The organism is Streptococcus pantholopis, from assembly GCF_001642085.1.
Taxonomy (GTDB): domain Bacteria; phylum Bacillota; class Bacilli; order Lactobacillales; family Streptococcaceae; genus Streptococcus; species Streptococcus pantholopis.
Genome location: NZ_CP014699.1, coordinates 864,828 through 922,498 on the forward strand (window position 1 = coordinate 864,828; position 57,671 = coordinate 922,498).

General features: G+C 42.2%; 56 protein-coding genes (2 of these 56 cut by a window edge). 46 read left to right on the plus strand and 10 right to left on the minus strand.

Annotated elements, in window-relative coordinates; translation table 11 throughout:
* From A0O21_RS04025 to A0O21_RS04035, 3 genes are all read left to right on the plus strand, one after another.
* A protein-coding gene (locus A0O21_RS04025) for a beta-glucoside-specific PTS transporter subunit IIABC (RefSeq protein WP_067061681.1) crosses the window boundary here: on the plus strand, positions 1–363 show its 3' portion. Its footprint begins 1,578 nt before the window's first position; the window shows 363 of its 1,941 coding nt (coding positions 1,579–1,941); its start codon lies beyond the left edge, outside the window; the stop codon is at positions 361–363.
* A 975-nt stretch (positions 364–1,338) separates the two neighbouring features.
* Positions 1,339–2,844 (plus strand): alpha/beta hydrolase-fold protein, encoded by a 1,506-nt coding sequence (locus A0O21_RS04030; protein ID WP_067061686.1) that lies wholly within the window; start codon positions 1,339–1,341, stop codon positions 2,842–2,844.
* A gap of 16 nt (positions 2,845–2,860) precedes the next feature.
* A complete protein-coding gene (locus A0O21_RS04035) occupies positions 2,861–4,552 on the plus strand; it encodes a carboxylesterase family protein (protein ID WP_067065112.1) in 1,692 nt (563 codons plus the stop codon).
* Between the two features lie 53 nt (positions 4,553–4,605).
* On the opposite strand, the gene A0O21_RS04040 is transcribed toward A0O21_RS04035, so the two are convergent.
* Positions 4,606–5,538, minus strand: coding sequence for an AraC family transcriptional regulator (locus tag A0O21_RS04040; protein WP_067061690.1), 933 nt, complete (start codon positions 5,536–5,538; stop codon positions 4,606–4,608).
* A gap of 230 nt (positions 5,539–5,768) precedes the next feature.
* Between A0O21_RS04040 and A0O21_RS04045 the strand changes: the two genes are divergently transcribed.
* The 14 genes from A0O21_RS04045 to A0O21_RS04105 all read left to right on the plus strand — a co-directional run bounded on the left by A0O21_RS04045 (position 5,769) and on the right by A0O21_RS04105 (position 19,974).
* Complete coding sequence (locus tag A0O21_RS04045; protein WP_067061693.1) at positions 5,769–7,208, plus strand: glycoside hydrolase family 1 protein; 1,440 nt, start codon at positions 5,769–5,771, stop codon at positions 7,206–7,208.
* Positions 7,209–7,402: 194 nt separating this feature from the next.
* Positions 7,403–7,576, plus strand: a complete 174-nt coding sequence (locus tag A0O21_RS10855) for a hypothetical protein (RefSeq protein WP_158511688.1) — start codon at positions 7,403–7,405, stop codon at positions 7,574–7,576.
* 327 nt (positions 7,577–7,903) lie between these two features.
* Entirely contained in the window at positions 7,904–8,542 is a 639-nt protein-coding gene (locus tag A0O21_RS04050) for an SDR family oxidoreductase (RefSeq protein ID WP_067061696.1), read from the plus strand.
* Positions 8,543–8,566: 24 nt separating this feature from the next.
* A complete protein-coding gene (locus tag A0O21_RS04055; protein ID WP_067061699.1) occupies positions 8,567–8,854 on the plus strand; it encodes a phasin family protein in 288 nt (95 codons plus the stop codon).
* Positions 8,855–9,439: 585 nt separating this feature from the next.
* Entirely contained in the window at positions 9,440–11,020 is a 1,581-nt protein-coding gene (locus A0O21_RS04060; RefSeq protein WP_067061703.1) for an ABC1 kinase family protein, read from the plus strand.
* Between the two features lie 317 nt (positions 11,021–11,337).
* Positions 11,338–11,955 carry a hypothetical protein gene (locus tag A0O21_RS04065; RefSeq protein ID WP_067061707.1) on the plus strand — a complete coding sequence of 206 codons (618 nt, stop codon included), beginning with the start codon at positions 11,338–11,340 and terminating at the stop codon, positions 11,953–11,955.
* Positions 11,956–11,958: 3 nt separating this feature from the next.
* Complete coding sequence (locus A0O21_RS04070) at positions 11,959–13,305, plus strand: hypothetical protein (protein WP_067061710.1); 1,347 nt, start codon at positions 11,959–11,961, stop codon at positions 13,303–13,305.
* Positions 13,306–13,360: 55 nt separating this feature from the next.
* The gene (locus A0O21_RS04075; RefSeq protein ID WP_067060491.1) at positions 13,361–13,660 is read left to right on the plus strand and encodes a hypothetical protein; all 300 of its coding nucleotides are present in this window, start codon (positions 13,361–13,363) and stop codon (positions 13,658–13,660) included.
* Positions 13,661–13,674: 14 nt separating this feature from the next.
* The gene (locus A0O21_RS04080) at positions 13,675–14,193 is read left to right on the plus strand and encodes a hypothetical protein (protein WP_067061715.1); all 519 of its coding nucleotides are present in this window, start codon (positions 13,675–13,677) and stop codon (positions 14,191–14,193) included.
* Positions 14,194–14,328: 135 nt separating this feature from the next.
* Entirely contained in the window at positions 14,329–15,711 is a 1,383-nt protein-coding gene (gene glmU, locus A0O21_RS04085; protein WP_067061718.1) for a bifunctional UDP-N-acetylglucosamine diphosphorylase/glucosamine-1-phosphate N-acetyltransferase GlmU, read from the plus strand.
* An 838-nt stretch (positions 15,712–16,549) separates the two neighbouring features.
* Complete coding sequence (locus A0O21_RS04090; protein ID WP_067061722.1) at positions 16,550–18,256, plus strand: ABC-ATPase domain-containing protein; 1,707 nt, start codon at positions 16,550–16,552, stop codon at positions 18,254–18,256.
* A gap of 167 nt (positions 18,257–18,423) precedes the next feature.
* The gene (locus A0O21_RS04095; protein WP_067061725.1) at positions 18,424–18,978 is read left to right on the plus strand and encodes an NUDIX hydrolase; all 555 of its coding nucleotides are present in this window, start codon (positions 18,424–18,426) and stop codon (positions 18,976–18,978) included.
* A complete protein-coding gene (macP, locus tag A0O21_RS04100) occupies positions 18,979–19,251 on the plus strand; it encodes a cell wall synthase accessory phosphoprotein MacP (protein ID WP_067061730.1) in 273 nt (90 codons plus the stop codon).
* Positions 19,252–19,281: 30 nt separating this feature from the next.
* Positions 19,282–19,974 (plus strand): 5'-methylthioadenosine/adenosylhomocysteine nucleosidase, encoded by a 693-nt coding sequence (locus tag A0O21_RS04105; RefSeq protein WP_067061733.1) that lies wholly within the window; start codon positions 19,282–19,284, stop codon positions 19,972–19,974.
* 134 nt (positions 19,975–20,108) lie between these two features.
* On the opposite strand, the gene A0O21_RS04110 is transcribed toward A0O21_RS04105, so the two are convergent.
* Entirely contained in the window at positions 20,109–20,771 is a 663-nt protein-coding gene (locus A0O21_RS04110) for a metal-dependent transcriptional regulator (protein WP_067061736.1), read from the minus strand.
* A 129-nt stretch (positions 20,772–20,900) separates the two neighbouring features.
* On the opposite strand from A0O21_RS04110, the gene A0O21_RS04115 reads away from it, so the two are divergent.
* The 3 genes from A0O21_RS04115 (at position 20,901) to A0O21_RS04125 (ending at position 23,672) form a co-directional block, all read left to right on the plus strand.
* Positions 20,901–21,830, plus strand: coding sequence for a metal ABC transporter substrate-binding protein (locus tag A0O21_RS04115; protein WP_067061741.1), 930 nt, complete (start codon positions 20,901–20,903; stop codon positions 21,828–21,830).
* A 282-nt stretch (positions 21,831–22,112) separates the two neighbouring features.
* Positions 22,113–22,835 carry a metal ABC transporter ATP-binding protein gene (locus A0O21_RS04120; protein ID WP_067061744.1) on the plus strand — a complete coding sequence of 241 codons (723 nt, stop codon included), beginning with the start codon at positions 22,113–22,115 and terminating at the stop codon, positions 22,833–22,835.
* 3 nt (positions 22,836–22,838) lie between these two features.
* On the plus strand, positions 22,839–23,672 hold the full coding sequence (locus A0O21_RS04125) for a metal ABC transporter permease (protein WP_067061748.1): 834 nt from the start codon (positions 22,839–22,841) through the stop codon (positions 23,670–23,672).
* A 73-nt stretch (positions 23,673–23,745) separates the two neighbouring features.
* Here the strand turns inward: A0O21_RS04125 and A0O21_RS04130 are convergent, their stop codons facing one another.
* Positions 23,746–24,639 (minus strand): LysR family transcriptional regulator, encoded by an 894-nt coding sequence (locus tag A0O21_RS04130; protein ID WP_082854404.1) that lies wholly within the window; start codon positions 24,637–24,639, stop codon positions 23,746–23,748.
* A 212-nt stretch (positions 24,640–24,851) separates the two neighbouring features.
* Between A0O21_RS04130 and A0O21_RS04135 the strand changes: the two genes are divergently transcribed.
* On the plus strand, positions 24,852–25,814 hold the full coding sequence (locus A0O21_RS04135) for an NmrA family NAD(P)-binding protein (protein WP_067061756.1): 963 nt from the start codon (positions 24,852–24,854) through the stop codon (positions 25,812–25,814).
* A gap of 177 nt (positions 25,815–25,991) precedes the next feature.
* Here the strand turns inward: A0O21_RS04135 and A0O21_RS04140 are convergent, their stop codons facing one another.
* On the minus strand, positions 25,992–26,798 hold the full coding sequence (locus A0O21_RS04140) for a peptidylprolyl isomerase (RefSeq protein WP_067061759.1): 807 nt from the start codon (positions 26,796–26,798) through the stop codon (positions 25,992–25,994).
* 207 nt (positions 26,799–27,005) lie between these two features.
* Between A0O21_RS04140 and A0O21_RS04145 the strand changes: the two genes are divergently transcribed.
* The 23 genes from A0O21_RS04145 to radC all read left to right on the plus strand — a co-directional run bounded on the left by A0O21_RS04145 (position 27,006) and on the right by radC (position 51,419).
* On the plus strand, positions 27,006–28,127 hold the full coding sequence (locus A0O21_RS04145; protein ID WP_067061763.1) for a hypothetical protein: 1,122 nt from the start codon (positions 27,006–27,008) through the stop codon (positions 28,125–28,127).
* 203 nt (positions 28,128–28,330) lie between these two features.
* On the plus strand, positions 28,331–29,497 hold the full coding sequence (locus tag A0O21_RS04150; RefSeq protein ID WP_067061766.1) for a hypothetical protein: 1,167 nt from the start codon (positions 28,331–28,333) through the stop codon (positions 29,495–29,497).
* Between the two features lie 333 nt (positions 29,498–29,830).
* Positions 29,831–30,457 carry a hypothetical protein gene (locus A0O21_RS04155; protein WP_067061770.1) on the plus strand — a complete coding sequence of 209 codons (627 nt, stop codon included), beginning with the start codon at positions 29,831–29,833 and terminating at the stop codon, positions 30,455–30,457.
* Positions 30,448–30,666 carry a hypothetical protein gene (locus tag A0O21_RS04160; protein WP_067061773.1) on the plus strand — a complete coding sequence of 73 codons (219 nt, stop codon included), beginning with the start codon at positions 30,448–30,450 and terminating at the stop codon, positions 30,664–30,666. Before A0O21_RS04155 ends, A0O21_RS04160 begins: the two co-directional genes overlap by 10 nt.
* A gap of 102 nt (positions 30,667–30,768) precedes the next feature.
* Entirely contained in the window at positions 30,769–31,386 is a 618-nt protein-coding gene (locus A0O21_RS04165; RefSeq protein WP_067061776.1) for a hypothetical protein, read from the plus strand.
* Entirely contained in the window at positions 31,377–32,738 is a 1,362-nt protein-coding gene (locus tag A0O21_RS04170; protein WP_067061779.1) for a hypothetical protein, read from the plus strand. Before A0O21_RS04165 ends, A0O21_RS04170 begins: the two co-directional genes overlap by 10 nt.
* Before the next feature lie 236 nt (positions 32,739–32,974).
* On the plus strand, positions 32,975–33,298 hold the full coding sequence (locus A0O21_RS04175; protein ID WP_082854405.1) for a hypothetical protein: 324 nt from the start codon (positions 32,975–32,977) through the stop codon (positions 33,296–33,298).
* A gap of 225 nt (positions 33,299–33,523) precedes the next feature.
* On the plus strand, positions 33,524–33,841 hold the full coding sequence (locus A0O21_RS04180) for a PTS cellobiose transporter subunit IIB (protein WP_067061782.1): 318 nt from the start codon (positions 33,524–33,526) through the stop codon (positions 33,839–33,841).
* Between the two features lie 51 nt (positions 33,842–33,892).
* Positions 33,893–35,878, plus strand: a complete 1,986-nt coding sequence (locus A0O21_RS04185; RefSeq protein WP_067065118.1) for a BglG family transcription antiterminator — start codon at positions 33,893–33,895, stop codon at positions 35,876–35,878.
* A 5-nt stretch (positions 35,879–35,883) separates the two neighbouring features.
* Positions 35,884–36,216, plus strand: a complete 333-nt coding sequence (locus tag A0O21_RS04190; RefSeq protein ID WP_067061785.1) for a PTS cellobiose transporter subunit IIA — start codon at positions 35,884–35,886, stop codon at positions 36,214–36,216.
* 60 nt (positions 36,217–36,276) lie between these two features.
* Positions 36,277–36,789: a hypothetical protein gene (locus tag A0O21_RS04195; protein ID WP_067061788.1), complete on the plus strand. Its 513-nt coding sequence runs from the start codon at positions 36,277–36,279 to the stop codon at positions 36,787–36,789.
* A 42-nt stretch (positions 36,790–36,831) separates the two neighbouring features.
* A complete protein-coding gene (gene celB / locus A0O21_RS04200) occupies positions 36,832–38,184 on the plus strand; it encodes a PTS cellobiose transporter subunit IIC (protein ID WP_082854406.1) in 1,353 nt (450 codons plus the stop codon).
* A gap of 368 nt (positions 38,185–38,552) precedes the next feature.
* The gene (locus A0O21_RS04205) at positions 38,553–39,647 is read left to right on the plus strand and encodes a DUF871 domain-containing protein (protein WP_067061791.1); all 1,095 of its coding nucleotides are present in this window, start codon (positions 38,553–38,555) and stop codon (positions 39,645–39,647) included.
* A gap of 898 nt (positions 39,648–40,545) precedes the next feature.
* A complete protein-coding gene (locus A0O21_RS04215; protein WP_067061799.1) occupies positions 40,546–41,988 on the plus strand; it encodes a 6-phospho-beta-glucosidase in 1,443 nt (480 codons plus the stop codon).
* Between the two features lie 332 nt (positions 41,989–42,320).
* Positions 42,321–43,157, plus strand: coding sequence for a Cof-type HAD-IIB family hydrolase (locus A0O21_RS04220; RefSeq protein WP_067061802.1), 837 nt, complete (start codon positions 42,321–42,323; stop codon positions 43,155–43,157).
* Positions 43,158–43,191: 34 nt separating this feature from the next.
* Complete coding sequence (locus tag A0O21_RS04225) at positions 43,192–43,806, plus strand: SGNH/GDSL hydrolase family protein (RefSeq protein WP_067061805.1); 615 nt, start codon at positions 43,192–43,194, stop codon at positions 43,804–43,806.
* Positions 43,807–43,880: 74 nt separating this feature from the next.
* Positions 43,881–44,717, plus strand: coding sequence for a Cof-type HAD-IIB family hydrolase (locus A0O21_RS04230; protein ID WP_067061808.1), 837 nt, complete (start codon positions 43,881–43,883; stop codon positions 44,715–44,717).
* Positions 44,718–45,336: 619 nt separating this feature from the next.
* Positions 45,337–45,474: a hypothetical protein gene (locus A0O21_RS10860; protein WP_158511689.1), complete on the plus strand. Its 138-nt coding sequence runs from the start codon at positions 45,337–45,339 to the stop codon at positions 45,472–45,474.
* A 6-nt stretch (positions 45,475–45,480) separates the two neighbouring features.
* Positions 45,481–46,080 (plus strand): histidine phosphatase family protein, encoded by a 600-nt coding sequence (locus tag A0O21_RS04240; RefSeq protein WP_067061814.1) that lies wholly within the window; start codon positions 45,481–45,483, stop codon positions 46,078–46,080.
* Positions 46,081–46,934: 854 nt separating this feature from the next.
* Complete coding sequence (locus A0O21_RS04245; RefSeq protein ID WP_067061817.1) at positions 46,935–48,374, plus strand: 6-phospho-beta-glucosidase; 1,440 nt, start codon at positions 46,935–46,937, stop codon at positions 48,372–48,374.
* 131 nt (positions 48,375–48,505) lie between these two features.
* On the plus strand, positions 48,506–49,627 hold the full coding sequence (locus tag A0O21_RS04250) for an AI-2E family transporter (RefSeq protein ID WP_067061821.1): 1,122 nt from the start codon (positions 48,506–48,508) through the stop codon (positions 49,625–49,627).
* A 50-nt stretch (positions 49,628–49,677) separates the two neighbouring features.
* Positions 49,678–50,505 carry a glycosyltransferase family 8 protein gene (locus A0O21_RS04255; RefSeq protein WP_067061824.1) on the plus strand — a complete coding sequence of 276 codons (828 nt, stop codon included), beginning with the start codon at positions 49,678–49,680 and terminating at the stop codon, positions 50,503–50,505.
* A gap of 233 nt (positions 50,506–50,738) precedes the next feature.
* Positions 50,739–51,419: a RadC family protein gene (radC, locus tag A0O21_RS04260; protein WP_067061827.1), complete on the plus strand. Its 681-nt coding sequence runs from the start codon at positions 50,739–50,741 to the stop codon at positions 51,417–51,419.
* Here radC and A0O21_RS04265 read toward each other — a convergent pair.
* The 6 genes from A0O21_RS04265 to A0O21_RS04290 form a co-directional block, all read right to left on the minus strand.
* Entirely contained in the window at positions 51,416–52,114 is a 699-nt protein-coding gene (locus A0O21_RS04265) for a gamma-glutamyl-gamma-aminobutyrate hydrolase family protein (protein WP_067061830.1), read from the minus strand. The genes radC and A0O21_RS04265 overlap by 4 nt on opposite strands.
* 9 nt (positions 52,115–52,123) lie before the next feature.
* Positions 52,124–52,762, minus strand: a complete 639-nt coding sequence (locus tag A0O21_RS04270; protein ID WP_067061833.1) for a redox-sensing transcriptional repressor Rex — start codon at positions 52,760–52,762, stop codon at positions 52,124–52,126.
* 147 nt (positions 52,763–52,909) lie between these two features.
* Positions 52,910–53,257 (minus strand): DUF1831 domain-containing protein, encoded by a 348-nt coding sequence (locus A0O21_RS04275; RefSeq protein WP_067061836.1) that lies wholly within the window; start codon positions 53,255–53,257, stop codon positions 52,910–52,912.
* A gap of 1 nt (position 53,258) precedes the next feature.
* Positions 53,259–54,374: a cysteine desulfurase family protein gene (locus A0O21_RS04280; RefSeq protein ID WP_067061838.1), complete on the minus strand. Its 1,116-nt coding sequence runs from the start codon at positions 54,372–54,374 to the stop codon at positions 53,259–53,261.
* Positions 54,375–54,379: 5 nt separating this feature from the next.
* The gene (locus tag A0O21_RS04285; RefSeq protein ID WP_067061841.1) at positions 54,380–55,348 is read right to left on the minus strand and encodes a ribose-phosphate diphosphokinase; all 969 of its coding nucleotides are present in this window, start codon (positions 55,346–55,348) and stop codon (positions 54,380–54,382) included.
* Positions 55,349–55,506: 158 nt separating this feature from the next.
* Positions 55,507–56,088, minus strand: a complete 582-nt coding sequence (locus tag A0O21_RS04290) for a CYTH domain-containing protein (protein WP_067061844.1) — start codon at positions 56,086–56,088, stop codon at positions 55,507–55,509.
* A 252-nt stretch (positions 56,089–56,340) separates the two neighbouring features.
* On the opposite strand from A0O21_RS04290, the gene yjbM reads away from it, so the two are divergent.
* Both yjbM and A0O21_RS04300 read left to right on the plus strand, forming a co-directional pair.
* Positions 56,341–57,036, plus strand: coding sequence for a GTP diphosphokinase (gene yjbM, locus A0O21_RS04295; RefSeq protein WP_067061847.1), 696 nt, complete (start codon positions 56,341–56,343; stop codon positions 57,034–57,036).
* A protein-coding gene (locus tag A0O21_RS04300; protein ID WP_067061851.1) for an NAD kinase crosses the window boundary here: on the plus strand, positions 57,011–57,671 show its 5' portion. 182 nt of this gene lie beyond the right edge of the window; 661 of the gene's 843 nt are visible here — the first part of the coding sequence; the start codon lies at positions 57,011–57,013; its stop codon lies off the right edge, out of view. The genes yjbM and A0O21_RS04300 overlap by 26 nt, the downstream gene beginning before the upstream one ends.

Sequence of the window (57,671 nt, forward strand, 5' to 3'; positions counted from 1 at the left end):
GGGATTGCCGTTGAGCCGACTATCGGTGAAGTGCTGGCACCAGTTAAAGCTGAAATAACACTAGTCTTTCCTAGTAAGCATGCCATAGGCATGCGGACTGAAAATGGTGCTGAACTCTTGATTCATGTTGGTATGGACACTGTTTCTCTTGATGGTAAAGGATTTGAATCCTTTGTTGCTGTCGGTGACCAAGTTAAAGCAGGACAAAAACTGCTGTCCTTTGACATTGAAACGATTAAAGCTGCCGGTTTGCCAGTAACTGCACCAGTTATTGTTACAAACAGCGATGCCTTTACAGATATCTTAACAACTCAAGAAAGAGATGTTGTTGCAGGAGATTATCTGCTGACAGCTGTAAAATAAACAGAGATAAAATCACTTGATCAGCCGGTCAAGTGATTTTTAAATCCCTTAGAACAAAGAGTATGGGACAAATTTTTCCTCACTCTCTAAAATTTATACAAAAGTAGGGAAAAATGATATTATCCCACGGAAAAACGGTAAGCGTTTGCAAAAACAGTCTTAAAAAGCTATGATAAGCTTAACAGGGACAAGAAAAGAGTCAGATTTTATTATACAGATAAAACGGTTTTAATGGCTGTCTTTGCAAACATATTGCTTTGCTTTAAACAGTCACCGGCTGTCTATGCAGAAGTAGAGGGAAGGAGGGTATAGCAGACAAACAGAAGTAAAAAATGAAAGATAAGAAACAAGGGCTTGTTTAAAGGGCAGAACAAGGACTGCTGTCAACTATTGGCTGATCGTTTTTTTACAATGCACTCGGCGGCCTCTGTATCCTGTGGATTGAACACGCTCTAAAATCCTAGTGAAAAAGATGGCATACATTATGTTTCTTGGTAATAGTGATTGATTAGACGCCGTAGCCGTCTTGGCAGAGGTGCGTCTGCGAAATCAAAGATTTCTGGCTTACCGTCATTTTTGCTTTGCTCTTTACACGGCCTTTGTATCTGTATCTTGTTGAACTGAACACGGTCTAAAATCCTAGTGAAAAAGATGGCTGTCAACGTGATGCCAGCATCACTTGCCCTCCCCTATTTTCATACGGATTTTTACACGGCCTTTGTATCTTGTTGGAATTGAACACGGCCTAAACGCTGCGGGAAAAAGATGTTCTGACTTAGAATCTGGTGATTCGTCAGTCAGTCCCCTATTTTCCTTTTGCGTTTTACACGGCCTTTGTATCTTGTTGGAATTGAACACGGCCTAAACGCTGCGGGAAAAAGATGTCCTGACTTAGAATCTGGCGATTCGTCAGTCAGTCCCCTATTTTCCTTTTGCGTTTTACACGGCCTTTGTATCTTGTTGGAGGAGAGGATGATGAAGAAAGTATCGGTTATAGTTGCTTTAAGTCTATTTGCTGTTAGTCTTTTGATGGCAGGCAGCCGAGTTTTTGCAAAGGATTTGGATGTGGAAATTACCAAGGTTTCTATTGGAGTTAAGGGCTATGAATTCGGTCCGGCTGTTCCAAGAGTTATTGTTGAATTGGATAGTGAGGTAAGCTCAGTCTCTAAAGACAACGTTAAAGTGACAACGGCGGGTGTTGACAGAAAAATCAAGAGTGTTTATTTGTCCAATAAAAACGGGAAAAAAATTAAAAGCGGAAGCAGTCAGTATGTAACGATTCAGATGCCGGTCAGTTTTGATGCGGAAAGAAACGCAGGAGAGGCATCGCCTTTTACCTATAATATGGACATTTTTCAAAATCAATGGTCGAGTGATTATAAGGTGACAATTAAAGGTTTGGAGGTAGAGTCCGACGACCAAACAGCCAGTCTCAGTACAGAAGCTGATGCTATTAACAATCGCATTTCTCCGGAAGCTGCCGTCTTTAAAAACAGGGGAAGTTTCAGCGGAACTTATACCAATCCGATGACTGACAGTCAAGATGAATTAACCTTAAATTATGCAGCCTATGAGCCAAAAGATTTAGCTAAAGGAAAGAAGAATCCGCTGATTATTTGGCTCCATGGCCAAGGTGAAGGCGGTGAAGATCCGGATATTTCGCTTCTAGGCAATGAAGTGGTGGCCTTAGCCAGAGAAGACATCCAAAAACATTTTACCGCCGGTAAACAAACCGGAGCTTATGTTTTAGTAGTTCAGGCCCCAACTTATTGGATGGATGAAGGTGATGGCACTAACGGAGCTGGGGCCGGTGTCTCTCGCTACACAGAAATTCTGATGGATACGATAAAGGATTATGTGGCAAATAATGCTGATGTGGATACGAGCCGGATTTACTTGGCTGGCTGCTCAAACGGCGGTTATATGGCACTTAACCTTGCAATCCATAATCCGGATTATTTTGCTGGTTTGGCTCCTTTGGCGACGGCCTATTCCTACTATGAATATGAACGTGAAGCTGATAACAGCTACACAAGAGTACCAAGCGAAGAAAGTCTGTCAGGTACGGAAATGGTGCCTACCGAGGATGTTTATTTTGATGATGAAAAAGTAGCAGCATTAAAAGATATCCCTATCTGGTTTGTCCACTCAGCTAATGATACAACAGTAGATCCTACTGCCTACTCTCTGCCAATCTATAAAGCTTTGGTTGACAGCGGCGCTGAAAATAAATGGTTCTCTTACTATGAAACTGTTGAAGGGTCAGATATGAAAGATACGGAGTATCTCGGTCACTGGTCTTGGGTTTATTTCTTTAATGATCAAGTAGCCGGCGTTCAAGATGCAGAAGCGGTTAAGAAAGCTGATGAGCTGACAGGCTTTAAAGCTAATAATAAGAATAAAGGCGGTTCTGCTACAGCAGAAAGCGGCGGAAAAGAATACAGCAATATCTTTGACTGGCTGAATGCACAAAGCAAATAATTTTTTAGGAGATGCTATGAAAAAACTCTATTTAGTCCTGCTGGCTGTTTTGCTTGGGTTTTCCTTGACTGCTTGTAACAATAATAACAGCAAAAAGTCTGGTGCAGATTTCAACCAATCGTTAACACAAACTGTTGCTGCAGGTAAGGTTAAAGGCTCTAGAGATAAAGAAAATAAGGCCATGCAGTGGTTAGGTATCCCTTATGCTCAGGCACCGGTCGGCCAGCTCCGCTGGAAAGAGCCGCAAAAAGCAGAGAGCTGGGATGGAACATTTAAAGCCGATGAATACGGCAATACAGCTGTTCAACTGTCAGACGGTGAAGTTGTTGGGTCAGAAGACGCGCTGAATTTAGATGTTGTCCGACCGGACAGCAAGGAAGCAGACCTGCCTGTTGTGGTCTACATTCATGGTGGCAACAATCAGACAGGAAGTTCTCAGGAAATCAAGGGCAACAGTTTTGTTAATGATTTAAACGCTGTCTATGTTTCTGTCAACTACCGGCTGGGAGCACTGGGTTTTAATCCTCTGCAAGCCTTGAAAAATGGCAATGATAATGAAAATTCGGGCAATTACAGTCTCTTGGATATCGCTGCTGCCCTAGATTGGGTAGAAGAGAATATTGCTGCCTTTGGCGGCGATAAAAACAATGTCACTCTAGCCGGTTTTTCTGCCGGCGGCCGCGATGTCATGGCCAGTCTGATTTCCCCTTTATTTGCTGGAAAATATCAGAAAGCCATTTCTTTCAGCGGCGGTATGACACTGGCTGATGAGACAGAAAGCCAAGACATATTTGCCGAAGCGCTTGCTCCCCTTGTTGTTGAGGATCAGGTGAAAGAAACCGAAACTGAAGCTAAATCTTGGCTGCTGACAGCTGACAGCCAAGTAACTGACTATCTTTACGGCTTGTCTGCTGAGCGGCTGGCCGGGCTGATGGGCAACGCAGCGATTCGTATGCGCGTTTTCCCGCATCTCTATAAGGACGGTAAGGTGCTTCCGACGGAAGGATTTGAAACGGACCAATACAATGATGTTCCCTTATTGTTGATTTCAGGAACCAGTGAGTTTTCACTTTTTGCAGCCTATGATGAGCGCTTTGCAGCTGACTTTAGCGATAAGTCTCTTTTTGATGATAAGCAAAAGACAGCTGAGTTTAATTATGTTAAAAAGTACGGTGGCCAGCTTTACCGCTTATCTAATACAGTAGAGAGCGCCCGCATACTGGGAGACAGCTATGATTCACCTATTTATATCGGGGAGATTTCATATGGTGATGACCAAGAAATAACACCTGATTTGGCTGAAACGTTTGGTGCCTTTCATGGTATCTTTGAGCCGCTTTTGCAGACTCCGTCTAATTATGAGAGCATCATTGGCAAAGCTTTTGATGGACAAGGAGCCAAAGACTTATCTGCGGATTTCAAGGCTTATCTCAAGAACTTTTTGCACTCTGATAATCCAAATGGTGATGACCTGACTAAGTGGTTACAGTGGAGTCCGAAAAGTGAGTCAGTTTTATCTCTGTCAGCAGATAAAAAAGGTGCCCTCATCGAAGCCACTGCAGATACAGAAGATGCTCAGCTGATTCTGGATAAAATGGCCAAAGACAGCAGCCTTTCGGACGATGTGAAAGAAGAACTCAACAGCACTGTCCTTAATGGCCGCTGGTTCAGCAGCCTGCTTGATGAGCAGACAGGAGCCGGCAACTAGCTAAGAATAACTTTGGCAACATAAAGAAAAGACTGAAAAAAGAATCATTTTTTTCAGTCTTTTCGCTGATTTCTTGCTGACTTAATTGGGGTCGGATGGCCTTTGGCTTTACTGAATTGTTTACGGTATTGGCTGGGAGTGACATGGAAATAATTCTTGAATTGGCGGTTAAAATTGGACAGATTGTTAAAGCCAACGCTGCTGGCTATCTCTAAAATCGGATCTGCTGTGTTAAGCAGCAGATCGCTGGCTTTATTCAGTCTAATCTGAATGATAAATTCCGTACAGGAGGTACCAGTTTGCTGTTTAAAGACTGTCATGAAATGTGTTTTGCTGTAGCCCATAAAATCAGCTAGATAGCTGATTGAAAGATTATGCTGATAATTATGGTTAATGAAGTCAATCAGTTCCCGGATACGTTCATTTTTACGGTAAGTATCATCTGTGTTTTTTTTCAGGACATAATGGTGGTAATAGAGCAGATAAATCAATTCGTTGAGTCTGGCCTTGAGAAGAATTTCAAAATGCCGCCCCTCATTGCGGGAAAGACTGAAAATTTGAAAAAGAGCCTCTTTAATTTCTTCATAACCGGCCATATCGGGCTGAATTCTGGGAACAAATTTGCAGCTGCTGGTCTGCAGGGGTTGCAGATAACGCAGGCTGACTTGGTCGACAACAGAATTGCCAATCATATCTAAATGGAACTGAAACGTTTCGGTGTGATGTGTCTGCCTCTCAATGGGATGAATGGAATGCATACCATTGGGTCTGATGAGGATAATATCACCAGGCTGACTATTGAAAAAATCATAATCGATATGATATCTGGCTGAGCCTTCATAGACATAATTAATTTCGATTTCCGGGTGCCAATGGAAGAGGACATCAGGACGGCCGTCTTCGACATAGGTATCAAAAAAATTGTAGGGCAGCAAATGGGCTCTGTCTGTCATTTCTTGTTTAAAAGTATCATTTTTCACAATCATTTTGGCCAACCCTTTCTATGTTAGCATATTATAGTATAATTATAGCAAAAAAAACGCTATTCGTCCCTGATTCATAGGCACAATCTCCAGTCCTTACGAAAATTTTTCGCCGTACTTAAGGTGAAGCGGCTTCCTTTCGTAGTATAGTATTATTTTCTAAAATGATAATGTAAGCATTTTCCTTAAAAACATTTTATACTTAAATGTATCAAACGAAAAAGGAGTATAAAATGACTCAAAGTGTTTTTCCAGAAAATTTCCTTTGGGGCGGAGCCACTGCTGCAAACCAGTTTGAGGGAGCTTATAACCTTGACGGCAAAGGTTTGTCTGTTCAGGATGTCACTCCGCAGGGAGGAATGCCGGCAACTATCGGTGATTTGGATCCTCTGATTACTGATGAGCCGACTCCTGATAATTTAAAACTTGAAGGAATCGATTTTTATCATCGTTATAAAGAGGATATTGCTCTTTTTGCTGAAATGGGTTTCAAAGTTTTTCGGTTGTCCATTGCTTGGAGCCGAATTTTCCCTAAAGGTGATGAAAAAGAGCCTAATGAAGCGGGGCTGCAGTTCTATGATAAAGTCTTTGATGAATTAGCTAAATATAATATTGAGCCGCTTGTGACTCTATCCCATTATGAAACACCTCTTCATCTCGCCCGTACATATAACGGCTGGGCCAGCCGTCAGTTAATCGGCTTTTACGAACGCTATGTTCGTACAGTATTTAATCGCTATAAGGATAAAGTGAAATACTGGCTGACCTTTAATGAGGTTAACTCAGTTCTCCATGGGCCTTTTATGTCGGGAGGCATTGCAACGCCTTTTGCAGAACTGTCTAAGCAGGATTTGTATCAGGCAGTGCATCATGAGTTGGTGGCTTCTGCTTTGGCGACTAAGATCGGCCATGAGATCAACCCTGATTTTAAAATCGGCTGTATGGTTCTGGCCATGCCTGCTTATGGGTATACAGCAAATCCTCTGGATCAGTTGGCTGCGCGTGAGTTTGAAAATCAAAACTATCTTTTCTCTGATATCCACGCCCGCGGCAAATATCCTAATTACATCAAACGCTATTTTGAGGAAAACAACATCTCCATTGTATTTGCTCCTGAAGATGAAGCTATCCTGAAGAATACAGTTGATTTTATTTCCTTCTCCTATTATATGAGCGTCGCTCAGGCCCACAATCCGGAAGATTATGAAACTGGCCGCGGCAACATTATGGGAGGTATTAAAAACCCTTACTTGGAGTCCTCTGAATGGGGCTGGCAGATTGACCCTGTCGGGCTGCGCTTGGTTCTTAATGATTTCTATGATCGCTATCAGCTGCCGCTCTTTATCGTTGAAAACGGTCTTGGAGCCAAAGATGTTTTGGTTGATGGTCCAGACGGTCCGACTGTCGAAGATGACTACCGCATTGATTATTTGAAAAAACATTTACAGCAAGTAGGTGAAGCGCTTAAAGATGGCGTTGAACTTTGGGGCTATACGACTTGGGGGCCTATTGATTTGGTTTCAGCTTCAACAGCCCAGCTCAGCAAGCGCTATGGCTTTATCTATGTTGACCGCAATGATGACGGCACAGGGAGCTTAGCACGCTATAAGAAAAAATCTTTTGATTGGTATAAAAAAGTCATCGCAACAAACGGGGAATCCTTATATCATTAATTTTGTTAATAAACTCTGCAGAGAATATATAATCTCCTTAGTTTCTGCAGAGTTTTTTTATTATGTTATTCTTGAGCAGATATATCGAAAAACATTGCTAAAGAATCATTGGTATTTTCTAATATTAACCATTCTATTTAGATAAAAATTTAATTTATCCAATAAACTCGCCAAATACTTTTTTACTAGCTATAATGAAATGGTCTATAAAAGGCAGCATCAACTTGGAAATAAGAGCAAGGAGCCCTTACCATCTGAAATCTATTGCTTATATGCGTGGCAGTTGTAGTCGTCTGAAGGCTTTGCTGTCTTGGCAGGAGTACGCAGACGAAATCAAAGATTTCTGGCTTGAAGAAATTAAAGAATAGACAGATGGTGTAAACAACTGGCAGTCGTGTTTTCTGCTAAGGACTTTACAGTAGCAGAGAACTAAGCCTACTACTTTAATAGACAGGAAGTGAGTAAGACTTTCTGTTTTTTATTATAATAGTAAGCAGCATAGATGAGAGCAGTTTTACTTATTGCTGCAAAGTGTTTCATCGAAATCTCTTGTTTTTTATGCTATAATAATCCAAAAAGCTGAATACAGCGGCCTAAACGCTACTGGGAAAATTAGTCAGGCCGAGTGCTGATTTCATCATTATCCGGCCGTAGCCGTCTGAAGGCTTTGTTTTTTTTAAGAGGAGGATGGAAAGATGAAAGTATTTGTTGTCGGAGCAAATGGACGGGTTGCTGAACGTTTGCTGAAAGATTTGACTGAAAAAGGGCATGAGGTTTTTGCCGGAGCCCGTTCACCTGAAAAAGTACTTCAAGGTGAAAACATCCACCCTGTTTCATTTGATTTACATGATGAAGCAGAGGCTTTAAGTCAAAAATTAAAGGGAATGGATGCTGTCTATTTTACAGCTGGGTCCAGAGGAAAGGACTTGTTGCAGACAGATGCTTTCGGAGCTGTTAAGGTTATGCAGGCTTCGGAAAAAGCAGGTATTAAACGCTTTATCATGCTAAGCTCTATTCTGTCTACAGAACCTGAAAAATGGCAGGCAGCAGGTATTGACCGTTTGAAAAACTATATTATTGCTAAGTTTTTTGCTGATGAGTGGCTGATTCATAACACCCAACTGGATTATACGATTTTACAGCCGGGCAATCTTGTTGAAACTGAGGACGGCAGCGGTTTAGTTGATTTCACAGCAGTTGCTATGGGACAAAATTCTATCCCTAATGTTGCCAAGGTTTTAGCAGAGCTGTTAGACCAGCCTAATACTTTTAAAAAAGTTATTCCTATGGCAGATGGTCAAACGCCGATTGCACAGGCTATAGCCGAACTATGACACCATGAAAGGGGGAATGAAAAAATGGATGAACTGAAGAAAGTTTTACTTGCCGGTATCGGTTTGACATCAATGACGCTGGAAAAGGCAGATGGTTTTGTCAAAGAATTAGTAGCTAAAGGGCGTTTGACAGTTGAAGAAGGCAAGGAACTGCAGAGCGAACTGAAGCGCAAAAGCCAAGCAGAAGCAAAGGAAGTTCTTGAGAAATTTGATCAGCAAAAGCAACAGGTCCAGTATGCCAGCAAGGAAGATCTTGCACGTCTTGAAGAAAAACTGGATGTACTGCTGAAGCGGTTTGAAAAAGAAGATTAAACTCTAGCAGTTGGTATCTTGTTGAATTGAACACGCCCTAAAATCCTAGTGAAAAAGATGGCTGTCAGCGTGATGCTTAGGCATCCCTTGCCATCCCCTATTTTCATACGGATTTTTTAACGGGTTTTGTATCTTGTTAAATTGAACACGCCCTAAGCTCTTTGCAAAAAAGATATGGCTAAGTTTAGAGTTGATTTCAAGTTAGCTAGCCGTAGCTGACTGAAGGCTTTGTCGTCCTAGCGGCCGACCGCACCCTTCTAGTCATCCTGGCAGAGGTGCGCCTACGAAATCAAAGATTTCTGGCTTACCGTCAGCCGTAGCTGACTGAAGGCTTTGTCGTCCTAGCGGCCGACCGCACCCTTCTAGTCATCCTGGCAGAGGTGCGCCTACGAAATCAAAGATTTCTGGCTTACCGTCATTTTTGCTATGAGCTTTAAACGGGCTTTGTATCTTGTTAAATTGAACACGCCCTAAGCTCTTTGCAAAAAAGATAAAACTTCCTAGAAACCGGAGTTTCTTCGTCAGTTTTCCTATTTTTGCTGTGAGCTTTTAACGGGCTTTGTATCTTGTATAAAGGGAAATGGGATGGCGAATAAGCGTTTGCGGGAAATTGTCAGGGCGTTTTCTGCTGTTGGCCTGACAGGTTTAAAAGAAAGGCGCAAAAGTTTTGATGAACAGACAGTGCCGCAAAAATTACGGCTGGCTTTTGAAGAATTAGGACCAAGTTTTGTTAAAATCGGGCAAATTTTGTCGACGCGCAGCGATTTACTGCCTGAGTCCTACATTAAAGAGCTCAGCAAGCTGCAAGATTCTGTTTTGCCGCTGCCTGCCAATCAGGCACTGCAGGCTATTGAAGCAGAATTAGGGCAGCCTGTCAGCCATGTCTTTCGTACAGTCGCTCAGGAACCGCTGGCCAGTGCTTCAGTCGCTCAGACACATCGGGCTGTTTTTCTGTCAGGGCAGGAGGCTGTTATTAAGATTCAGCGTCCCCATCTGGCAGAGATTATTAGTGAAGATATTGCTATTTTGCTGCGTCTGTCCAAAAGAATCCCCAAGCACTTTTTGCCTTCAGTTGATTTGAGGGAGGTTTTGCTGCAGCTGAAAGAAAGCTTGGCTGATGAAATTGATTTTCGCCAAGAAGCACAGGCCATGCTGGATTTTGCTGAGAAAAATCAGGCTGTTAAATGTCTGGCTGTTCCGCAGGTCTTTACTGATTTCACTACTCGGCATATGATTGTCGAGGAGTATATTCCTGGGATTCCGATTAATCACTATGCTGAATTGATTAAGGAAGGCTATGACTTAGAGGATATCGGCAGAAAGCTGATGCTGAGCTTTATTAAACAGGTTTTTAAAGATGGCTATTTTCACGGCGATCCGCATCCAGGGAATCTTCTTATCCATAATAATAAAATTTATTTTATTGACTTTGGTATCATGGGGCGTCTTCAGGATGATATGCGGGCATCTCTTAATGACGTTCTTTACGGTTTTACAACACAGGACGTTGATGGCATGGCTAAGGCTGTTTTAACTGTCACACAAGCTGACAGCAGCTTGATTGATAAAGCAGCTTTTGCACAGGACATCGAGCAAATGCTGGCCAAATACGCTAATTTGGATTTGGGAAATCTATTTATTGCAGATTTGCTGTCGGACTTGCTCAATGTTTCACAGCGCAATCACCTTAAAGCTCCGCCTCAGATTACGGTTTTGGGCAAGGCTGTCCTCCAGATTGAAGGGATTTTTCGAGAATTAGCTCCTGATGTGAATCTGATGACTTTGGCCAAACATTATTTTATTGAGAATATGGGTGATGAGCTACTGACTCAGTTTCTTAACCGGGAAAGTCTGCTTATAGAGCTGTTTTATCTTTTGAAAAAAGGGAAATCTGTCCCCAGAAAAATCAATGAACTTTCCGAAAAGCTTCTTAACGGTCAGCTGCTTATAAATCATGATATCCATGATTATAACAAGAGGATAAGAACTCTGCAGGGGCTTGCTAATCGCTTTATTGTAGCCTTTATCTTTGGGATGCTGCTATTGTCCGCCAGTGTCTTGTCTTTTAATCCCCTGTTTCCTTTTTTGACAAAACTGCTTTTCATTTTAGCTGGTCTCACTTTCATTTATCTCATTTTTTTAGTGGTAAACAGCCGGTACAGGTAGACCATAAAAGGAATATTTAAGAAGTAAAAAATAACCAAAGCGCACAGAACTCCTCCCTGCTGTTCTGTGCGCTTTTTTAAAATCCCTAAACAAACGAATATTACCAAGTGGTTAACAGTATAGATGAGACAACTCAGGCCTTAGCAGTAGCTCCGGTTTATTCAGATGGCCAAGTAGACTACAGCCAAACGGCTATCGTTGTGGCAGGGATATAAAAATGATGGCAAACGTCACTTGTTTTTTCAGTATTACTATGCTATACTAATGAAAATTAAAACGAATTATTGAAATTGTCTACAGAGAACAAGGAGTAAGCTATGGCTAAAAGGAAAAAGTTAAGCAGACCGGCTAAAGTGTTTTGGGGACTGCTGGCTGTGGTTCTCATCTCTATCACAGGAATTTGGGGGTATAATCGCTATATGGAAAAGAAAAAAGTTGACCAGCTTTATCAACATGGCTTTCAGTTGCTGGAGGAACAGATTGCCACTTATATTAAAGAGAATTATTCCGGTATCAGTAAAATCGAGTTTTCACCGATTTATATAGACGGTGATGGAAAATTTACGATGAGAACGGCCTATGTTATTCCTATTATTTATGACAATTATGGAAATAAAGCAAAACTTGGTGGACGTGTTGAAAATACTAATAGGGTATATGCTAAACATGGTTTACTTAATGGGATTTCGTCACTTGACTTTGATATTAATGGTAATTGGATTATCTATCTAGATAATTCAGCTAATGGGAATCAGATTGATGTGTCTAAGTATGACCATTTACCTGCTAAAGCAAAACTTTCCACGAATGATTTCATAGATGATAATATAACTAGCTTAGTACAAGCTAACCATTTGAAAGGAGTATTTGCAAGTAAAGACGGTAGTTCTAATACACTTATCAGATATAATACAGAAATAAGATGGGGGAAATAATCAATGGCATTGACAGATCAAAATCTTCAGGAGTTACAAAATGGACTAAAAGATAATTTAGAAAAAGAGAGATTATCCAGTGGTGATACTTTTATAACTAAGGATAAAAAAACTTATCAAGTCGTTAACAGTGTCAACGATACTACTCAAGCTTTAGCTGTAGCTCCGGTTTATTCAGATGGTCAAGTTGACTACAGCCAAACGGCTATCGTTGTGGCAGGGACCCAGCCCGGTCTTAATGAATCGACCAAGAATGCTGTCGAGGCCAGCGGAGTTTTCGGCCTGACTGACGGGCAGCTGACCGCTCAGACCGAAGCAATCGACCAGTTTTATCAGGAGACGGTGAAAAAGCTGGAAGTGCATAAGGGCACAGTCTCCAACATGTCCGGTTTCAGCCAGTCCGGTCCTGGTGTGGCTAAAGTCGGCGCCAAATACCAAGTGCCAAAGATTACCAACTTCACAGACTGGGCGGCAGCCCAAGCGGTAAAGAGCGGTGCCTTTTCTAACAGTGAGCTGGCTTATCTGAAAGACCATGCGACAGTTTATTCGGATTCCGGAAAAGATTTGACCTACCTTGATGGCGGCAAAGGTGAAATTCCTTACGGGAAGGTAGTGGTTGTTGAAGGGACGCAGGGCCTCAACGATCCCATCGGCGACCACGATCCAAAGTTCTTCCACATAAAAGGAGATAAGCTGGATATTGACTACTATGTGAAGAAGGGCCAGTTTGTCTCCGGCATGACCAAGGAGCAGGTGATTAAGGTGGCCAGAAAGAAGGCTAAAGAAGCCGCGAAAAACTGGGATATTAAAGACCCCAGCACTTGGTTTAACAGCACCGATTACCGGCTTTATCTGCTGAGATATGTTATGACCTACGGCGACTTTGCGGTTGAACCGACCAAAGCCGAGCTTCTGACCTCTTATAAGAAGACAGTCAAAGACCTGAGAAGTCAGCTGAAAACAGCGACAGGGTCTAAGCGAATCAGCTTGCGGGAGGAGCTGTTGCGGGCAGTTGCTGAGAAAGCTAGGCTGCAGGCCGAGCTTAAAGTTCAAGAGATTAAAGATGAGATTGCTCAGGCAAAAGAAGCTCTGCAGGCAGACATCACGGCGACGCGTCAGGCTATGTACCAAATAGCAGAAGAACTGACGGATAGTGAAGTGGCCGAACTGCTGAGCCCTTACACTATGGAGAATTTATGGGACAGTCAGGCAGAGGCCCAAAATTTAGCAGAAGCTGATGCCTACCAAAACAGGATGATGGCTTTTGCGGATAAGCTGGAAGCAGCGGCAGACAATCTAATAGCGACCGATCAGGAAGGGGCAGCTTTGTTTTCAACTAACAAGAAGTAGGCAGACAGAGGTGCATAAAGGGCATTGTAACTGAAGCATAGAAGGTGGGGTTCTTATGGGGATGGGAGTAACGGCTGATTTAGACATGCTTGTCCAAGCGGCCAAGGAGACTAAGAAAGTGCAGGAGCGTTTGGCCATTCAGGGGGCTTTGTCGGCAAAGCAAGGCGAATGGGAGAGCCAATCGTTTGATTTACAGAGCTGCTTAGAGACGAAAGCTTCTGAACTGCAGACTTTAGCGCAGGGGACAATAGCTTCTGAGCTGGCGGATTGTTTTACGGGTCAGGCAGCCGACAGTGCAGCGGTCTATCTGGCCGAATGGCCTCAGGTAGACTTTAGCAGCTTGATACGAGCTTAAAAGGGGAGGAAGAGATGACAGATAAAGAAGAGCAATTGACACAGGAACATTTGGAGCGGGTCAAAGCCATAGACGAAGCTGTTTGGCGCTGCGAGGATATGCAGCAGGAGGCCTCTAAGCGGACAGAGAATCTGGCTAACTGGCTGCTAGGGCAATGCCGTGATCTGCCTGAGGCTATGCCAAGCCATACGATAGGGGCATTAGAAGATGAGCGTGACCAGCTGCTGCGTAAGATTCGTCAGAAAGAAGATGAGTTAGAGGAGGCTAGAACAGAAGAAACCACTGCTTACAATCAGGCTGTAGAGGAGCTGCAGGAGCAGCAGAAGAAGGAGCGTCAGCAGGCTGAAGCGTTAAGTATGCTCAAGCGGCGCTTGGAACTCAGTATCGCCCATGTGGCCTTTCTTGGGTTACAGTCTGATAAGAGCAAGGGGCGTTTTCGCTGTGAGAGCTGCCGTTACGAGTGGGAAGCTGAGCTGTCATCTGTGACAGGCCGGAAGAGCTGCCAGAAGTGCGGGATTTCCTTTGAAAAATAAGAGGAGAAGAAGCGGCTGAAGCTGCTTTTTTGCTTCTTTTCTGTGAGGAAATTTTTTAACAGCTGTTTTTACCGCAAAACAGCAGAAATATGCTATAATGAGTTGATTATTCTATTAGACATAAGGAACATGAAAATGAACAATTATGCAATTATTTTAGCAGCGGGAAAAGGAACCCGCATGAAGTCCGACCTTCCTAAAGTTCTGCACAAAGTAGCAGGACTGACGATGCTGGAGCATGTTTTTGCCAGTGTCGGAGCAATTAACCCTGCCAAAACAGTCACTGTCATTGGTCACAAGGCAGAATTGGTTGAGGAAGTTGCTGCTGAAAAATCAGCCTTTGCTCTGCAAAAGGAACAATTAGGGACTGGTCATGCTGTTATGATGGCAGCGGAAGCTCTGGAAGGTCTTAAAGGACAAACCTTGATTATTGCCGGTGATACACCATTAATTACAGGTGAAAGTCTGAAAAATCTGCTGGATTACCATCGGCGGCATAAAAATGTAGCCACTATTTTAACGGCTATGGCTGATGATCCTTTTGGTTATGGCCGTATTATCCGCAATGACCGCAGCGAAGTGACAAAAATTGTTGAACAAAAAGATGCTTCAGACTTTGAACAGCAGGTCAGGGAGATTAACACAGGGACCTATGTTTTTGATAATCAGCGCTTATTTGCGGCTTTAAAGGAACTTAACACTGATAATGCGCAGGGGGAATACTATCTGACAGATCTTATTTCTATTTTCCGCAACAATGAAGAAAAAGTAGGAGCCTATACTTTGGCAGATTTTGCTGAGAGCCTCGGTGTCAATGACCGTTTTGCTTTAGCAACGGCCGAAAAAGTTATGCGCCAGCGTATTAATAAAAAGCATATGCTCAATGGGGTAACATTTTCTGACCCAGATACTGCTTATATTGACAGCGAAGTTGAGATTGCAGGAGATGTCCTTATTGAAGGCAATGTTTCTCTCAAAGGTAAGACTAAGGTTGGCCAAGGTTCTCTGATAACTAACGGCAGCTATATTGTTAACAGTACTATCGGGCAGCAGACCGTCATCACACAATCAATGATAGAAGAATCAAGTCTTGCTGATCAGGTGACAGTTGGGCCTTATGCCCATATACGGCCGGGTTCACACATCGCTCAGGGGGCACATATTGGTAATTTTGTCGAAGTTAAAGCAGCACAAATCGGTGAAGAGACCAAAGCTGGACACCTGACTTATATCGGCAATGCCTCTGTTGGAAAGAATGTTAATTTTGGGGCCGGTACGATTATAGCTAATTATGATGGCAGGGATAAATACCAAACAACTATTGGCAATAACGTTTTTATCGGCAGTAACTCTACTTTGATTGCTCCGGTCAGTTTGGGTGACAATGCCTTGACTGCAGCCGGGTCCGCAATTAATGAAGACGTGCCGGCTGACAGTATTGCAATCGCCAGAAACCGTCAAGTCAATAAAGACGGCTATGCGGCAGCGAAGCCCCATCATCCCAATAATCAAAAATAGCAGCAGTGATTTTTTAAAGAGTAAAGCTTTTATACCTCAGGTTAAAGAAGAGCTGCTGCCCTTGTGGCAAGTAATAGATTTAGGGTCTTATGGCGGCAGGAATGCAGCGCATTAAGACCCTATTTTTGTTTTTGGCTGCCTCAATCGGCTTTATTGCGATATCTTTCGTTTAGCAGCTATCAGTAGAGGAAAAAATTTGAAATAGCCGCAGAGGTGCTCTTTGCCTGAACATCGTAAAAAGGCCCTTTGCTGCTTGTTATCTAACAGGCTTTGTATCTTGTTGAATTGAACACGCCCTAAAATCCTAGTGAAAAAGATGGCTGTCAGCGTGATGCCAGCATCACTTGCCATCCGCTATTTTCATACGGATTTTTAAACGGGCTTTGTATCTTGTTAATTGAACACGGGCTAAGCTCTTTGCAAAAAAGATAGGGCTAAGTTTAGCATTGATTTCAAGTTAGCCAGCTGTAAACGTCTGAAGGCAGACAAAAATCCTAGCTTCCCAAATCATTACTTGTAGGATAAACAAGACGCAGTAGCCTAGCGGCATTTTAGTCGCTTTTTCAAAGCTTTAAAATGTCTGCTAGGCTTTGCGGTCTGGGATTCTGTCTCGCTCCCTAGTCGTCCTGGCAGAGGTGCGTCTGCGAAATCAGAGATTTCGGACTTACCGCTAGCCGTAGCCGTCTGAAGGTTTTGTCGTCCTAGCGGCCGACCGCACCCTTCTAGTCGTCCTGGCAGGGGTGCGTCTGCGAAATCAGAGATTTCGGACTTACCGCCATTTTTGCTATGAGCTTGAACGCCTTTTGTATCTTTGTATTTTCTTGGAGGGTTTGTTATTATGAGTGATACAGCGTTACGGAAACGGTTGCTGGCTTTGGACGGCAAAGGTTATGGCGCATATAAAAGTTTGGTTGGCAGTTATGACTGTCCAGTTTACCGTCTCTTCATTGATCATGTTCAGGCGGATCCTTATGCGCCGCCATCAAAACTGCGTCTTTTGCTTAGGCGGTCAGTTACTGGTCTGCCGGATGATTTACTGTCTACCCGCGATAAGCGCCTGGCAGTCAGCGATTTTTTGAATCGTTCATTTGCACAGGTAGTTAGGGCGCACAGCAAGGATATTAAGGCAGTCGGCGGTAAGGGCCATATTGCAATTGACGCTTGCGGTCAAGAAATATTGGATAAAACTGCTGTCTTGATTCACCCCCATAGTCTGGAAGTTCGGTTCACAGTTAATTTACCGGCTGCAGGGCGGAGAATTATGGGGTTTGCTGCTGATAAACTGCTGAATGCTGTTCTTCCGCAGATTGTTGAACGGTCTCTCTTTTATCAAAATATTGACCAAAAAGGCCTTGAGGAACAGGTCCGTTTATTTTTAGATCAGCTTTATATTCGTGAGGAACTGCGAAAAAGGGATTTAATCGCTTTTATCGGTAATGGTTCACTTCTGGCCAGAGTCAGCGGTGTCTCTGATTTGCCGCTGAAATCAGCAGTTCCCTTTAAAAGTCCTGAAAGCAGTGAAGTCACCCTTCGTCTGCCCAGCGGTAAGGTTATCAGCGGCATGGGTATTGGTTCCGGAGTCAGCCTGATTGTTGGAGGCGGCTACCATGGGAAATCCACTCTTTTAAATGCTCTGGAGCGCGGAATTTACTCCCATATTGCAGGTGATGGCAGGGAATACGTGATTACCAGAAGCGATGCTGTTAAGATTAGATCAGAAGACGGCCGCAGCATTGTCAAGGTCAATATCAGTCCATTTATTAATAATCTTCCTGCTAAGCAAGATACCACTGCATTTTCGACAGAAAATGCCAGCGGTTCAACTTCGCAGGCAGCTAATGTCATCGAAGCTTTAGAAAGCGGAAGTACTCTTTTGCTCATCGATGAAGATACATCGGCTACTAATTTTATGATTCGTGACCGGCGTATGCAGGAATTGGTCGCCAAAGAGAAAGAGCCAATCACACCTTTTGTAGAGCAGGCTGAAGCCCTTCACAGAGAACTTGGGGTTTCTGTTATTCTTGTGGTTGGCGGTTCCGGAGCCTACTTCGATGTGGCTGACAGGGTTCTTTTGATGGATAATTATCTGGCCTATGATGTAACCAGTCAGGCGAAAACCATTGCCCAAAAAGACCGCTATCATAGAGTAATGCCCGCTAAACAGTCCTTAGCGACAAGAAACAGGCGTGTTTTGTTGAAATCAAGTTTTGCCAATAAAGGCAAAGAAGACCGTTTTAAAGCTAAGGGGCTGCATACGCTGGTTTACGGTTGGGAAACTATTGATCTTTCTGGCTTAGAACAGCTTGTTACTCCCTCTCAGGTAAACTGTCTGGCTTTGATGCTGAAATTTGCTAAGGACAATCTTTTAGATGATAGTCGTTCACTGCAGGAAATAGCCGATAAGCTCTATGCCTTTATAGAAGAAGAAGGACTGGCAGCTCTCGCCTCTGCACCTTCTTATCCAGGAGACTTAGCTCTGCCTAGGAAACAGGAATTCTGTGCTGCCCTTAACCGCTACCGCAGCTTAAAAGCAGAAATAAAGTAACTGTTTGTCAGGATCAACCTCATAATAAAATCGGTCAAGAATTTTAAAGTCAGCTAAGATTCGGCCGGTTTTTTGTTTTACTACAGAAAATGGCATTTCTGTCTGAATTGTAGTACAATTGGAGTAACAGAATTTTAAATTTATTTCTTTGGGATAAGGATAAACATATGGATTTTGAAGAAAAAACACTGAAGCGCCGAGAGATTTTTAAAGGCCGGATTTTTGAGGTGGCTGTTGATGATGTTGAACTGCCTAATAATCTGGGACAGGCTAAACGTGAATTGATTTTTCACAGAGGAGCTGTTGCCGTTTTGGCTGTCACTCCTGATAATAAGATCATCATCATTAAGCAGTACCGTAAAGCCATTGAGAAGGTCTCTTATGAAATTCCGGCTGGCAAACTGGAAGTTGGTGAAAAGGGTTCTGAATATCAGGCAGCTCTTCGTGAACTGGAAGAAGAGACAGGCTACAGCGGTGATTTGCAGCAGATTTATGAGTTTTATACCGCTATCGGTTTTTGCAATGAGAAAATTAAACTTTATTTAGCGACCAATCTCACAAAAGTACCTCAGCCGCGGCCGCAGGATGCTGATGAGGTGCTTGAACGGTTCGAGCTCACCTATGAAGAATGTCTGGATTTGATTCGGTCCGGCGAGATTGAGGATGCTAAGACAATTATAGCGCTTCAGTACTTTGCTTTGCATGTTAAAGGAGGGCAGTAAATGGGCAAACCACTTTTGACTGATGAAATTATTGAAGCAGCTAACCGCGATCGCAGGCTGTCTGAGGACAGCGCAGATGATTTCGAAACAAAAGTTTTGGATAAACAGCTTATTAAAGATGATCTGCTGCAGAAACACCGGGAAGAGCGGATTGTTAAAAGCCGCCGGATTGAAAATGCCAAGCGCGGTGAATTTCAGTCGAAATTAAATAAAATTTTTATTGTTCTTGTGATTCTGCTGGCTATTCTGATTTATGCTGTCTTTTATTTATAAGTTAAACACGCTTGTTTTGGGTAGGAAGATATGAAAATTGGAATTATAGCTGCCATGGAGCAGGAACTGAGACTTTTGCTGGAGGAGCTGCAGGAAGGCACTGAACAGCTTGTTTTTGATAACACCTATTATACAGGAAAAATCGGCGGGCATGATCTTGTCTTAGTTCAATCAGGTGTCGGTAAGGTAATGTCAGCCATGAGTGTAGCTGTTTTAGCTGACCGTTTCGCGGTTGATGCCGTGATTAATACAGGGTCAGCTGGAGCAGCTTCTCCTGATTTAGCAATCGGCGATACTGTCATAGCAGATAAGCTGGCCTATCATGATGTTGATTTGACGGCTTTTGGCTACAATTATGGTGAGATGTCCGGTCAGCCGCTTTATTTTAAGTCTGATCCGCACTTTATTGAAGTTTTTAAAGGTCTGCTGGAAGAAAGAGCTTTGCCAGCTGAGATCGGCCTCATTGTTACCGGAGACAGTTTCATTGCGGGGCGGGATAAAATTAGGGCTATTATGGAGCGTTTCCCTCAAGCTTTAGCTGTTGAAATGGAAGGGGCGGCAGTGGCGCAGGCTGCTCATGCTGCGGGCAAGCCTTTTATTGTTATCCGCGCCATGAGTGACACAGCCAGCCATGATGCTGACATAACTTTTAATGAATTTGTCCTTGAAGCCGGACGCCAATCAGCTCAGCTCTTGCTGGACTTTTTAGAGCGTCTTGAATAGGTGCTTTGTATTTGGTGAATATTTTATCTGTCAGTAAAAATTCTTAAACAAAAAAGGGGAACATCCTATGATTGTCTACAATCAAAGGATGTTCCCCTTTTTTTGACTATAAGAAAGATTAAAAGCTGAATCTTCTATTTCTGCGGCCTTGCTGCTTCTTCAACGTAGAGTTGTGCAGCGATGTTTTCAGGAAGTGTCAGCTCATGGTCTGCGTAGGTAATAGTATAGGTCTTAGCATAGTCATCAATCTGCGTGATTTCGACCTTCTGCCCCAGCACCAATTGATGTTTAGCCAGATAGTCAAGCAAAAGGAAATCATCATGAATACGTCTGACACAGTAGAACCCTGGCTGCTTGACCTGCTTGAGCGGCAAGTGGTAAATTTCTTTGAGTTGCTCACCCTTTTTAGGAATAGTTCCGCCATGAGGGCAAAAACGAGGATAATGGAGCATTTTGTCCAGGCGATCAACAAAAGCAGCTGAAACGGTATGTTCCAAGACTTCGGCTTCTTGATGAATTTCATCAATGGCATAATGAAGATAATCCACCAAAAAGACCTCAATCAGACGATGTTTGCGGTAGAGTTCTGAAACTAAAGGCAGCCCTTTTTCGGTCAGACGGTAGCCATGCCTTTTATTTTTATCTATCAAGCCTTCGGCAAGCATCTTTTTAATCATCTCTGAAACAGCAGGAGCTGAAACCTGCATTTTGGCAGCAATTTGCTTGTTGTTAATTTTTTGGCTGTCCTGACTGATTTCGTAAATACATTTCAGATAGTCTTCTTTATTCGGTGTCATTTTTTTCCTCTCTTTTACTGTAAAACTATTATAACAAATTTTCATTAAAACTATTGACAAAGATTATTTTTTAAGTTATCCTAAATATTAAGTTAAGCAAACCTAATTTTATAAGTAAAGGAGTTCCATATGAAAAAAATAATCCCTATTATATTTAGTATGGCTATTTTCATCTTTGCCTGTTCGGCCTGCTCAGCTGCAAAACAAGAATCTGATAACGGTAAGCTTAATGTCGTTACGACCAATTCGATAATTGCAGATATGACGCAGAATATCGCAGGTGATAAGATTAATTTACACAGTATTGTCCCTATCGGAAAGGATCCGCACGAATACGAGCCTCTGCCTGAAGATGTCCGAAAGGCAGCAGAAGCTGACCTTATCTTTTATAATGGCATCAATCTTGAAACTGGCGGCAATGCCTGGTTTAAAAAATTAATTAAAAATACGGGGAAAAAGAAGAATCAAGATTACTTTGCTGTCAGTGATGGCGTTGAGCCTATCTACCTTGAAGGGAAAGGAAAGGAAGGAAAAGAAGACCCTCATGCCTGGCTCAGTCTGGCCAATGGCATGGTTTACGCTGAAAACATCAGCAAGCAATTAATGGCCAAAGATCCAGACAATGCTGCCTATTATAAAAAACGCTGCAGCCAATACTTATCCAAGCTAGAAAAGCTGGATCAAGAAGCTAAAAAAACTTTTGCTTCAATAGATCCTGAAAAGCGTTTAGTTGTTACAAGTGAAGGCTGCCTTAAATATTTTTCACAAGCCTATGCAGTTCCATCAGCTTACATATGGGAAATTAATACAGAAGAAGAGGGAACGCCGGATCAAATTCGCTCCTTAGTAGAAAGGCTAAAGCAGCAGCCTCCTTCAGCTCTTTTTGTTGAATCCAGTGTGGATTCACGTCCTATGGAATCCGTATCGAAAGACAGCGGTATTCCGATATATGCACAGCTTTTTACGGATTCTGTTGCTGAAAAAGGAAAAGACGGCGACAGTTATTATGCCATGATGAAATGGAATATTGATAAAATTGCCGCCGGCCTGTCGCAGTAACAGCAAATAAAAGGTAGAGAGTGGGACAAAATCGGTAAATCGTCATTTTATAACGATTTCGGTTTTCTTGTCCTGCCGCAGTTAATTAGGGAGGTCGCTATCCCTTGCTTAACAAGGGAGCTGTGAGCTTTTAACGTGCTTTGTATTTTGTTGGAACTGAACACGCCCTAAGAGCTGTGCAAAAAAGATAGACTGTCCTAGAGCTTAGCGGCTCTTCGTCCAGTCTCCTATTTTTGCTTTGCTCTCTTGACGGGCTTTGTATCTTGTTGGGAGGAGCGGGATGTGATTAGAGTTAGTCATTTGACTTGTCATTATATCAGAGAACAGTCTATTTTAGATGATCTCTCTCTTACTTTGGATAAGGGGAAGATTATTGGAATTATCGGTCCTAATGGTGCAGGGAAATCTACTTTTATTAAAGCCCTTATGGGCTTAATAACCTATAGCGGGACTATTGAAGTACTTGGAGAAGATTATGGGCAGTTAAGCGGTAAAGCTGCTTATGTTGAGCAAAGAAGTCAGATTGATTTCCATTTTCCCATTACTGTTAAGGAATGTGTTCGCTTGGGAATTTATCAAGGAGGCAGACCCTTTCCGTTTTTGCGCAAAAAGAAGGGCAAATCAGTGGATGCTGTTTTGGAGGAACTGGATTTGGCTGCTTATGCCAACCGTCCGCTCCATGCTCTTTCAGGCGGCCAGTTTCAGCGGGTTATGGTAGCCAGATGTTTAATCCAAGACAGAGACTATATATTTTTGGATGAACCATTTGCCGGCATTGATCTTGTCAGCGAACAGATGATTATCAGTTTATTAAAAGAATTGCGGACAGCCGGTAAAACCATTGTTATTGTCCATCATGATTTAAGCAAGGTCAGGGCCTATTTTGATCAACTGGTGATTTTAAAGCAGAAGCTGCTGGCCTATGGTCCGGTGTCGCAGGTTTTTACAGCTGATAATTTGAAAGTTGCCTTTGGAGGAGAAGTGTTTTTTAACGAAGAGGTATAAATTATGCTGCTGAATTTTTTTGATGGACTGCTCCATTATCATTTTTTGCAGAATGCTTTATTGACGGCGGTCGTCATCGGTATCGTCGCAGGAGCAGTAGGTTGTTTTATCATTTTGCGATCGCTGTCTTTAATGGGTGATGCTATTTCCCATGCTGTTCTTCCAGGTGTCGCCCTTTCTTTTATATTGGGCATTCATTTTTTTGCAGGTGCCATTGTTTTTGGACTTTTAGCATCGATTATCATTACCTTTATCAAAGAAAACAGTACAATTAAGGGAGACACGGCTATCGGGATTACTTTCAGTTCGTTTTTGGCTTTGGGTGTCATTTTGATTGGTCTGGCTAATAGCTCAACAGATCTTTTTCATATTTTGTTTGGCAATGTCTTAGCAGTACAAGATAGCGATAAGTGGCTGACTTTCTTTGTTTCGGGGCTGGTTTTAATCAGTCTGATTGTCTGTTATAAAGAGCTGCTCATCAGTTCATTTGACCCTGTTTTTGCTAAGTCAATCGGGCTGAATGTGACTTTCTACCACTATCTGTTAATGGTTCTGTTAACATTAGTTGCCGTTACAGCCATGCAAAGTGTCGGAACCATTTTAATTGTTGCCATGCTGATTACACCGGCAGCAACGGCTTATTTATATGCCAACAGTCTGAAGGTCATGCTAGTTTTGGCGGGAATAATTGGTGCCTTGTCATCTGCTGTCGGACTTTTCCTAGGCTACACTTTTAATATTGCGGCAGGCTCGTCTATCGTTTTAACAGCTGCCAGTATTTTCTTTCTTTCCTTTCTTTTATCGCCTAAACAGCGTTTCTTAAAAACAGAAAAATAACAGTTGATTTACTCAAAATCATCTCAGTTGATAATTTCGTATGATTTTGATTCAACTCTTAGATACTATCTCATCAGTTTTCTGAAAAGATTTCTTTTGCCAAACGGATAAAGTCACCAAAAATCTGGGATTTTTGCTCAGACTTACTTGCGACTCCATACCATAAAGGGCAATCAACGGCTAAATTAACAGCAAATAACTGACTGCTATCTTTTGTAGTTACAAAGGACGGCATAATAGCAATTCCGACATCTCCTTGAACTAAAGTATGGCTAAGGATAATTGAGTCAGTAAAATAAATAGAGGCATTGGGACACTGTTCACTGATAAGACGCTGGATAGCACTCTGTTTAGGAGGTGCCTGTAAGGCATTGATAAAAATTAGATTTTCATTAGCGAGTTCTTCTATTCGAATAGCAGTACAATGCCGTAAGCGATGTTTAGGAGGAAGGAGGCAGATAAAATTTCCCTCTAATAAATTTGTAAAATGAATATTGTTAAGTTGTTCAATATCGTCTAGTGTCGTAAAGATAAAGTCACATTCCCCGTTGAGAAGCTGCTGCTGCAGAATCGTATGGCTGGAATTGCTAAGGTAAAACTGAGTAACTGAGTATTCTTTTTTTAACTTTTTAACTAAATGGGGTAAGCACTGCATTTCTAAGACTGTACCAGTATAGCCTATAGCCAATGACGAGGAAAGGCGCTGTGAGATATTTCGGGCTCGGTTAATGGCTAAATTCATATTAGCAGTGATATGCTTGCAGTCTTCATAAAAACTTTTACCTGATTCCGTTAGTCTGACATAGCGCCTCCCTCTCTGAAACAGCTGAAAACCTAATTCATCTTCTAAATTTTGGATAGCCTTACTTACAGCAGGCTGGCTGATATGTAAAGCATCTGCAGTTGTTGAAAAATTTAGAGTTTCAGCTAAATGAAGAAAGAGGTCTAATTTTTGGAAATCCATCATTTCCTCCTTATGTTAAATTGTGAGAGAATTAAGATATTCTTATGCTGCTGAAGGAGCAGTAAGGAAGGGCGGTTGTTTATAGTATTTTTTTAAGCTCCGGCTAGTTTGCCCTCTTTTAATAACTTTTTGTTATTAAGTATAACAAACTTCTATTGTAAAAGAAAACGTTTTTATGTTATCCTTTTCACATAAAATAAAAGGAGGACAAAACAATGCGTTATATTGTAACTGGAGTTGACGGACAGCTAGGCCGCCGTATCGCAGAAAATATGCTGAAGGCTGTCGCAGGGTCAGAATTAACATTCACTGCTTCAGCTCTTAATCGTTTGAAAAAAGAGCAAATAGCTGAATGGGAAAAAATAGGAGTGAGAGTTGCTGAAGCCAACTATGATAATTATGCTCAGATGACTGATGCTTTTAAAGGTGGAGACCGTATTTATATTATGTCGGGATTAGAGGTTGGTAAACGAACTAAGCAGCATCGTGATGCCATCGATGCTGCGATTGAAGCGGGTGTCAAGCATATTATTTATAATTCCTGTATCGGTGCAACAGAACCCGAGTATGAAAAGGTTTACATCACACCGGATCACACCGCAACAGAAAAGTATTTGCGAAGCCTTAGTACGATTACATGGAATACAATGCGCAATAATCTTTATCTTGAAAACTATTTGACGATGTACCCTATGCTTGCTTTTATGGCAAATAATGAATGGTACAGTACGGCTAAGGATGGAAAAGCGACTTTTGTCCATAAAGATGATGTTGCGCGTGCCGGAGCTGCTCTCTTGCTTGGTAAAGGTCAAGTGAATCGATCTTATAATATTTGCGGTTCAGAACATATTTCGGTGCATGAAATTTGTGATCTAGTCGCTGAAGCATCAGGACGTCCGTTAAAATATTTCGGTGTTGAACCGGAAGAATACTATCAGTACCTTGAAAAACTGCACATTCCTCGCTTAATTACCGGGGATTTTTCACAGTCACCTGTGCCCTTTTGCGGTGCAGACATTGTTACCAATGATGAAGCTGTTTTAAACGGTATGGAAGATGTTGAATCAACAGCTATCAAAGATTTGACTGGCCAAGAACCAAAGACAGCTGCCGATATAGTCAATAACTACAGCTATATCTGGGAAGAAAATATTACCAATTGGGACCAAATGCGCTGAGCGCAGCAGCAAGAGGTCGCTTCAGCTGTAAAATTTGGAATGAATGACCTTGGGCTAATTTTGACTTACGCTGTAAAAATTACTGTGACAAAAAGTATATTTTCCCTCCGCTCTCAAAAAAACAGGTCAGTCTGTCCCAGTGAAATTAATCACTGGCAGACTGGCCTGTTTTGAGGCTTATTTTTTAAATGAATAATCTTTGATAATTTTAATGGCAGTGATTGTCACATCTGTTTGAGGTTTATCATTGTCATCGGTAGGTGTTTGTGCGATTTTATCAACAACCGCCATTCCGTCAGTCACTTGGCCAAATACGGTATAATTCCCATCTAAACTAGGATAGCCGCCTTCTTTATAGGCATCAATGATGGCCTGCGGATACTGGTTCTCCGACAGGGACGCCGATTGGTCTTCTGAATTGTCAACAATAAAAAATTGGCTGGTATTGGTGTCTGCTCCGCTGTTAGCCATAGCCAGAGCACCGCGGAGGTGGTAGAGATAAGGTGAGATTTCATTAGCAAATCCCTTACCACTGTCAATGCTGCTGTCCTTTCCTTTCCAGATAGATTCGCCGCCGCTGCCATTACCGCTTGGATCACCTCCCTGGATGACAAAATCATCAATCACACGATGAAAAGTCAGGCCGTCATAATAACCGGACTTAGCATGTGTCAGGAAATTCTCAACAGCTAATGGTGCATAGGCAGGAAAGAGTTTAATACTAATATCGCCCATAGATGTTTGCAGTACAACCTGTGCTTCATCAGAAGCGATTTTCTTGGAAAGCTGCGGGAAAGCAGTGCTATCGGATTTTAATGCCTTATCTAAATCTTTCTGATACCGGCTCTCGGCTGATCGGCTGGCACTGGCCGACTGACTGGAAGCGACATAGTCTTCTCCTTTAATTAAGCGGTTTAAGTCATCACAGCCGCTTAAAATAAGAAGGCAGGCAGCTATAAAAATCAAAGGTAAGTAATTCTTCATAGGGACTCCTTTGCAGATCGGTGTTTACTTTATTTTAACATAATTGCATAACTTGCTCCACAATAGTACAGCAGTTCTTGTTTTGACAGTGCTAACTAAAGACGGCTGAAGGAATGGACTCAAAATTTCCGAAAAATTTTCATAAATAAAGCTTTTAGCCTTAAAATTATGATAGAATAGGAGTAATTAAAAATTGGAGGAGATCTTATGGCAACAAAAGAAGAGTGGACCAGTTTGTTTGAGACAGTAGTCGGCCGCAAGCCCAGTCCGCAGGAATTTATGAAGGCAAAAGAGACCGGTTTTGATCCGACTAAGATTATCGAAATATCTGGAACGAAGCAGGACAGTAATGTACAGCAACCCCCAAAACCTTCTGTGGGAAGTGTGGGAGTTCCGTCTGATAAGAAGGACAAAGAAAAGATTGTTTTGCCGATTATTTCATTGGTGCTTTCCGGTCTGTTCTTACTGCTGACTCTGCTGACACCTTGGAAGCTTATCTTTACGTCCTTAGCTTTGCTGTCTGTTATTATTGCCATGGTGCTGCTGATTGCCAACTGGAAAAAACCAAAGAAACGTCTGACCCTTATTGCTTTTGCGGTATCTATCCTTGCTTTTGCGGTCAGTCTGGGCGTGACAGCTTACACGACTTTCAATAGCGACTGGTTTAAGACTGTTAGCAAGGAGCCTGATCGTGATAAAGATACCGACCAGGAAGACCTTGATGATGACGAGGAAGACAGCACAGACATTAATGATTATATTGATAAAGATTATAAGTTTGACTGGAGCGAGTCTGACTTTCTATCTCTGAATGTTTACTCTGTTTCATCAGACAAAAGCGGTGACAAGGTCAAAGATATTCTTAAAACCTATGGCAAGGCGAGTGAGGCTCGAATCAGTGATAATAATCTGTATTTAACTTATAAAGACAACAATAATTCTAAAATAGTTGATCTAGCGTTCAGCCGAAGAGACGGAATCTACACACTGGCCTACGCTCATGCCTATGGTTTTACTGATAATATTAAGACTGATTCAAACTATAAATCAACCTGGAAACAGTCTGATTTTGATGATTTAAAAGAGGCTTCAAGTTCGGACCTGACAGCAGGCAGTAAGTGGACAGATATTCAAAAGAAATTTGGCAATCCTGAGTCAGCTGTAGAAAGTATTTCTAATTACGGTAATGGTGATGGCTTTGAGAAAACCTTGGATGTTACCTACAGCGATTACTCAGCTTCCGGAGACTATTTATCCTATGTCAGCCTTGATTTTAAAGAAGAAGACGGCGTTTATTATTTGACACACAAATACGCTAATGGAGATTAAACTATTTTTTGACCTAAACGATGAGACAGCTTAACGGTTTAAGTGAAAAAGCTGGGATTTGAACAGCACCTCTAAAGTTAGATTTCGTGGCTAACTTTAGGGGTGCTGTTTTGATGAAATTTAGCTGCTGGAAAGAACTGATCGGTTTATTGCTCCGAAATTATGGTAAAATAAAGAGGATTAAATGAGGGAAGGGAGATCTTATGGCAACCAAAAAAGAGTGGACCAGTTTGTTTGAGACAGTAGTCGGCCGCAAGCCCAGTCCACAGGAATTGATAAAGGCAAAAGAGACCGGTTTTGATCCGGGCAAGATTATTGACATTGCCGGAGCTACTCAGGGAAATTTTGCAGAGCTGCCTCAGCAGTCAGCGTCTGTCAGCTCTGATAAGAAAACGAGTGAAAAGAAAGCTTGGTCGATGCTTGCTCTGGCAGTTTCTGGACTTTCTTTGCTCTTGGCTCTGCTGACACCTTGGAAGCTTCCCTTTGCGGCAGCAGCTTTGATAGGAGCAGTTTTTGCTGCAGTCTTGCTGTTTTTCAACTGGAAAAAGACGAAAAAACCTTGGCCGCTTATTGCTTTTACGCTATCTGTCCTTGTCTTTGCAGCCGGATTGGGTGTGACAGCTTATACCTATTTTAACAGCAGTTCTCAAACGACTGTCGGACGGCTCAATAAAGATCAAAACAAGATGACTGCTTCCAAAAAGGACAGCGGCAAAAAAGTTAAAGAGAAAAAAAAGGAAGACAGCGATGATGACAAGGAAGACAGTGCAGACATTAATGACTATATTGATGGAGATTATCAATTTGACTGGACCGAGTCTGACTTTCTGTCCTTGAAAGTTTATTCCATTCATGACAGCAACAGAGGGACTAGAATTAAGACTATTCTCAAAACTTATGGCAAAGCAACGGAAGGCCGTATGAACGGTGACAGTTTATCCTTGACTTATTTCAATGGAGATTATAGTTCTTTAAAGGAAGTTGAGCTGCGTTTTGTTAGAAAAGACGGGATTTATAGTCTGATCAAAGCAACAGCAGAAGGCCTTTCAGATAATACTGTCACGATAAAGAAAGATTATCGGGCGAACTGGACGCAGTCTGATTTTGATGCCCTGCAAGAGGCCCCTGAAGCTCCAAATTCAGACTTAACAGTAGGCAGTAAATGGACAGATATTCAAAAACAGTTTGGAGACCCGCGCTTATCGGATCAAAGAATTGTCAACTTTGGGGATGGTGAAGGATTCGAAAAGCAGCTGGATGTGACTTATCTTGATTACTCAGCCCCTGAAGGCCTCCTGCCTTATGTCCATCTTGACTTTAAAGAAAAGGACGGAGTTTACTACTTAACCCATAAATATGCTAAGGAGTAGACACTCTTTGAACTTAAAATACAAAGCCAAAATTCACCGGTAGTGTAAGGAGAAGGCTCTTTTAAACTGCTGAAAGAAGATTTCTATGGCATAGCCTTCTGTTTATGGTTAGCCGAGACAACTTTTAACCTGCAAACTGCAGAGCCGGGGAGAAACCCTGGCTCTTTTGTCTTTTCTTTAAGCTGCCTTCTTTCTCATCGTGCTTAGTGAGCCATTTTTTCTTTGAACTGTCTAAAATATTATCACTTACTGGTTTTTTCAGTATCACTATGCTATACTAATGAAAATTAAAACGAATTACTGAGGTTGTCTACAGGGAACAAGGAGCAGGCTATGGCTAAAAGGAAAGGGTTAAGCAGACCGACAAAGATTTTCTGGGGACTGCTGGCTGTGGTTCTCATCGCTATCACAGGAATTTGGGGGTATAATCGCTATATGCAAAAGAAAAAGGTTGAACAGCTTTACCAGCACGGCTTTCGGCTGCTGGAAGAACAGATTGCCACTTATATTAAAGAGAACTATTCCGGTGTCAGTAAAATCGAGTTTTCACCGATTTTTATATCTGGTGGTGGCCAGCATTCATTTCTAAACCTAGATGTGGTGCCAGTGGTATATGATGAGTACGGGAATAAAGCACTGCTTGCGGGAAGTACAAGTGAAGGCGGCTATCCAGCCTATGGTGTTGGAGGAGATTTATACGCCCTTGAGTTAGATCAATTTGGAAATGAAATTATTACATTAAGGTATTCAGCGAATGGAGACTGGATTGATGTAGCTAATTATGAGCATTTACCTGAAGAAGCTAAATTGAATTCCCATAATACTACGGACTCAATTTTGGCTATTCATATCAAAGATAAAAAAATAAAAGGAGTTTCTAAAAATGAAAATGGAAGTCCCAAGGCTAATATTTTTTATAATTTAGAAATTAGGAAAGGAGATTGGCAAGAATGGCATTAAAAGACCAAGATATACAAGGTTTACAAGGTATGGTTGATAAGTGGTCTCAAATCCCTGAATCGGATTATGGACGATATAAGGCAAAAGATGGAAATTGGTATGAAATTGTCAACACTCAAGACGGCACGACAGAAGCCATTGCTGTAGCCCCGGTTGTTGATGGCAAGACAGACTACAGCCAAACGGCTATCGTTGTGGCGGGGACATAAAAATGCTGACAAAGGTCACTTGCTTTTTTGAAACTGCTATGCTATACTAATGAAAATTAAAACGAATGATTGAGGTTGTCTACAGGGAACAAGGAGCAGGATATGGCTAAAAGGAAAAAGTTAAGCAGACCGACAAAGATTTTCTGGGGACTGCTGGCTGCTGTTCTCATCACTATCACAGGAATTTGGGGGTATAATCGCTATATGGCAATAGAAAAAGTGAATCAGCTTTATAAACATGGTTTCAGACTTTATGAAGAACAGATTGCCACTTATATTAAAGAGAACTATTCCGGTATCAGTAAAATCGAGTTTTCACCGATTTTTGTAGATGGAGACGGACGCTTTACGATGCGAACAGTCAATGTCGTGCCAGTGATTTATGATGAAGAAGGAAATAAAGCATATTTAGGGAGAAAAGTTGAAAGCGTACACCATGTAACTTATGGTATTGGAGCAGACTTAACTTTGCAGTTTGACAGTTTCGGAAATGAAATTATAGAATTAGTCGGTCAAGAAGGTGTTATTGATGTTTCTAATTACGATGAGTTACCAGATAAAGCCATAAGAAAGGAAGATAAAGGGTTAGATGACAATATGAATACATTAATTAAGTATAACAAACTAAAAAATGTTAAAAAATCTTCCCAAGGCAGTCCTAAGATTGATATAACCTATAATTTAGAAATCAAGAAAGGAGAACATTGGAAATGGCATTGACTCATCAAGATATACAAGCACTTCAAAATGTAACAAAGGATTTATGCAGTGACGAAACGGTGTTAAAAGGTGATAACATTCCTGTAGAAACACTTAATTCAAACGGGAAAGTAGTTGAAAGTAACGAATATGAAGTTATAGATAAAATAAATGGAACAACTCAGGCCATTGCTGTAGCCCCGGTTGTTGATGGCAAGACAGACTACAGCCAAACGGCTATCGTTGTGGCGGGGACCCAACCTGGTTTCACTGAATCCACTAAAAATGCGATTGAAGCTAGAGATGGGATGACCCCGCAGGTGGACGATATCTCCGATTTTTATGACAGCACAGCTGCCAAACTGGAAAAAGAGCATGGCGGTGGGACCATTTCCAACATGTCCGGCTTCAGCCAGTCCGGTCCGGCAGTTGCTAAAGTGGCCGCAGAGCATCAGGTTCCCAAAATCACCAACTTCATGGACTGGGCAGCCAGTAGCGCTCTCTATTCTAAGACTAATCCTAAAGGCATAACCGCTGAGGAGAAGGCTTGGCTGGATCTGCACGCCACCATTTATATGGATTCGACCAGAGATGTGACCTATCTGGATGGGAAAAATCATGGGGACATTCCTTACGGCAAGAAATATATTGTTGAAGGCACAGGGGACCCCATTTCCGACCATGACACGGCTTTTCCCCGTATTAAGGGGAATGGTCTAGATATAGACTGGTATGTCAAGCACGGCCAGTTTGCTTCCGGCATGACCAAGGAGCAGGTGATTAAGGTGGCCAGAAAGAAGGCTAAAGAAGCCGCGAAAAACTGGGATATTAAAGACCCCAGCACTTGGTTTAACAGCACCGATTACCGGTTTTATCTGCTGAGATATGTTATGACCTACGGCGACTTTGCGGTTGGACCAAGCCAGACTGAGTTGCTGAGCTCTTACAAGAAGACGGTTAAGGAGCTGAGAAGTCAGCTGAAAACAGCGACAGGGTCTAAGCGAATCAGCTTGCGGGAGGAGCTGTTGCGGGCAGTTGCTGAGAAAGCTAGGCTGCAGGCCGAGCTTAAAGTTCAAGAGATTAAAGATGAGATTGCTCAGGCAAAAGAAGCTCTGCAGGCTGACATTAGGGCGACGCGTCAGGCTATGTACCAAATAGCAGAAGAACTGACGGATAGTGAAGTGGCCGAACTGCTGAGTCCTTACACTATGGAGAATTTATGGGACAGTCAGGCAGAGGCCCAAAATCTGGCAGAAGCTGATGCCTACCAGAACAGGATGATGGCTTTTGCGGATAAGCTGGATGCAGCGGCAGACAATCTAATAGCGACCGATCAGGAAGGGGCAGCTTTGTTTTCGACTAACAACAAGTAGGCAGACAGAGGTGCATAAAGGGCATTGTCACTTATTGGAACTGAACACGGCCTAAACGCTGCGGGAAAAAGATGTCCTGACTTAGAATCTGGCGATTCGTCAGTCAGTCCTCTATTTTCCTTTTGCGTTCTTAATGGGCTTTGTATCTTATTGGAATTGAACACGGGCTTAAACGCTCCCTTAGTTTGCTTTGTAGTTTGCATGGAGCAGTTGATTTGAAAAGAAGGAGGAGAAAAATGTACTACTGGATAGGGATTATTACTATTTTACTGGCACTTTTAGGCTTACAGCTTTACAGCCGGTCCTATCGCAAGAAGAGGTTTACAGGAACTTCCAAATCGATTTACATCATTCAATTTAAAAATGTGGACAAACGTCCGGATATTCTGGCTAATGATAAAATAGCACCAAGCCTTGAATTGATTGCAGAAAGGGATAAGGAGTACCGAGTGTACTCAAAGCTTGATGATACGGCCTTAAAGCAGCTGATTAGGAACGAGTATCATCTGAGTTCCGGTCAGGTTGTTATCAGCAGCCCTTATGGCATTATTCCTTCCTGACAATAAGGAAGAGTTTGCAAAAGAAGGGTCACTGGTTTGATAACTTTTGGGAAAGGAAACTTCTGAAACTGAAGTTTCCTTTTTGATATAGCTTTTTAAGCTGGTTAGGCGGGCATTGGCTTTTTCCTTTTCACTAAGGAAAAACATTGCCTTTACATTGTGTAAGCGTTTTATTAGAATAATAATGTAAGCTATTACAAATTTAATAAACGAAGGAGAAGAATTATGGCTAAAACAGCTTTGATTATTTGTGCAGGCGGCATGTCTTCCTCGATGATTGCTAAAAAGACAGCGACACTTTTGCAAGAACAGGGAGAAGATATCGAAATGGATGCTGTTGGTGTTCCTGAAGGGCAAAAACGCATCGAAGCTGATAAATACGATCTTTATCTGGTCAGTCCTCAGACAAAGATGAATTTCAAACAGCTAGCAGATGCTGCTGCTAAGAAAGATAAACCGATTGTGCAAATCCCGCCGCAAGCCTATATTCCTATTCCTATGGGGATTGAAAAAATGGCTGCATTAGTAAAGGAAAATATTTAGCACCCCGTTTCTATGCTTAAGCAGTCTTGTAGGGCTGCTGAAGGTTACCATATGTTAAATAAAAAGGAAAGGCAGATTGTTCAGTATCTGATACAGAACAAAGAGCACTTTACGACCAGCAAGGAGTTGGGAGAGCAGCTGGATTGCTCAGACCGCACCATCAGAACTTACTGCAAGTCCATTATGGAGAAGCTTGACGGCTATCAGGGCCTGCAGCTTGTTTCTAAACAGGGATACGGCTACCGTCTTATCGTAGAAGATGAAGAAGGGCTGGCTGACTTTTTAAAGGCTAACCGTCTGCCTAAAAGTCATCTTCCTAACGATGAGACGGCTGATGCCGATGATCGTTATAATTATTTGCTCAATAAGCTTCTCTTTGAACAAAATGAAATCTATTTTGACGATTTAACCAGCGAACTCTTTGTCAGCCGATCTACTCTGTCTAACGATTTTAAAAAAATCAGGCAGCGCTTTGCTCCCTACCATTTAAAAGTTGAAAGCAAAGCCAATAAAGGCGTTTATGTCACCGGATCGGAACGCGATAAGAGGCGGTTTATCATGGATTATTTCAGTGATTCTGGCTTTATCAGCAGTATGCATACCTATGTTGATGATGATTTTTTGAATCATAGCATCACTTTTGAGGAACTGTCCATTATAGTTATTGATGAATGCCGTGAAGCAGAACTAAAACTGTCTGATTTTGTGATTCAAAATCTGATTATCCATATCGCCTTAGCTATTCGGCGCTTAGAGGCTGGTTTTGTGATAGCCAAGATAGAACAGTCTGAAGCTTTTGCGGACTTGCCGGAACGCAGAGTAGCTGTAAGGATTTTAGAGCGGGTCGCTAAGGCTGCCTCAATGACTTTTCCCTCTGAAGAAGTCGATTATATCACGCTGCACCTGATTTCTAAAAGCCACAGCAGCTGGATTGTTCCTCAAGATTCGCTGTCTCAGCTTCGCTTTGAATTGATACAGGCTTTAGAGTCAATAGCTTTGCCATTTAGCGGCGATTCACAGCTCCTTGAAGGGCTGCTGGCCCATCTGTCAACACTTTTGCTGCGTCTTAACGGTCAGATTACTTTAGAAAATCCTTTGCGTGAAGAGATTCAAAAGCACTATCAGAAAAGCTACTATTTGGCAGAAAAACTGATGTCAGCTCTGCCTGCTTTTTCTGGCTATTTGCTCTCAGCAGATGAACTGTCTTATATTGCTCTGCATTTTATGGCTGCCAGTGAGCGTTATAAAGAACGTCACGATAAATACAATATTTTAGTGATTTGCGCTACTGGATTTGGCTCTGCTCAGATGCTCAAGAGCCGGATTGAAAATGAGCTGGGAAATATCATCCATATCAAGGATGTCATCGGTTACTATGAAATCAATGATGACAGGTTAAAAGATGTTGATTTTATTATTTCTTCCATTGATTTATCGCATTTGCTTTTTACAATCCCTGTCTTCACGGTCTCTATCTTTTTAAATGAAGACGAAGTGCAGATGCTCCGCCATGAAATTGCTCAGCTGGGAGAAGCTTCATCTGCCGTTCAGGAGAGTAAGGCTGGAGATAATAGCGATATAGCCTCGGTTTTTGACCAGTATTTTTCTGAAAAATCTTTCCTTATTTTAAAAGACGGTCATAAAGACAGTGTTATCAAGACGCTTTTGGAGATGATGGCAGAGGGGGAAGATCAGGCTTTTGTCGGGCGAATGCAGGAGCTGATCAGGCAAAGAGAAGAGATGTCTTCGGTCGTTTTCAGCGATACTATTGCCGTTCCTCATCCGGTTAAGGCTGCAGCCAACCACCATCGGATTGGTCTGGCTATTGTCAAAAACGGTCTGAAATGGAACAGTGATTACCCGCATATTCAGTTCGTTTTTTTAACATCTATGTCCATTCATAATAACGAAGGATTAACAGAACTGGCTGCCTCCATTGTTGATTTGGTAGAGCGGCCTGATTTGCAGGCTGAAATGCTGGCTTGTCAGTCATTTGAACAGTTTAGGAAATTATTTTTAATGATAAAAGAGAGGTGACATCCATGAATCCAGAAGAGTTACAAGTAGCAGCTTTTGAGATTATTTTGAACTCCGGTAACGCAAGGACACTTGTTCATGAAGGTTTTGATGCAATGCGCAAGGGAGAGCTTGATTCAGCTGCTGCGAAACTTGAAGAAGCAAATGAAGAGCTGCTCAAAGCTCATCAAGCTCAGACCAACCTTTTACAAGAATATGCCGGCGGTACTGAAATTAAAATTGAAATCATCATGGTTCATGCCCAGGATCATCTAATGACAACGATGACACTGCGGGAAGTAGCCTTGGAAATGCTGGAACTGTATAAAAAAGCTCGGCTAAAGCGGTCAGTCTTTTAAAGAGCTGCCGTCTCTTAAAACCAAAGGTAAGTTTTGTTCACTGTCAAGGAGGGAATTACTATGGCTGCTTTAACAGAAGCAGAAAAAAAGAAAATTGACGGGCTGAGGAAGAAAAACAGTCTGAAAAGTATGTATTACACCAGATATTTTCTGATTCGCTATGTGGTTGCTTTTTTCTTTTTTATCAATCTCTACTGGCTGTTATTGCTGTCTTTGTCAGGTGCTGCAAGAATAGCGGTCCTGCCGCTTGCTTTAGCGGCCTGCGGTGCCGTCTGTATGTGGGAGCAGTATCAGATGTATTCTGAAAATCAAAAGCCGGCCCGTATGACTCGGCTGTATTTTCAGCTGATTATTATTGTTAACAGCTTGCTCATTCTTGCTGTGCTGTTAAATCATTATCACTCTTTTTACCCTTTTTTGGCTGTCAGCAGAACGGTACAGCTTTTATTAGTCGCATTTCTTGCAGCAGGTATAGGCTTAGCTGCTTGGATGTTAGCTAAACTTAAGCGTATCAACCAAAAAAAAGACAGGCAGTATTACCGTATCCAGCAGTATCTGGCTACTATTAAATAATTAGCAAACATATTTTTCATATTTTAAGGAGGAGGTTCAATAATGAATAAATTGTTTGAATTCTTAGAGAAGTACCTGATGGGACCGATGGGTAAGGTTTCCACCTACCGTCCCGTCCGTGCTATCGTTGCCGCCGGTATTGCCAGTATTCCTTTCACCATTGTCGGCTCGATGTTTTTGGTATTAAGCATTGTTCCGCTTGCTTTTCCTTTGGAATTTATCAAGGACCTTTGGGCTAATTCTTTTGACAAGATTCAGCCTTTATACTTGCAGGCTTATAACTGTACAATGGGAATTCTGTCACTCTACTTTTCTATTGTCATCGGTTATGAATACACGAAGATTTATGCAGAGGAGCAGGAAGAAAATGTGGATCCGGTCTACGGCGCTTTGCTGTCCGTCTTTGCCTTCTTCCTGACTATTCCGCAATTGGTGGTTTCAAAAGGAGCCTTTGACTACCTCAATGTTGATGGAGAAACCATCAACGGCTGGACTATCGGAGGAAACAGTCTGGACCGCCTATCAACTTCAGGTATGTTTACAGCCATTTTGATGGCTATTCTAGTTGTACAGCTCTATCGGCTGTGTATTAACCGCAATTGGGTTGTGAAGATGCCGGAAGCTGTTCCTGAAGGGGTTTCCCGTTCCTTCTCCGCACTGATTCCTGCGGGCTTCGTTGCCTTTGTTTTGCTGATTATTGATGGTATTTTTATCGCTTTTGGGACAGATATCTACAATGTTATTGCTATTCCATTTGCCTTTGTCCGCAATATCACAAACAGCTGGATCGGTATCGTTATTATTTACCTGCTGGTTCACGCCCTGTGGATTGTTGGTATTCACGGTGCCAATATCGTCATGGGCTTGGTTAACCCAATTCTCTTGACCAATATGGCTGAAAATGTAAAAGGCGCTAATATCGCTTTTGCCGGTGAGTTCACAAATGCTTATGTTACTATCGGCGGTTCCGGTGCGACTTTGCTGCTCTGTTTTTGGCTGGCCTTCATGGCTAAATCTGCTCAGCTTAAAGTGCTGGGCAGGGCAGCGATGGGACCTGCTATCTTTAATATTAACGAACCCTTGATTTTTGGTATTCCAATTGTTTACAATCCTATCTTGGCGCTGCCATTTATCTTGGCTCCGATTGCCAGTGCTTCTGTTGGTTATTGGTCGATAAGACTTGGCTTAGCCGGTATAGCAACTGCTCAGACCCCATGGCCAACGCCAATCGGCCTTGGTGCTTACATCGGTGCCGCAGGAAGCGGCTTGGCCGGCAGTATCGGTGCTTTTGTTACGGCTGTTGTCTGCGCAATTGTCGCCTTTATCATCTGGTATCCATTTATCAAGATGTACGATAACAAACTGCTTGCTGAAGAAGGCGCAGCTGAAGCTTAACATATGGTAATAAGGCATCCTGTGCGTACAGGATGCCTTATTTGAAAAAAACAAGTTCTAGAAAGTTGTTTTAGAGGATAGTTTCAGCCCGAACTCAAAAATGAGAGAGTGAGGGAATTTTAAGGCCTGAGATTTGTCTTACTGTTTACTAGCCGCAGCCGTTTGCAAAATCAGAGATTTCGAACTTACCGCCAGCCGTAAACGTCTGAAAGCTTTGTCGCCTTAACAGTCGACCGCACCCTTCTAGTCGTTCTGGCAGGGGTACGCCTACGAGGGGTACGCCTACGAAATCGAAGATTTCTGGCTTACCGTCATTTTTGCTTTGCTCTTTTAACGGGCTTTGTATCTTGTTAAAACTAAGGAGAATTATGGGTGAATTAGGTTTGTCTGTCTACCCGTCGAAAACAGAGACGGCTATTCTTAAGAGTTATTTGTCAACTGCTGCTGAGATAGGCTACAGCAGGATATTTACATCGATGTTGGAGCTTACAGACAGCACAGAAGAGACGCTTGATCGGTTTAGGGAAGTGATTGCCCACGGCAATCGCCTGGGAATGAAAACATCTATTGATATCAATCCGCAGTTGTTTGAAGAACTGGGAGTAAATTATGAGGATTTAGCTTTTTTCAACGATTTGGGTATTTGGGCTTTGCGGTTAGATCAGGGTTTTACAGGGCAGGAAGAAGCAGAGATGTCACAAAATCCTTTCGGGCTGGTAATTGAGCTGAATATATCCCGCGGACAGCACTATATTGATCAAGTGATGGACTTTTCTGCAGACCGCAGATATGTAACGGGAACGCATAACTTTTATCCCCAGCCTTATACAGGACTTGATTTTACTTATTTTACAGACTGTGCCGCCCAGTATAAGAACCACCATCTAAGGACAGCTGCTTTTATTGATTCTCCAAAAGGGACGGTGGGGCCTTGGCCTGTTGGAGATATGCTGGTCAGTACTGAACGTCAGCGCCTCTTATCGCCTGAGGCACAAGTTCAGCTTTTGTTGGCTACTCAGCTGATTGATGATATTTTTGTTGCATCGTCTTTGCTGCCTGCTGATGAGCTGCAGAAAATATATGACAGCTTTGTATCAGCTGTGCCTCGGTTGAAAGTGACTTTACTGTCTACGGCCTCGGCTGATGAACAAGCTATTGTTCTCGATAACAGGCATCGCTATCGCGGAGATTATTCCGGCTATATGATTCGTTCATCAGAAATGCGCAATCTTTATAAAGACAGAGATTTTCCGCCAGTAGATCATGGCAAGACCATCAAAAAAGGTCAGCTGACTATCTGTAATAATCGCAGCGGACAGTACAGAGGCGAACTCCAAATTGCTTTAAAAGAGCGGCCAAATGACGGCACTCACAATATCATTGGCAAAGTGGCCGATGATTATTTGCCTGTGCTTGATTTACTGAAACCTTGGCAGTCTTTTGAGCTGGTTAAGGCATTTTAGCTTTTTAAACAGAGAAAAGGATGAACTGTTATAAATGACATTCTGGCTGCTGAAAGTTTCAATATAAGAATACAGTCTGTATACCTTGTTTTTTCTGACAAAATCTGTTTTATCAATATGTGTTTATCTTAATAAACTGAGGTTCTGTCTTATTGTTAGCTAGCCGTAGCCGTCTGAAGGACGATTTTAAAAATAGGCCTTAATATTTGTTATAGTGCTATATGCAAGACGCTAGTCATCTAGTGGCACTTTATTCGCTTTTTCAAAGCTTTAAAATGACTACTAGGCTTTGCGGGGGCGGGACAACGAACTTTATGGTCTGGGCTTCTGTCCCACTCCCTAGTCGTTCTGGCAGAGGTGCGCCTGCGAAATCATAGATTTCTGGCTTACCGTCAGCCGTAAACGTCTGAAAGCTTTGTCGCCTTAACAGCCGACCGCACCTTTCTAGTCGTCTTGGCAGAGGTGCGCCTACGAAATCATAGATTTCTGGCTTACCGTCATTTTTGCTTTGCTTTTTTAACGGGCTCTGTATCTTGTTATTTGAACACGGGCTAAACGCTGCGGGAAAAAGATGTCTTGACTTAGAATCTGGCGATTCGTCAGTCAGTCCCCTATTTTCCTTTTGCGTTCTTAACGGGCTTTGTATCTTGTTGGAACTGAACATGGCCTAAAATCCTAGTGAAAAAGATGTCTGTCATCGTGATGCCAGCATCACTTGCCATCCCCTATTTTCATACGGATTTTTAAACGCCCTTTGTATCTTGTTATAATTGAACACGGGCTAAACGCTGTGAGAAAAAGATAGCCTTCTCTTGAGTCTTTAGTGACTCGGTGGTCAGGCTCCTATTTTCTCTTTGCGTTCTTAACGCCCTTTGTATCTTGTTGAAAGGAGTTTTCGATGACTTTTCCAAAAAATTTTCTGTGGGGCGGTGCTTTGGCTGCCCATCAGTTTGAAGGCGGTGTATTAGAGACTTCAAAGGGGCTTTCTGTTGCTGATGTGATGACAGCAGGAGCTCATGGTGTGCCTCGGCTTATCACCGATGGCCTTGTTGAAGGCAACTACTACCCTAATCATATTGGCATTGATTTTTATCATCACTACAAGGAAGACATTGCTATGTTTGCTGATTTGGGTTTCAAATGCTTTCGGACGTCAATCGCCTGGTCCCGTATTTTTCCAAAAGGGGACGAAGCAGTGCCCAACGAAGAAGGACTGGCTTTTTATGATGCTGTTTTTGACGAACTGCTGAAATACGGGATTGAGCCCGTGATTACCCTATCGCATTTTGAGATGCCTTACCACCTGGCTAAGGAATACGGCGGTTTTATGAGCCGCAAAACCATTGATTATTTCCTTAATTTTGCTGAAAGTGTCTTTAAGCGTTACAAAAATAAGGTCAAATACTGGATGACCTTCAATGAAATCAATAATCAAATGAACTACAGCAATGATCTTTTCGGCTGGACAAATTCCGGTGCTCATTTTGGCGACTATCCAAATCCTGAAGAAGCCATGTATATTTGCGGTCATCATACTCTGCTGGCTTCAGCCAAGGCGGTTAAGCTCGGTAAAGCTATTAATCCGGAATTTAAGATTGGCAATATGATTGCCATGGTACCGATTTATCCCTTCTCAGCCCGTCCGGCCGATCAGGTTCTGGCTCAGCAAATGATGCATAACCGCTGGTTCTTCTGTGATGTACAGGTTCGCGGCTATTATCCGAATTATGCCTTAAAAATGTTTGAACGTAAAGGTATCACTGTTGATATCACAGAAGAGGATAAAGAAGTCTTGGCTTCAGGAACTGTTGATTATATCGGCTTTAGCTATTATATGAGCAATACAGTTGATTCAACAGCGCATAAAGATATTTCTGAGGATACCAGCGGAGGCAGTGAACACTCTGTTACCAATCCTTTTATTAAAGAATCCGATTGGGGCTGGGCGATTGACCCAGAAGGTCTGCGCTATTCCCTTAATGCCTTTTATGAACGTTACCAACTGCCGCTTTTTATCGTTGAGAATGGGTTTGGAGCTATTGATGTCAAAGAGACTGACGGTTCAGTGCATGATCAGTATCGTATCGACTATCTGCGGGCTCATATCAAAGAAATGGAAAAAGCCATTGATGAGGACGGTGTTGAGCTTTGGGGCTATACGCCTTGGGGTTGCATTGACTGTGTTTCATTTACAACTGGGGAGATGAAGAAGCGCTATGGCTTTATTTATGTGGATCGCAACAATGACGGATCAGGGACTCTGGAGCGTTCTAAAAAAGATTCCTATGACTGGTATAAGCAAGTGACAGCGTCAAATGGAGCAGATTTAGGTCAACAGTAGATAAAAAGCAGTAAAATAAAAGGAGAGTTTTAACCTTTCCCCAGTCCTTCGCTTCTCAGTCTTTGCTGGACTGCTGTTAGATCTTATTGCTCTTTAGCTGGTTGTATCCTTTGCTATAACATTTATTTTTATCATTAAGAGGAAGCTGAGAGTGACATATTTTAGTTTTCTCTTTTTTAACTAAACGCAGAGCAGAAAGAGCTGATAAGAGTTCTTTTGATACAGTATTTTTCTTTGTTAATAGCAACTGTTTACGGTACAATAAATAGAGTGACGGACAAACAAATTCAGCAGTCTGCTGCTGAGAATTTAAAGCACAATGAAGGAATATCATGACAGTAAAAATCATTGCAACCGATATGGACGGTACATTTTTGACAAACAAGAAAACCTATGATAAAGCTTTGTTTAATCGGCTTTTTCTCCTTTGTCAGGAAAAAGAGATTAAGTTTGTCGCTGCCAGCGGCAATCAGTACCGGCAGATTATTCAGCAGTTTCCTGACTGGAGCAGCCGTATTGCGGTTGTCGCAGAAAATGGCGGCCATATTGTGGCAGATGGCAGAACCTTAGCGGAAGAATTTGTAAAATCGGCCGCAGTTACCAAACTGCTTGATTATGTGGAAGAGAATTATCCGGAAACGGTTATCAATTTGGCAGGGAAAAAATCGTCTTACATGCTGCAGAAAACACCAGCTGCTATTAAGGAGGCGCTGAGCTATTATCTGCCGGCAATGCAGTATGTTGATAATTTACATACTGTTTCTGATGATGATTTTTTCAAAGTAACACTTCTTGTAGAAGAAGCGCTGACTTTTACAATTCAAAAAGAAATCAATACTCTTTTTATTAAAGACGGTTTGCGGGCAGTCTCCAGCGGTTTTGGCTGTTTAGATATTATTCCTGCCCATGTGCATAAAGGAACTGGCCTTAAGTATCTGTTGGAATACTGGGGACTGACTGCTGACAGTCTCTTGGCTTTTGGTGACGGCGGCAATGACTTGGAAATGTTGAAGCTGGCAAAATATTCCTACGCTATGGCTAATGCGACAGCAGAAGTGAAAAATACTGCTGCTTTTCAGGCGCCCTCTAATGAAGAAAATGGTGTTCTGAAAGTAATGGCCTCTTATCTGATGAAGCAGGAGGCTGAGCATACTGCTTTTAATATGTAACTATAGTTTGTGAATCAAATAGCAGGAGGCCGCAATGTTAGAAACGATCAGCCCGGAATTGAGGGCCTATCAGGATGATAAACTGAAACAGTTTAAAAAGCGTAACCCACAGGAAGCAAAAAATGGCATTGTTTTTGCCGGTGACTCTCTCATTGACTTTTATCCGCTGAAGAAGTGGCTGGGACGGGATCTTCCTCTTATCAACCGAGGAATTGCCGGGACGCATTCCCGATGGCTTTTAGAGCACTTAGATAGTCAGATTAGGGAGTTGAAGCCTGCCAAAGTATTTGTGCTCATTGGAACGAATGATTTGGGACTGGGTCGTGAACCGGAGGCTGTCGTTAAAACTATCTCTGAAATCGTAGCTGAACTGAATGAAGTCCTTTATGCTGAACAAATCTATGTGCTGTCACTTTTGCCAGTTAATCAGAATCAGAAGTTTAAACAGACTGTCAAAATCCGCAGCAATCAAGCTATTAGAACGGTTAACAAGGCTTTGGCAGATTTGTCTGGCTGTATTTTCATTGATTTATATCATGATTTGCTGGATGAAAGGGGCAATCTTGCTGAAGGGTACACTGTGGACGGCCTGCATCTGACTCCTGCAGCCTATCAGTGCATTTCTGATCGAATAAAAGCCTATCTCTGAAAGAAAATCGCAATAAGGAAGGGTCGATAAAGTTTTTTTGCAGAACAAGTTATGATAAAAACGGAGGTGATTTGTTGGCTGTAAAATTAATTGCCAGCGATATGGATGGAACTTTTTTGGATGGGTGCGGTGACTATGACCGCCAGCGTTTCGAAAGGCTCTTAGATGTATTGGAGGAAAGGGACATTAAGTTTGTTGTTGCTTCCGGCAACAGTATGCCTAGGTTGGCGATGATGTTTGACGGTCTTTTAGAGCGGCTGATTGTGGTTGCTGAGAACGGAGCCCAGCTGATTACAAACGGCCAGCTGTTTGCTGAACATACGGTTGCTAAGTCAGATTTAGAAAATTTTCTGGCTTATTTTTCTAAACAGCTAGTGGACTACAAGGTGATGCTTTCAGGTTTGAAGGCAACTTATATGCTCAAGGACAGTCATTTCAGTATTGACAGCAGTCTGATTAAAGCTGATCAGGCCGCTCTTTTGATGAAAAGCATTGTAGAGCTGTCGGATTTTAATCAGCTGCCGGCTGACGAGCGTTTCTTTAAAATAAGTCTGCTCCTGCCAGAAGAAAAAGACAGGGAAATTATCGTCGATTTTAATAACCGTTTTCCAGGACATTTAACAGCTACAGCCAGCGGTTTTGGCGGTGTTGATATTATTCAGACCGGCTGGCATAAAGGCCGGGCTTTAGCCCAGCTGATGCAGCATTATAGCCTGACTGCTGATCAGGTCATGGCTTTCGGGGATGGCGGAAATGATATTGAAATGCTGCGGCTGGCGGGAGCTTCTTATGCTATGGACAATGCTCCCCAGGAGGTGAAAGCAGCTGCCCGTTTCATTGCTCCTAGTCATAAAGAAGCCGGTGTTTTTCAGGTCATTGAAGATTATTTAAAAAAATCAGAAATAAAATAAGACTACTTGAAAGGCCGGCAAATCAGCAAGACTTTCATTTGCAGAGAACCGGTAGAATGTGGAATATAGTCATTGGCTGCCTACTTCAGCCTGACAAGGCGAAGCAAAACATTAAAAACTTACTGAGATGCAGTATAAGCCGTTTCTTCAAAATCGGTTAATAGTATTAGTTTATCTGATTATTGCATAAGAAAGCGTTTGCAAAATTTTGTAAAATAAAAGCATACCACTATGAGAAGAGCTAATCGATGATTGCATGATTTCCTTCAAGATTTTATGGACCGGCGGCTTCAGATACAGCGCGTGCTGTGCTGCACCTGAAGATCGGCAGACAATGGGCATTGAGCTCACTACGCCGATGAAGCGTGCGAAGCTGGATGCTGCTTTAAAGGATAAGGTTTAAAAGAATGGGACTTTGGTGCTTTTGAAGTTCATCAAGAATACCTCAAGCCTAAATTTACTGCCAGAACGAATCAGGCTACCGCGACTATTTTCTTGCATACGGCGGAGAATCCAATGTTCAGGTGTATGAATTCGCAAAGTTGTTGTAGAAAGCAGTGAAAATGACTGTTTGCTCTTTGTCAGCCATGGATCTGTTATTACACAATTCTATCGGCATATGACTGAAAATCCCCCTGTCCCTGCTAAGCGAATGGCTAACTGTGCGATACTGAAAATCAGCTGTAATGATGACTGTAAAATGGAAGTTCAGTCTATCTTTAATCCTATGGAAGAAGAGTATATCTATGAAAGGTAACGGCTTATGAAAACGCTATATCTGATGCGCCATGGTGAAACCTTATTTAACCAATTGCAGTTAATCCAAGGGTGGTGCGATTCTCCTTTGACAGAACAAGGCAGAATCCAGGCTCAACAAGCTGGAGCTTATTTTGAGGAGAAGGGGATTCATTTTAATTACCTATACAGTTCGACCTCAGAACGGGCTTGTGAAACTCTGGAGCTGGTTAGTAAAAGAAGTGATTATAAACGGCTGAAGGGCTTGAAAGAATTTAATTTCGGCCGTATGGAAGGTCAGCCTGAATATCTGCATCCCAACCGCCGACGGGGACAGAAAGGGCACGGTGAGTTTTACCTTCAGTATGATGGCGAAAGCGACAGCCAGCTTGAAAAGCGTGTTAAAGAAACGATTGTCAAACTGGTGGAAGAAGCAGAAGCAGGAGCTTCTATTCTGGCAGTCAGTCATGCCGGAGCAATCATGTCTTTTTACCGACAGTCAGATGTGCCAGCCTCATTTGATCTATCTCTTTCTAACTGCAGTATTTTGAAATATGAAATAAGGGAAAAGCAATTTATTTTAGCTGAATTGATTGATCCGGTTCACCAAAAACAGTGGTTTTTTTAAAATAATGTCAGTTGGTGCAAAGCTGGAAGCCGCAGATGTCTGAGAGAAAGAGATGATTTTTAGCTTTCATTAATTTAACAGTTGTGCTATCTGTACAGAAATGAAGCAGCTAGCATTATTTAGCCGTTTTTTCAAATCTTTACTGGGCCTTGAGAGAGAATAGCAGACATCACAATCCAGACTTCTGTCTCGCTCCCTTAACGGGCTCTGTATCTTGTTAATTGAACACGCCCTAAAATCCTAGTGAAAAAGATGGCTGTTAGCGTGATGCAAGACATCACTTGCCATCCCCTATTTTCATACGGATTTTTTCACGGGCTTTGTATCTTGTTAATTGAACACGGCCTAAACGCTGCGGGAAAAAGATGGCTGTCAGCGTGATGCAAGACATCACTTGCCATCCCCTATTTTCCTTTTGCGTTTTTAACGGCCTTTGTATCTTGTTTAATTGAACACGGCCTAAGAGCTGTGCAAAAAGAGACGCAGTCGTAGGAAGCGCAAGCTGACGTACGAATGTGGCTATTCTGTGAGTATAAAATTTCCTAAAGTCTTAATGACTCTTCGTCAATTTTTCTATTTTTGCTGTGAGCTTTTAACGGCCTTTGTATCTTGTTTAATTGAACACGGCCTAAACGCTGCGGGAAAAAGATGGCTGTCAGCGTGATGCAAGACATCACTTGCCATCCCCTATTTTCCTTTTGCGTTTTTAACGGCCTTTGTATCTTGTTTAATTGAACACGGCCTAAACGCTGCGGGAAAAAGATGGCTGTCAGCGTGATGCAAGACATCACTTGCCATCCCCTATTTTCCTTTTGCGTTTTTAACGGCCTTTGTATCTTGTTGAAGGAGGGATTATGACTACTTATTCAGCTTTTCCGGAAGGTTTTTTATGGGGCGGCGCAACTGCTGCCAATCAGTGTGAAGGGGCTTATAATATCGATGGCCGGGGTCTGGCCAATGTAGATGTTGTGCCAATCGGCAAGGATCGTTTTCCGATTATCACCGGTCAGAAAAAGATGTTTGATTTCGAAGAAGGTTATTTTTACCCTGCTAAAGAATCAATTGATTTTTACGGTCACTACAAGGAAGATATTGCTCTTTTTGCTGAGATGGGCTTTAAAACCTACCGTATGTCTATTGCCTGGACCCGGATTTTTCCTAAAGGTGATGAATCAGAGCCAAATGAAGCCGGTCTGCAGTTTTATGAAAATGTTTTTAAAGAATGCCGGAAATATGGCATTGAGCCTTTGGTAACAATTACCCATTTTGATTGCCCTATGTATTTAATCGAGCATTATGGCGGCTGGCGTAACCGCAAGCTGATTGATTTTTACGAACAGTTATGCCGTGTTCTTTTTACTCGTTTCAAAGGTTTGGTTCGTTATTGGCTGACTTTTAATGAAATCAATATGATTTTGCATGCTCCGTTTATGGGGGCCGGACTGTACTTTGAGGAAGGCGAAAATGCTGAGGAAATCAAGTATCAGGCTGCTCATCATGAATTAGTGGCATCCGCTTTAGCGACAAAAATTGCCCATGAAATAGATCCTGATAACAAGGTGGGCTGTATGCTGGCAGCGGGGCAGTATTATCCTAATACCTGCCATCCGGCTGATTATTGGGAAGCTATGAATGAAGATCGTGAAAATTATTTTTTTATTGATGTTCAGGCACGTGGAGAGTACCCGAATTATGCTAAGAAAAAATTTGCTAAAAACGGTTTGAAAGTTGAAATGACTGCAGAAGACTTAGCGCTTTTGAAAGAGCATACTGTTGATTTTGTCTCATTTTCCTATTACTCAAGTCGCGTAGCTTCAGCTGATCCATCTTTAAAAGACACAACTGCCGGAAATATTTTTGCATCTCTTAAAAACCCCTATTTGGAAGCTTCTGAATGGGGCTGGCAAATTGACCCTTTGGGGCTGAGGATTACCCTGAACATGCTTTGGGATCGTTACCAAAAACCGCTTTTTATTGTAGAAAACGGTCTTGGTGCTGTAGATGTGCCTGATGAAAATGGCTTTATCGCCGATGACTACCGTATTGATTATTTGCGGGAGCATATTAAAACTATGAATCAGGCTATTAATGAAGATGGTGTCGTTGTTTGGGGTTACACAACTTGGGGCTGTATCGATCTGGTTTCAGCCGGAACTGGAGAGATGAAGAAACGCTACGGTTTTATCTATGTTGACCGAGACAATGAAGGCAAAGGTAGTCTTAAGCGGTCCAAAAAGAAATCATTTACCTGGTACCAAAAAGTAATTGCCTCCAACGGAACAGATCTTGACTAAAATTAGACTGCTGTGCTTTGTCAGCAGGCTGGATTTACTTTACTAAGCCGATTTTTTCTATTTATCCTGATAGGAGCGGGTTTATTTCCGCTCCTATTTAGTGTATAATGTGAAAAGAAACAGGAGGAGATATGAAGTTTAGTAAAAGACAGGCCAGTTATTTAATTGCTGTTTTTGTGATATGCTATTTTATTCAGGCTAATTGGTCAGGCGGAGCTCGGCTGCTTAAAACGGTTTGGACAGCCAGTCAGCCCTTTGCGATTGGGGCTGCACTTGCTTATATTATTAATATTGTTATGGCTGCCTATGAACGGCTGTTTGGTCTGCTGTTAACTTCGGAAAAACAGTTCAAGCTAAAAAGGCTGCTGGCAATGGTTTCAGCCTACCTAAGTTTTATTGCTTTGATAGTCTGGCTTTTTTCCATTGTTATACCGGATTTGATAGCTAGTCTCAGTTCACTTCTGACTATCGACACTGGAGCTTTGCAGAAGTTTTTGACAGAACTTTATGAGAATAGGCAGTTTGCGAAAGTTTTGGATTATTTTGGTCTTGAAACAGATTTAACAGCAGCATTTTCCCGCTACAGCCAGCAGATTCTGACTCAGGTATTAGCCATACTGACAGGACTTTTAACATCGGTTACCTCTATTGCGTCAACGATAGTGAATGTGTTTGTCAGTTTTGTATTTTCTATCTATGTTCTCTCCAGCAAAGAACAGCTGAAGCATCAGTTTCATTTGCTGATTGATACCTACCTGACGCCATATGCTGCTTCAATTTATTATGTATTGGGAATTGTGCACCAGCGTTTTCGCGGTTTTTTTGCCGGTCAGACCATTGAAGCCTTCATTCTGGCTACCCTTTGTACTATTGGGATGATGATTTTTAATTTCCCTTTTGCTACGACAGTCGGTGTTTTAGTTGGTTTTACGAATATTATTCCAGTTATTGGGGCTTATTTAGGCGGTCTTTTAGGAACGATTTTAGTCTTTACACAATCTCCCAAACAGGCGTTTTTCTTTTTAATATTTTTGATTATACTTCAGCAATGTGAAAGCAATCTTGTCTATCCAAGAGTTGTGGGCGGCTCTATTGGCCTGCCGGCTATCTGGGTGTTGTTTTCGGTTATTGTCGGCGGTGCTGTTTTTGGTGTTGTCGGTATGCTTATTGCAGTGCCTTTGAGTGCTTCAGTTTATCAAATTATTAAAGACAATGTGGCCAAGCGTCGGGCTCAGCAGCCATCAAATGGCTAACACACTGATACTTGATTGCAAATGACTGCTAAAATGTTAGAATAGATGATATGGAACCACTAAATTTGCTTTATTCAATTGACGATAGCTATGTTGACCAGTTTAAAGTCACCTTGTTTTCGGTTTGGCAAAATGCAACGGCTAAAAATATGGCCGTTTATGTTTTACAGAAAAAACTGCTGCGCAGAAATGATGAAATTACTGAGTTTTGCGGGCAGCTGGGTCTTGCTTATTTCCCCGTTGTCATCGGCGAAGAGGCATTTAAAGATGCCCCGACAACGAATCGCTATCCGGAAACGATTTATTACAGGCTTTTAGCCCATGAATACCTGCCAGAGCATTTAGACCGCATTTTATATATAGATGCAGACATTCTCTGTTTGAATGATATTGTCCCTTTATACCGTTTAGATCTCTCTGATAAACTTTTTGCTGCAGCCAGCCATACTTCTGATACCAATATACCGGAGCTAGTCAATAAACTGCGGCTGAGAAATTTTGAATCAGAAGGCTATTTTAATTCGGGAGTGCTGCTGATGAATTTAGAATTAGGCCGGCAGGAAGTGAGACGTCAGGATATTCTGTCTTACATTGAGAAAAACAGTCTTTTGCTCTTTTTGCCGGATCAGGATATTCTCAATGCCCTTTATGGTCACAAAACCCTCCTGATTCCTGATCAGATTTACAATTATGATGCGCGTTACAATATTCTGTATTTTACCAGAAGTTCGGGTAAATGGGATTTAGACTGGGTTATTGAGCATACCGTTTTTCTGCATTTTTGCGGACGGGATAAACCATGGAAAAAAGACTACAGAGGCCGCTACAGTGCCCTCTATAAGCACTATCAGCATCTAACCGGCAGAATAAAAACCTAGCAGATATACATTGCCAGGTTTTTTACAAGAGAAAAGGCCGTTAAAATCTGTATGAAAATAGAGGAAGGCAAGTGATGTCTACATCACTTGCCTTCTTTTTTGCTAGGTTTTTAGGGCAGGTCATTTCTTTTCAAGAACTCGGCTGTCTTTGCTAAATAAGTTAAAACTGGGGGCAGTTCTTTTAGACCGGCTCTTTTTATTTTTTTCGAATAAATAGATGGAGGTAAAAAGAAATGTATACAGTTGAATTGAAAGAAGAACCCTTGCTGCCAAGAGAGCGCTTGGCTGATTTGGGGGCTGAAAAACTCAGCAATCAGGAACTGTTGGCCATTTTACTGCGTACCGGTACAAAGCAAAGGCCGGTTTTGGAAGTCTCAACACAGATTTTGAAGGATATCCGTAGTTTAGCCGATTTTCGCGACTTATCCCTGCAGGAGCTGCAGAGTATCAAAGGGGTCGGCAGAGTAAAATCAATAGAAATAAAAGCGATGCTGGAGCTGGCTAATCGGATTAATAAGGCAGAATACTACCAGAATGAAAGGATTTTAAGTAGTGAGCGGCTGGCGCAGAAAATGATTATAGAACTGGGAAACAAAAAACAAGAACATTTGCTGACCCTTTATTTAGATACACAGAATCGGGTTATTGAACAGCGGACGATTTTTATCGGAACAGTCAGGCACTCTATCGCTGAGCCGCGGGAAATTCTGCACTATGCTTGCAGAAATATGGCCACCTCCCTTATCCTTGTTCACAATCATCCTTCAGGATCGCTTGTTCCCAGTGAAAACGACCTACGCTTTACAGAAAAAATAAAACGATCCTGTGAAGACATGGGGATTGTCTGTCTTGATCACATTATCGTCAGCAGGCGTGATTATTATAGTTTTCGTGAGGAAACGGGTCTGCTTTAAAGTTCGCAGACAACATATCTAAAGAGTTCCAAATCTTCTTTGCGCGTTTCATACAAGAGTTCAGGGTGCCATTGAACACCTAAAAAACGCATTCTGGGGTCAATTGATTCTACAGCCTCAATTGTTCCATCTTTGGGATCTTCAGCAATAACACGCAGTTCACTGGCTAAGTGGTTGATACTTTGATGGTGAAAAGAATTAATAGAGCTGGCTGAACCGTAAATATCAGCCAGCTTACTGTCCTCTTTGATTACCATGTTATGAGATAAGTAGTCAGCCGGTCGGTCCTGCCAGTGGTTTTCGATATCCTGATAGAGTGAACCGCCCAAGGCTACATTCATTAATTGGGTTCCGCGGCAGACAGAAAAAATCGGTTTTTTCTGCTTAACTGTTTCTTCAATCAAGGCCAGCTCAAAGATATCACGTTCTTTAAAAAAATCATCATCGCTGGCTTGATTTCTTTCGCCGTAAAAGCTGGGATCAACATTTTGACCGCCGATAAGAATTAATTTATCAATCATACTGACATAATCAGGCGCTGTTTTAGGATTGCCGACTGGCAGAACAAGCGGTAAGCCGCCTACGGCTTTGACCCCATTGACAAAACCGCTTGGTACATAAGACCAGGAAATTTCCTTAGCTTCTGGATTAGGCCGCTGATTTGCGGTGATGCCAATTATTGGTTTTTTTGACATGCTGCCTCCTTAGTCAGTTTGATTCATAAAATAAAGCAGTGTCTGCAGTTCACTTGTCAGGTCAACATACTGCACGATGACTGATTTAGGCAGATTGAGGCGGACAGGAGCAAAACTGAGGATACCTTTGATTCCTGCAGCTACAAGAAGATCAGCTACTTCCTGTACCTGAGTGCTGGGGACAGTCAAAATAGCGGTTTTAATGTCAGTTTTTTGGATATGCTCAGTAATTGTGGAAATACCATAGATAGGGATACCGTCAGATGTTTTGGTGCCGACCAATTCATTATCATCTTTATCAAAGGCTAAAGCAATCTGCATTTTGTTGCGGTCATGAAAGCGATAATGCAAGAGAGCACGACCAATATTGCCGCAGCCAACTAGCAGGACATTTGTTGTCGCATGATCGTTCAAAATATCAGCAAAAAAATTCATAAGTTTGCTAACATCATAACCGAAACCACGCCGGCCCAGCTCCCCGAAATATGAAAAATCCCGGCGGACAGTAGCAGAATCAATTCCCATCGCATCAGCAATCTGCTTTGAGCTGGCTTTTTCAATGTTGTTCGCATAAAAGCGCTTAAAAATCCGATAATAAAGCGACAGACGCTTAGCTGTCGCCTTAGGGATAGATTTATCAATAGCCACAATATCATCTCCTTAATAGTTCATCTATATTGTAACAAAAAAGTCATCAAATCAGCAATTTTAGTGAACATAAAATTGCTGACAAAAAAATCTTATGCTTGCATAAGATTTTGTATCAAACTGCCGGTATGAAAGGGTGAGAAGGATTCAAACCGGATTTTTGCTAAAAATGTGACGTTCAACCAGGCTGTCCATTAGAAAATAGAATTTATCCTGCAGCAATTTATTGTCTTCTGATTTGAAAATATTGACTGATCGTAAGCCAGATTTATCGGTGATAGTCAGCTTAAATGCATTTAAGTCTTTATGGACAGTTATTTTTAAAGGGAAACCGTCACCGGAATTAGGAACTTTCTCCAGTAAACGCTTTAATTCATAGTGGCCGACTGTATTCTGCGTGAAGGTGGTATCACGCAGAGTATAAGGCTTAACATCAGGGTTAATACTGTAGCTGTAGAGACAGCCATCAAGGGTAACTTTTTTTGTAAATGCCATTTTATTTTCCTGTTATTTCTTTTAATTTTTTTGCTAACTGCAGTAATTCTGACTGTGTATTTAGCTTAGACAGGCTGATTCGGATCGATTCCTGCAGTCTGACGGAATCATGACCGTAGAGGCTGGCCAATACATGGCTGGGGTCTACAGTGCCTGCTGTGCAGGCAGAACCAGTAGATACGGCAAAACCAGCCAAATCAAGCTGTGTCAGTAAAATCCCGTTGTTTTGCCCCGGAAAGCCAAGATTGATGACATGGGGCAGGTGTTGTGATGAACCGTTGAGGTAGTAGGAATCAGGAGCGAGAGCCTCTAAAAAAGTGTCTCTCAGTCCCCGTATATAGGTGAGATTTTCTTTTAACTGCAACTGACTGTCTGCCAGTGCCTGAGCCATTCCCACGATTGAAACGAGGTTCTCTGTGCTTGCACGCCTGTTTTCTTCCTGTTCACCGCCATGGAGCAAACTGTCAAAGTGAAGGGGGGCGGCATAAAGAAAACCGACGCCCTTGGGCCCATGAAATTTATGAGCTGTCGCTGATAAGAGATCAATTCCAATTTCTTCAGGATAAATTGGGAGTTTTCCCATTGTTTGGACGGCATCAACATGAAAAGCCGCCTGATGTGTTTTTAAGAGAGCAGCTGCTTCCTCAATTGGCAGCAGGTCACCTGTTTCATTATTAGCATGCATGAAGCTGACAAGAATGGTGTCATCTCTCAGAGCCTTTTGCAGACTTGAAAGAGTAATAGATCCCTTTTCAGGCCGGAGATAGGTGACTTCAAATCCAAATTTCTCTTGCAGATAATGAAGCGGCTCCAGAACAGAGGGGTGTTCGATTGCTGTAGTAATGATGTGCTTGCCCTTATCTTGGTTAGCTAGAGCATAGCCTTTAAGGGCAGTATTATTAGCTTCGGTTCCGCCGGAAGTAAAAATAATTCTTCTGACTTCTGTTTTTAATGCATGAGCAATCGTTTGTCTGGACGTTCTTAATGCCTGACTGGCTTTACGGCCGTAAACGTGAATACTTGACGGATTGCCGAAGTTGTCAGTCATCACAGCGGTCATAGCTTCGATGACTGCTGGAGTCATTGGAGTAGTAGCTGTATTATCAAGATATACCATAACAATCAATCCTTAGGTGTATAAGCAAAGAGCGGACTGACCGGCTTGCGTTCATGAATGCGGATAATAGCATCTGCAATAAGTCGGCTTGCTGAGAGATAGTTGACATTCTCAGGAACAGGCTCTTTGGTGGAAACGGAGTCGGTGACAAGGATTTCTTTTATCGGAGCTGCCGCAAGAATATCGGCTGCACCGCCGGCAAACAGGCCATGGCTGGCTGCAGCGTAAATAGCCGTTGCTCCGCCGCGTTCTAAAATTTTTGCGGCCTCTGCCAAAGTCTTTCCTGTATTTAGGATATCATCGATAAGGATAGCCTTTTTGCCTGCCACCTCACCGATAATATAGCCTTCTTCTCTGGCTGCATCATCTTGGGCATAATCAATAATAGCAATCGGTGCATCCAGGTATTCTGCCAAACTGCGGGCACGCTTGATTCCTGAATTCTTGGGACTGACAACGACAACTTCGTCACCGACCAGTCCCAGATTGTAGTAGTAGTCTGCAAACAGCGGAATAGTAAAAAGGTTATCAACGGGAGTGTCAAAGAATCCTTGCACTTGAACAGTATGCAAATCCAGAGTCAGTACGCGGTCTGCTCCAGCTTTGACAAGCATATTGGCTACCAATTTTGCTGTTATCGGCTCCCGTGAAGCAGCGATTCGGTCTTGGCGCGAATAGCCGAAATAAGGGATAACAACATTCACAGAATTAGCACTGGCCCGCTTGCAGGCATCAACCATAATCAATAATTCCCATAAATGATCATTGACAGGATAGCTGGTGGACTGAATAATGTAAATGTCATCACCGCGGACAGTCTCCTCGATGTTGATCATGATTTCACCGTCCGAAAACTGGCGCGATGTCAGTCTTCCCAAGGGAACCCCTGCGGCTTCGGCAATTTTTTCAGCAATTTTAGGATTGGAAGTCAGCGAAAAGAGTTTGAGCTGTCTATCAGCGTAGCGTTCTGCCATATTCTTAATATAACTCCTTCATTCTTTATAGTGAAAGGGACAAGTGAATTGTTTTAATAAAGATTAGCATTAATGTCTATTTGCTGCTTATCAAAAGCAAACAGCCATAAATTTTGCCTGCTAACTTTATTTTACCAGAAAATCACGAATATTTCAGGTTAAGGTAACTTTTTTTCAGCCCTTAAACTGCTGGTCAGTCTGGCAATTTTGCTTTTTGCATATTTAAAAGTGATGGCATTCTGATCCAAAAAATCGGCAAATCGTTTTTTGCCGCTGTCGGCATCCGTGACTTCCAGCTCCAGTTCATAGTCTTTGCGGCCAGTGTAAAAATTATAATCCAGGGCCAGCAATCCCATGGCTGTTTGATTTTCCCGCCTGATTGTGGTAAGGTGGCCAAACACAGCCAAATCGTCCGGTCTAATCCCCTTATCTTCAATTAAATCTCGGATAAAGCAGGCAGGAATCTGACCGGACTTTATGATTTCTTTGGCCTGAGGGAGACTGAAATCGAGGTTATGCTCTAAATTGCCCACAGTGCTGGGGATTTTGAGCGTCAGTTCAGCACGGTCTGAAAAGGTCCGGATTCTCATTGACATGCGATGTGCTTTGAGCTGAAAATCAGGAGAATCAAAATAATAGTTAGTCTGTGTTACTGGCGGAATATGAGAAAAATGTGCTGCCAGCCGATTAAATTCATCTTTATTAAGTAAAGTTTTGTACTCGATTTCCAAATGTGTCATGCCATTTTTCCTTTAATTTCTTTTATGTTATAATGAAATAATGTTATACTAATTTTATAAAAAAGTCTGATATTTGGCAAACTGACCTTTTAAGAAATGTAAAAGACTGCAGTATTTAGTGAATAGATTCCCAGCTGTTTATGGTTTCAGAAGTCTGTGCTTAATTGATTGGTATAGACTTGGTTTTGTCAGAAGAAAACAGCCGAATCAGAGAAGCTGGCAGCCTGAAGTGTTTTGCCGGTTCTTTTAATAATGCTTGGAGAAAGGAGCTGTTTTGTTGTGCTTGAATGGGAAGAATTTTTAGATCCCTATATTCAAACAGTTGGGGAATTAAAAATCAAACTGCGAGGAATTCGCAAACAGTTTAGAAAACAGAACCGCCATTCACCGATTGAATTTGTGACCGGACGGGTCAAATCGGTTGAAAGCATTCAGGAAAAAATGCTTCTTCGCAGCATCAAAGAAGAAAACATTGCACAGGACATTCAGGACATCGCCGGTCTGCGCATTATGGTGCAGTTTGTTGACGATGTTGATGATGTTCTTGATTTGCTGAGGCAAAGGCATGACATGAAAATTGTTCAGGAACGTGACTATATTCGCAATATGAAACCCAGTGGCTACCGTTCTTATCATGTTGTGATTGAGTACCCTGTTGATACAATACAGGGGCAGAAAACGGTTCTGGCTGAAATTCAGATTCGTACTCTGGCTATGAATTTTTGGGCTACTATTGAGCATTCTTTGAACTATAAATACAAAGGTGAATTTCCTCAGGAGATTAAGCAGCGTTTAGAGACAACCGCCAAGATAGCTTATGAGCTTGATGAAGAAGTAAGGAAAATACGGGAGGATATCAGAGAAGCCCAGCTTCTTTTTGACCCGGAAAGCAGAAAACTAAACGATGGTGTAGGAAACAGCGATGACACAGATGAATATTACAGGTAAAAAAGAAATGATGCGTGTTGCTATCATCGCAAATAGCAAGTACCAGAGCCGGCGGATTGCTGCTAAACTTTTTGCTATTTTGAAAGATGATCCAGATTTTTACTTATCTAAAAAAAATCCTCATGTTGTCATTTCTATCGGCGGGGACGGCATGCTTCTATCCGCTTTTCATAAATATGAAAGAGAGCTCAGCCATGTTCGTTTTGTCGGTGTGCATACGGGGCATCTGGGTTTTTATACAGATTATCGAGATTTCGAAATTGATGAACTTATTGAAAACCTGCGCAAAGATACTGGGGAAAAAGTCTCTTATCCGATTTTAAAAGTTAAAATCACGCTGGACAATGGCCGGGAAATTAAAAGTCTGGCTTTAAATGAGGCGACAGTTAAGCGAATCGAAAAGACCATGGTTGCCGATGTCATCATCAATCATGTCAAATTTGAACGCTTTAGGGGAGACGGCATTTCAGTTTCCACACCGACTGGCAGCACTGCCTATAATAAATCGCTGGGAGGAGCTGTTTTGCACCCGACGATTGAGGCTCTGCAGCTGACAGAAATTTCCAGCCTCAACAATAGGGTGTTTAGAACTTTAGGGTCATCAGTTATTGTTCCCAAAAAAGATAAAATCGAAG

Bases quoted from the DNA above. Each gene is read 5' to 3' on its own strand.
- A0O21_RS04030 (WP_067061686.1), top strand. From the start codon at position 1,339: ATGAAGAAAGTATCGGTTATAGTTGCTTTAAGTCTATTTGCTGTTAGT.
- A0O21_RS04035 (WP_067065112.1), top strand. From the start codon at position 2,861: ATGAAAAAACTCTATTTAGTCCTGCTGGCTGTTTTGCTTGGGTTTTCC.
- A0O21_RS04040 (WP_067061690.1), bottom strand. From the start codon at position 5,538: ATGATTGTGAAAAATGATACTTTTAAACAAGAAATGACAGACAGAGCC.
- A0O21_RS04045 (WP_067061693.1), top strand. From the start codon at position 5,769: ATGACTCAAAGTGTTTTTCCAGAAAATTTCCTTTGGGGCGGAGCCACT.
- A0O21_RS10855 (WP_158511688.1), top strand. From the start codon at position 7,403: ATGAAATGGTCTATAAAAGGCAGCATCAACTTGGAAATAAGAGCAAGG.
- A0O21_RS04050 (WP_067061696.1), top strand. From the start codon at position 7,904: ATGAAAGTATTTGTTGTCGGAGCAAATGGACGGGTTGCTGAACGTTTG.
- A0O21_RS04055 (WP_067061699.1), top strand. From the start codon at position 8,567: ATGGATGAACTGAAGAAAGTTTTACTTGCCGGTATCGGTTTGACATCA.
- A0O21_RS04060 (WP_067061703.1), top strand. From the start codon at position 9,440: ATGGCGAATAAGCGTTTGCGGGAAATTGTCAGGGCGTTTTCTGCTGTT.
- A0O21_RS04065 (WP_067061707.1), top strand. From the start codon at position 11,338: ATGGCTAAAAGGAAAAAGTTAAGCAGACCGGCTAAAGTGTTTTGGGGA.
- A0O21_RS04070 (WP_067061710.1), top strand. From the start codon at position 11,959: ATGGCATTGACAGATCAAAATCTTCAGGAGTTACAAAATGGACTAAAA.
- A0O21_RS04075 (WP_067060491.1), top strand. From the start codon at position 13,361: ATGGGGATGGGAGTAACGGCTGATTTAGACATGCTTGTCCAAGCGGCC.
- A0O21_RS04080 (WP_067061715.1), top strand. From the start codon at position 13,675: ATGACAGATAAAGAAGAGCAATTGACACAGGAACATTTGGAGCGGGTC.
- glmU (WP_067061718.1), top strand. From the start codon at position 14,329: ATGAACAATTATGCAATTATTTTAGCAGCGGGAAAAGGAACCCGCATG.
- A0O21_RS04090 (WP_067061722.1), top strand. From the start codon at position 16,550: ATGAGTGATACAGCGTTACGGAAACGGTTGCTGGCTTTGGACGGCAAA.
- A0O21_RS04095 (WP_067061725.1), top strand. From the start codon at position 18,424: ATGGATTTTGAAGAAAAAACACTGAAGCGCCGAGAGATTTTTAAAGGC.
- macP (WP_067061730.1), top strand. From the start codon at position 18,979: ATGGGCAAACCACTTTTGACTGATGAAATTATTGAAGCAGCTAACCGC.
- A0O21_RS04105 (WP_067061733.1), top strand. From the start codon at position 19,282: ATGAAAATTGGAATTATAGCTGCCATGGAGCAGGAACTGAGACTTTTG.
- A0O21_RS04110 (WP_067061736.1), bottom strand. From the start codon at position 20,771: ATGACACCGAATAAAGAAGACTATCTGAAATGTATTTACGAAATCAGT.
- A0O21_RS04115 (WP_067061741.1), top strand. From the start codon at position 20,901: ATGAAAAAAATAATCCCTATTATATTTAGTATGGCTATTTTCATCTTT.
- A0O21_RS04125 (WP_067061748.1), top strand. From the start codon at position 22,839: ATGCTGCTGAATTTTTTTGATGGACTGCTCCATTATCATTTTTTGCAG.
- A0O21_RS04130 (WP_082854404.1), bottom strand. From the start codon at position 24,639: ATGATGGATTTCCAAAAATTAGACCTCTTTCTTCATTTAGCTGAAACT.
- A0O21_RS04135 (WP_067061756.1), top strand. From the start codon at position 24,852: ATGCGTTATATTGTAACTGGAGTTGACGGACAGCTAGGCCGCCGTATC.
- A0O21_RS04140 (WP_067061759.1), bottom strand. From the start codon at position 26,798: ATGAAGAATTACTTACCTTTGATTTTTATAGCTGCCTGCCTTCTTATT.
- A0O21_RS04145 (WP_067061763.1), top strand. From the start codon at position 27,006: ATGGCAACAAAAGAAGAGTGGACCAGTTTGTTTGAGACAGTAGTCGGC.
- A0O21_RS04150 (WP_067061766.1), top strand. From the start codon at position 28,331: ATGGCAACCAAAAAAGAGTGGACCAGTTTGTTTGAGACAGTAGTCGGC.
- A0O21_RS04155 (WP_067061770.1), top strand. From the start codon at position 29,831: ATGGCTAAAAGGAAAGGGTTAAGCAGACCGACAAAGATTTTCTGGGGA.
- A0O21_RS04160 (WP_067061773.1), top strand. From the start codon at position 30,448: ATGGCATTAAAAGACCAAGATATACAAGGTTTACAAGGTATGGTTGAT.
- A0O21_RS04165 (WP_067061776.1), top strand. From the start codon at position 30,769: ATGGCTAAAAGGAAAAAGTTAAGCAGACCGACAAAGATTTTCTGGGGA.
- A0O21_RS04170 (WP_067061779.1), top strand. From the start codon at position 31,377: ATGGCATTGACTCATCAAGATATACAAGCACTTCAAAATGTAACAAAG.
- A0O21_RS04175 (WP_082854405.1), top strand. From the start codon at position 32,975: ATGTACTACTGGATAGGGATTATTACTATTTTACTGGCACTTTTAGGC.
- A0O21_RS04180 (WP_067061782.1), top strand. From the start codon at position 33,524: ATGGCTAAAACAGCTTTGATTATTTGTGCAGGCGGCATGTCTTCCTCG.
- A0O21_RS04185 (WP_067065118.1), top strand. From the start codon at position 33,893: ATGTTAAATAAAAAGGAAAGGCAGATTGTTCAGTATCTGATACAGAAC.
- A0O21_RS04190 (WP_067061785.1), top strand. From the start codon at position 35,884: ATGAATCCAGAAGAGTTACAAGTAGCAGCTTTTGAGATTATTTTGAAC.
- A0O21_RS04195 (WP_067061788.1), top strand. From the start codon at position 36,277: ATGGCTGCTTTAACAGAAGCAGAAAAAAAGAAAATTGACGGGCTGAGG.
- celB (WP_082854406.1), top strand. From the start codon at position 36,832: ATGAATAAATTGTTTGAATTCTTAGAGAAGTACCTGATGGGACCGATG.
- A0O21_RS04205 (WP_067061791.1), top strand. From the start codon at position 38,553: ATGGGTGAATTAGGTTTGTCTGTCTACCCGTCGAAAACAGAGACGGCT.
- A0O21_RS04215 (WP_067061799.1), top strand. From the start codon at position 40,546: ATGACTTTTCCAAAAAATTTTCTGTGGGGCGGTGCTTTGGCTGCCCAT.
- A0O21_RS04220 (WP_067061802.1), top strand. From the start codon at position 42,321: ATGACAGTAAAAATCATTGCAACCGATATGGACGGTACATTTTTGACA.
- A0O21_RS04225 (WP_067061805.1), top strand. From the start codon at position 43,192: ATGTTAGAAACGATCAGCCCGGAATTGAGGGCCTATCAGGATGATAAA.
- A0O21_RS10860 (WP_158511689.1), top strand. From the start codon at position 45,337: ATGACTGAAAATCCCCCTGTCCCTGCTAAGCGAATGGCTAACTGTGCG.
- A0O21_RS04240 (WP_067061814.1), top strand. From the start codon at position 45,481: ATGAAAACGCTATATCTGATGCGCCATGGTGAAACCTTATTTAACCAA.
- A0O21_RS04245 (WP_067061817.1), top strand. From the start codon at position 46,935: ATGACTACTTATTCAGCTTTTCCGGAAGGTTTTTTATGGGGCGGCGCA.
- A0O21_RS04250 (WP_067061821.1), top strand. From the start codon at position 48,506: ATGAAGTTTAGTAAAAGACAGGCCAGTTATTTAATTGCTGTTTTTGTG.
- A0O21_RS04255 (WP_067061824.1), top strand. From the start codon at position 49,678: ATGGAACCACTAAATTTGCTTTATTCAATTGACGATAGCTATGTTGAC.
- radC (WP_067061827.1), top strand. From the start codon at position 50,739: ATGTATACAGTTGAATTGAAAGAAGAACCCTTGCTGCCAAGAGAGCGC.
- A0O21_RS04265 (WP_067061830.1), bottom strand. From the start codon at position 52,114: ATGTCAAAAAAACCAATAATTGGCATCACCGCAAATCAGCGGCCTAAT.
- A0O21_RS04275 (WP_067061836.1), bottom strand. From the start codon at position 53,257: ATGGCATTTACAAAAAAAGTTACCCTTGATGGCTGTCTCTACAGCTAC.
- A0O21_RS04280 (WP_067061838.1), bottom strand. From the start codon at position 54,374: ATGGTATATCTTGATAATACAGCTACTACTCCAATGACTCCAGCAGTC.
- A0O21_RS04285 (WP_067061841.1), bottom strand. From the start codon at position 55,348: ATGGCAGAACGCTACGCTGATAGACAGCTCAAACTCTTTTCGCTGACT.
- A0O21_RS04290 (WP_067061844.1), bottom strand. From the start codon at position 56,088: ATGACACATTTGGAAATCGAGTACAAAACTTTACTTAATAAAGATGAA.
- yjbM (WP_067061847.1), top strand. From the start codon at position 56,341: ATGCTTGGAGAAAGGAGCTGTTTTGTTGTGCTTGAATGGGAAGAATTT.